Source organism: Calyptranema fuscum S582 (assembly GCF_055793305.1).
This window is the reverse complement of record NZ_JBSLYH010000056.1, coordinates 1-44929: the sequence shown is the minus strand read 5'-3', so window position 1 is coordinate 44929 and position 44929 is coordinate 1. Positions and strand designations below refer to the sequence as shown.

General features: G+C 48.1%; 32 protein-coding genes and 1 pseudogene. 17 read left to right on the top strand and 16 right to left on the bottom strand.

The window, feature by feature from the left end; all coding sequences use genetic code 11:
• Positions 1-84: 84 nt before the first annotated feature.
• The 3 genes from ACR6Z4_RS27195 to ACR6Z4_RS27185 form a co-directional block, all read right to left on the bottom strand.
• The gene (locus ACR6Z4_RS27195; RefSeq protein WP_479720482.1) at positions 85-2430 is read right to left on the bottom strand and encodes a CHASE2 domain-containing protein; all 2346 of its coding nucleotides are present in this window, start codon (positions 2428-2430) and stop codon (positions 85-87) included.
• Positions 2431-2757: 327 nt separating this feature from the next.
• Complete coding sequence (locus ACR6Z4_RS27190; protein ID WP_479720481.1) at positions 2758-6018, bottom strand: CHASE2 domain-containing protein; 3261 nt, start codon at positions 6016-6018, stop codon at positions 2758-2760.
• Positions 6015-6860, bottom strand: coding sequence for a FecR family protein (locus tag ACR6Z4_RS27185; RefSeq protein ID WP_479720480.1), 846 nt, complete (start codon positions 6858-6860; stop codon positions 6015-6017). The genes ACR6Z4_RS27190 and ACR6Z4_RS27185 overlap by 4 nt, the downstream gene beginning before the upstream one ends.
• 786 nt (positions 6861-7646) lie before the next feature.
• Between ACR6Z4_RS27185 and ACR6Z4_RS27180 the strand changes: the two genes are divergently transcribed.
• Both ACR6Z4_RS27180 and ACR6Z4_RS27175 read left to right on the top strand, forming a co-directional pair.
• Positions 7647-8804: a cysteine desulfurase family protein gene (locus ACR6Z4_RS27180; RefSeq protein WP_479720479.1), complete on the top strand. Its 1158-nt coding sequence runs from the start codon at positions 7647-7649 to the stop codon at positions 8802-8804.
• A 285-nt stretch (positions 8805-9089) separates the two neighbouring features.
• On the top strand, positions 9090-9290 hold the full coding sequence (locus ACR6Z4_RS27175) for a hypothetical protein (RefSeq protein WP_479720478.1): 201 nt from the start codon (positions 9090-9092) through the stop codon (positions 9288-9290).
• A 15-nt stretch (positions 9291-9305) separates the two neighbouring features.
• On the opposite strand, the gene ACR6Z4_RS27170 is transcribed toward ACR6Z4_RS27175, so the two are convergent.
• The 5 genes from ACR6Z4_RS27170 to ACR6Z4_RS27150 form a co-directional block, all read right to left on the bottom strand.
• Positions 9306-12563 (bottom strand): efflux RND transporter permease subunit, encoded by a 3258-nt coding sequence (locus ACR6Z4_RS27170; RefSeq protein ID WP_479720477.1) that lies wholly within the window; start codon positions 12561-12563, stop codon positions 9306-9308.
• A 7-nt stretch (positions 12564-12570) separates the two neighbouring features.
• The gene (locus tag ACR6Z4_RS27165; RefSeq protein ID WP_479720476.1) at positions 12571-13851 is read right to left on the bottom strand and encodes an efflux RND transporter periplasmic adaptor subunit; all 1281 of its coding nucleotides are present in this window, start codon (positions 13849-13851) and stop codon (positions 12571-12573) included.
• Positions 13852-14386: 535 nt separating this feature from the next.
• The gene (locus tag ACR6Z4_RS27160; RefSeq protein ID WP_479720475.1) at positions 14387-14632 is read right to left on the bottom strand and encodes a hypothetical protein; all 246 of its coding nucleotides are present in this window, start codon (positions 14630-14632) and stop codon (positions 14387-14389) included.
• A gap of 113 nt (positions 14633-14745) precedes the next feature.
• Complete coding sequence (locus ACR6Z4_RS27155; RefSeq protein ID WP_479720474.1) at positions 14746-15000, bottom strand: hypothetical protein; 255 nt, start codon at positions 14998-15000, stop codon at positions 14746-14748.
• The gene (locus ACR6Z4_RS27150) at positions 14916-16046 is read right to left on the bottom strand and encodes an ABC transporter permease (RefSeq protein WP_479720473.1); all 1131 of its coding nucleotides are present in this window, start codon (positions 16044-16046) and stop codon (positions 14916-14918) included. Before ACR6Z4_RS27150 ends, ACR6Z4_RS27155 begins: the two co-directional genes overlap by 85 nt.
• A 276-nt stretch (positions 16047-16322) precedes the next feature.
• On the opposite strand from ACR6Z4_RS27150, the gene ACR6Z4_RS27145 reads away from it, so the two are divergent.
• From ACR6Z4_RS27145 to ACR6Z4_RS27125, 5 genes are all read left to right on the top strand, one after another.
• On the top strand, positions 16323-17300 hold the full coding sequence (locus ACR6Z4_RS27145) for a glycosyltransferase (protein WP_479720472.1): 978 nt from the start codon (positions 16323-16325) through the stop codon (positions 17298-17300).
• A 24-nt stretch (positions 17301-17324) separates the two neighbouring features.
• On the top strand, positions 17325-18602 hold the full coding sequence (locus ACR6Z4_RS27140; RefSeq protein ID WP_479720471.1) for a DUF4214 domain-containing protein: 1278 nt from the start codon (positions 17325-17327) through the stop codon (positions 18600-18602).
• Positions 18603-18648: 46 nt separating this feature from the next.
• Entirely contained in the window at positions 18649-19881 is a 1233-nt protein-coding gene (locus tag ACR6Z4_RS27135; protein WP_479720470.1) for a glycosyltransferase, read from the top strand.
• A gap of 36 nt (positions 19882-19917) precedes the next feature.
• Entirely contained in the window at positions 19918-21732 is a 1815-nt protein-coding gene (locus ACR6Z4_RS27130; RefSeq protein ID WP_479720469.1) for a DUF4214 domain-containing protein, read from the top strand.
• Between the two features lie 183 nt (positions 21733-21915).
• Complete coding sequence (locus tag ACR6Z4_RS27125; RefSeq protein ID WP_479720468.1) at positions 21916-23178, top strand: WcbI family polysaccharide biosynthesis putative acetyltransferase; 1263 nt, start codon at positions 21916-21918, stop codon at positions 23176-23178.
• A 137-nt stretch (positions 23179-23315) separates the two neighbouring features.
• Here the strand turns inward: ACR6Z4_RS27125 and ACR6Z4_RS27120 are convergent, their stop codons facing one another.
• The 5 genes from ACR6Z4_RS27120 to aroA form a co-directional block, all read right to left on the bottom strand.
• The gene (locus ACR6Z4_RS27120; protein WP_479720467.1) at positions 23316-26561 is read right to left on the bottom strand and encodes a tetratricopeptide repeat protein; all 3246 of its coding nucleotides are present in this window, start codon (positions 26559-26561) and stop codon (positions 23316-23318) included.
• Positions 26562-26620: 59 nt separating this feature from the next.
• A complete protein-coding gene (locus tag ACR6Z4_RS27115; RefSeq protein ID WP_479720466.1) occupies positions 26621-28162 on the bottom strand; it encodes a tetratricopeptide repeat protein in 1542 nt (513 codons plus the stop codon).
• 190 nt (positions 28163-28352) lie between these two features.
• Positions 28353-30704 (bottom strand): tetratricopeptide repeat protein, encoded by a 2352-nt coding sequence (locus ACR6Z4_RS27110; protein WP_479720465.1) that lies wholly within the window; start codon positions 30702-30704, stop codon positions 28353-28355.
• A 9-nt stretch (positions 30705-30713) separates the two neighbouring features.
• A complete protein-coding gene (locus ACR6Z4_RS27105; protein ID WP_479720464.1) occupies positions 30714-31571 on the bottom strand; it encodes a calcium-binding protein in 858 nt (285 codons plus the stop codon).
• A gap of 663 nt (positions 31572-32234) precedes the next feature.
• Positions 32235-33581 (bottom strand): 3-phosphoshikimate 1-carboxyvinyltransferase, encoded by a 1347-nt coding sequence (gene aroA, locus ACR6Z4_RS27100; RefSeq protein WP_479720463.1) that lies wholly within the window; start codon positions 33579-33581, stop codon positions 32235-32237.
• A 292-nt stretch (positions 33582-33873) separates the two neighbouring features.
• Between aroA and ACR6Z4_RS27095 the strand changes: the two genes are divergently transcribed.
• The 6 genes from ACR6Z4_RS27095 to ACR6Z4_RS27070 all read left to right on the top strand — a co-directional run bounded on the left by ACR6Z4_RS27095 (position 33874) and on the right by ACR6Z4_RS27070 (position 39537).
• Positions 33874-34392: a hypothetical protein gene (locus ACR6Z4_RS27095; RefSeq protein WP_479720462.1), complete on the top strand. Its 519-nt coding sequence runs from the start codon at positions 33874-33876 to the stop codon at positions 34390-34392.
• Positions 34389-35456, top strand: coding sequence for a glycosyltransferase family 4 protein (locus ACR6Z4_RS27090; RefSeq protein WP_479720461.1), 1068 nt, complete (start codon positions 34389-34391; stop codon positions 35454-35456). The genes ACR6Z4_RS27095 and ACR6Z4_RS27090 overlap by 4 nt, the downstream gene beginning before the upstream one ends.
• Complete coding sequence (locus ACR6Z4_RS27085) at positions 35453-36205, top strand: phosphonate ABC transporter ATP-binding protein (RefSeq protein ID WP_479720460.1); 753 nt, start codon at positions 35453-35455, stop codon at positions 36203-36205. Before ACR6Z4_RS27090 ends, ACR6Z4_RS27085 begins: the two co-directional genes overlap by 4 nt.
• 2 nt (positions 36206-36207) lie before the next feature.
• Positions 36208-37974, top strand: coding sequence for a PhnE/PtxC family ABC transporter permease (locus ACR6Z4_RS27080; RefSeq protein ID WP_479720459.1), 1767 nt, complete (start codon positions 36208-36210; stop codon positions 37972-37974).
• A 431-nt stretch (positions 37975-38405) separates the two neighbouring features.
• Complete coding sequence (locus tag ACR6Z4_RS27075) at positions 38406-38852, top strand: hypothetical protein (RefSeq protein WP_479720458.1); 447 nt, start codon at positions 38406-38408, stop codon at positions 38850-38852.
• 361 nt (positions 38853-39213) lie between these two features.
• Entirely contained in the window at positions 39214-39537 is a 324-nt protein-coding gene (locus ACR6Z4_RS27070; RefSeq protein ID WP_479720457.1) for an RNA-binding protein, read from the top strand.
• Between the two features lie 154 nt (positions 39538-39691).
• Here ACR6Z4_RS27070 and ACR6Z4_RS27065 read toward each other — a convergent pair whose 3' ends face one another.
• Positions 39692-40015: a helix-turn-helix domain-containing protein gene (locus ACR6Z4_RS27065; RefSeq protein ID WP_479720456.1), complete on the bottom strand. Its 324-nt coding sequence runs from the start codon at positions 40013-40015 to the stop codon at positions 39692-39694.
• Positions 40016-40018: 3 nt separating this feature from the next.
• Positions 40019-40395 (bottom strand): annotated as a pseudogene (locus ACR6Z4_RS27060) (type II toxin-antitoxin system RelE/ParE family toxin).
• A 364-nt stretch (positions 40396-40759) separates the two neighbouring features.
• On the opposite strand from ACR6Z4_RS27060, the gene ACR6Z4_RS27055 reads away from it, so the two are divergent.
• A complete protein-coding gene (locus ACR6Z4_RS27055; protein WP_479720455.1) occupies positions 40760-41290 on the top strand; it encodes a hypothetical protein in 531 nt (176 codons plus the stop codon).
• A 179-nt stretch (positions 41291-41469) separates the two neighbouring features.
• Here the strand turns inward: ACR6Z4_RS27055 and ACR6Z4_RS27050 are convergent, their stop codons facing one another.
• Positions 41470-42438: an AraC family transcriptional regulator gene (locus tag ACR6Z4_RS27050; RefSeq protein ID WP_479720454.1), complete on the bottom strand. Its 969-nt coding sequence runs from the start codon at positions 42436-42438 to the stop codon at positions 41470-41472.
• A gap of 219 nt (positions 42439-42657) precedes the next feature.
• Between ACR6Z4_RS27050 and ACR6Z4_RS27045 the strand changes: the two genes are divergently transcribed.
• The 3 genes from ACR6Z4_RS27045 to ACR6Z4_RS27035 all read left to right on the top strand — a co-directional run bounded on the left by ACR6Z4_RS27045 (position 42658) and on the right by ACR6Z4_RS27035 (position 44752).
• Positions 42658-43386: an SDR family oxidoreductase gene (locus tag ACR6Z4_RS27045; RefSeq protein WP_479720453.1), complete on the top strand. Its 729-nt coding sequence runs from the start codon at positions 42658-42660 to the stop codon at positions 43384-43386.
• A 27-nt stretch (positions 43387-43413) separates the two neighbouring features.
• Positions 43414-43947 (top strand): carboxymuconolactone decarboxylase family protein, encoded by a 534-nt coding sequence (locus ACR6Z4_RS27040; RefSeq protein WP_479720452.1) that lies wholly within the window; start codon positions 43414-43416, stop codon positions 43945-43947.
• A gap of 64 nt (positions 43948-44011) precedes the next feature.
• Entirely contained in the window at positions 44012-44752 is a 741-nt protein-coding gene (locus ACR6Z4_RS27035) for an SDR family oxidoreductase (RefSeq protein WP_479720451.1), read from the top strand.
• The last annotated feature ends 177 nt before the right edge of the window (positions 44753-44929 follow it).

Below are 44929 nucleotides of genomic sequence, written 5' to 3'. Positions count from 1 at the left end.
TTAGGGTCGCGGACTTAATAAAACCCAACTCTTTTTGAGAGAGCGACGGCTCCGCCGTCGCTCTCTCAAAAAAAAACACGATGCTTAATGGCTGGCGATCGCCTCTGGATTCAGCGGTAGCTGAAGGATAAAGCACGTCAGATTATCATGGCTCTCGACCCGAATGCTGCCGCCCAAGTGTTCGGTGAGTCGTTTGACCAGGGCTAAGCCCAGACCTGTGCCTCCTTGCTTCCAGCGATCGCTACTGGGAACCCGATAAAATTTCTCGAAAATCTTTTCTAACTCGGATGGTGGAATTTCGACGCCAGAGTTACTAATTTGCAATTCTATATAGGTAGGGTAGGGGATAGCCTGGACGGAAATTTTGTGGTCAGGGGGCGTGTATTTACAGGCATTGTTGACCAGTTCGGTGATCAGTCGCCCCAGACTTGATGGATCGGCTTGAAGCAATGGCAAATCGGGTGCGAGTTCGAGATACAACTGTTGTTGCCGAGTTGCAGTCCGCGCATAAAAGGGTTCCAGGATGGCAGGTAGCCACGCTTGTAAATCAAGAGTTTCGGGTTTTAGTTCTTTGGCACCCGCTTCCAGTTTTTGCAAATCTAGCAAATCATTAATTAAATCGGTTTCACGACGGCATTCTTCTTTCAAAATCCGCAAATATTGATCGCGTACCTCAGGCGATTGGGCAATACCCAGCATATGAATTGCCATTTTCATATTTGCCATAGGCGCACGCAACTCATGGGAAACGGTGCTAAGAAAGTCGTCTTTCAGCACACTAATTTTATGCAATTCCTGGATCTGTTGATTTAACTGGGCTTCTACCTGTTTGCGATCGCCAATATCTTCGAGTAACAACAAAAATCCACTCAAATCATCCGCCCCCTGCCCTCTGCCTTCTCCATACGAGGGATAAATCAACGGTTCCAACCGCAGTTCCAGCCACTGCCCCTGATGATTTAATTCTCGCAGTTGGGTGGGGTTGCCCTGTTGCAAGCTGGCTAAATCGACTTGCCACTGAGCTAACGTCAACCATTGCGGCACTAACCGATCGACTAAGGACTCACCAATGTGAATCTGCAACCAGTCCGTTGCCACAGGATTGCAAAACCAGACCGTTCCATCTAAATCGGCTGCCAGTAAGCCAATCGAAAGACTCCGGGCGATCGCCGCTTGGGTAGATTGCGATCGCCCAAACTGTTCGGCGAGTGCGGCTAACTGCGCCACCCGCAGCATAGGAGAAGCCGGTTGCTCAAGGCTTTGCGCCTGAAGCTGAATTAGGGGATGGGTCGGCTCGTTTGCCCGCAAAACGACATCCTGGTGATAGCGATGCCAAAGTTGAGCAATTTGCCGTTGCAGCAGCAAATTTTCGCGCAGTCGTTCCGACAACGCCACTGCCCCGCCAGTGCTGACAAAAAGCAATAGGGGAAACCCGACCGTCGGCAAATAGTAAAAGTGAAATAGCACCAGACTCACCCCCACCCATACCAGGCACAGCCCTGCCACCACTACAATTTGACGACGTGTACTCCAGCAGGCAATCAGCCAACTCAGGCAGGGACCACCCAATATCAACAACAAAATACGCCAGCCGCGATCGAGGGGATGCAAGTAGTTTTGCTGCAACAAATTACTAATTGCCGTGGCATGGATATAGACGCTACTGGCAGGTGGATTTTTATCAAACGGGGTGATCAGTGGATCGATGCCTGTGGCAGTCGCCCCGATCAATACAATTTTGTTTTGAAAGGCGGTGGCGGGCACTTTACCTTGCACTACATCGATAAAAGAATACTTTTCCAGTTGCTCGGCAGGTCCTAACCAATTCAGCCAAAATGGGCGATCGCTGGGGGGCAAGGGGATGGGTGCTTGCACGAGCGAATAGGCTTGAATAGCAGCAACACTTAGCGTGGGTTGCGATCCGAGTTGCGGCAGGAGTTGATGCACAAGCCCATCTGACTCTTGCTGCTTGAGAATGTGCCCCGTGGCGATCGCCGCTTGACTCAATCGGGGCACAGGCAATAACGGCAAGCCAGCCGCATCCCAGGCATGGGCAATCACAACCCGTCCTTGGTACTCCATGGCTTCAGCCAACAATGCATCATCGGGGCTGGCTTCAGACCAGATCAAATCAAACACAACCACACTGGGGTCGGCTTGAGATAACTGATTGAGCAACTTGACATATTCCTGACGCGACCAGGGAAACCAGCCCAACTGCCGTACGCTAGCATCGTCGATGGCAATCAACACCAACCGACTATCCCAAGGCAACACCCCCCTGATTTGAAACAACGCCTGATAGGCAATCTGTTCTAAGGGTTGTAAGGCAGATAGCTTCACCAAAATACCGAGACTCAGAGCGGTTAGAGCCCCCGGCAGGAGTCTCCATCTATGATCCTGCGATCGCCAATTCCGTCTGTTCATCATCTGAGTCCCATTGTCATACCTGGTTCACAACGTAATAGATGAATCTACCGTCGGCGTTGCAGGGTGCAGGGGTGGAACCCCTGTCCGGAGGCACAGCCCCCACGCCCCTATCCTAACCAGCCCTTCAGCTACCATAGCCGTCCTAAGGATCACATTAATTAAAACCCGGACGTTTATTTTTGGAAGCGCGGCTGCGCCGCGCTTCCAAAAATAAATCTTCGGGTTTATTAAATCCACGATCCGAAATGAGTTGTGAGATAAGCGGCTTGTAAGAGACGCAACCCCTTCGGGGTTGCGTCTCTTACAAGCCATTTGGGATTGCTGTACTTATTTGCGGATGGTTTCGGTGAGTTTAATAATTTCATCAAACTGATAGTTATATGCCAGATCTTCTAACGCTTTGGCTAGGGTGGCATGAGATTTTGGGATTTGCTTAATCAATTGGAATACCATGCGATCGCTACACCCACACGCTGCTTGATAGAGTTGGGCAATCCATTCTGATGGCATAACGGTCAAACTATCTGCCGTGATCTGATAGGGTTTGCTGTAGATCTTAGGTTGATAGGTTGTTTCTAAGGGGTCGGCATAAACGTATTGCACTTGTAAGTATTGAGCAATGCGCTCAAAAATAATGTCTTCTTGAAACGGCTTCCGCACAAAGTCATCGCAACCGATCGAAAGAATCGCAGACCGATCTTCTTCAAACGCACTTCCCGTCACCGCGATAATCACCGTCGATTTTCCTTTGGTAGTCGCTTTAATTGTCTGGGTGGCTTTATAGCCATTCATCACCGGCATTCGCATATCCATCAAAATCAGGTGAGGTTCCCACTTTTCCCAGAGCGAAATGCATTCACGCCCGTTTTGGGCAACTTGTACTTCAAACCCAACCGAGGTGAGCAATTGCCTTAAAAGCTGTTGATTTTCTCTCTGGTCTTCGACGACTAATAACCGATAGCTTGGTTGCCCCGATGCCAAACCAACGACACGCATCGATTGAACTGGCTCACCGGCTGTAGGCGATCGCGTCAATTTAGTACAAATCTGAAACCGAAACAGACTGCCTCGACCACTGACACTCTCAACCGTGATATCACCTCCCATTAAATTGACAAACTTGCGGCTGATTGCTAACCCCAGCCCTGTACCTTCTTGCGATTGTTGCCCTGCACGGGTTTGCTCAAACGGCTTAAACAACCGACTGAGTTCTTCAGGTGCAATTCCAGAGCCAGAATCTTCAATTTCAAATGCCAATGTCAGCCAATCTGTGTGAGTAAGCGGGTAAGCGGTAGAGCCAGGGTGATGAGGTACGGCAGCACTTGCCAGATGGGGCTGATCGAGCAGACACCGAACCCGCAAAACCACAAAGCCCTTTTGAGTAAATTTGATGGCATTGCTGAGCAAATTGAGCAACACCTGACGCAATTTGCTTTCGTCGGTGGTAATGTATTGCGGCACATCAGCAGCACATCTAAAGCTGAGGGCTAGATGTTTGGCATTTGCCTTGAGCTGCAACATATCTTCTAGCGTGTTGAGCAGTTGATAGAAATCAAACGGGCTTTCGTTGAGTCTGACCCTGCCTGCCTCAATCTTGGACATTTCCAACACGTCATTGATCAAATTCAACAAATGTTGTCCGCTGCGATTAATGATATCGACATATTCTTCATGCTCAGGTTTGAGTAAGGTGTCATGGCTCATGATTTGGGTAAAGCCCAAAATGGCATTGAGCGGGGTGCGGAGTTCGTGGCTCATGTTTGCCAAAAATTCGCTCTTGGCGCGGTTCGCCGTCTCGGCAGCATCTTTGGCTCGCTGCAACTCTACTTCAGCAGTTTTATAGGCAGTAATGTCTTCTAATAAAAACAACAATCCTCCCCGGCTGGGCTGGGTTGAAGCTGGGCGGAGTGAACTGTTTGTTGGAGGGGTGGAGGGGTGGAGGGATGAAGGGGTGGAGGGGTGGAGGGATGAAGGGGTGGAGGGGTGGAGAGGTGAAGGGGTAAAGGGGTGGAGGGATGAAGGGGTGGAGGGGTGGGCTGAGAGCAGATCGGTGGGACTGTTTCGGATTTGGTTAATGTCGTAACTGAGGGGTTCAAATTTGAGTTCAAACCAACGTCCATTTTGGTGAAGTTCTTTCACCGACGACGTTTGCCCTAATTTTAGTAATTGCAGGGTCGCCAGCCATTGTTCCTGGCTGAGCCAGTGGGGCACAAGATGGGTGTTGAGGTTGCTACCCAGACGAATCTGTAACCACTCCGATGCAACCGGATTGCAAAACCAAACCTGTCCATTTAAGTCTGCTGCCGCTAAACCCATGGGCAACGTTTGGGCGATCGCCACTTGAGCCGACTGCGATCGCCCAAACCGTTCTGCCAATGCCGCTAACTGGGCAACCCGCACCATAGAGGTGGCAGGTCGGCGAAACAGACTCCATTTTCGTGAGTGAACTAACGGATTGGCAAACTCGATAGACTGCAACGCCAGGTCATCGTGGTACGCCGTCCAGAGCTGGTCAATTTGCCGTTGCAATAACTGATTTTCGCGCAGTCGTTCGCTCAGGGCGACTGCCCCTGCCGTCGTGCCAAAAAGTAAAATGGGCAATGCGATCGGCGGCAGACTATTAAATTTAAACAACAGCGCACTCAGCAACCCCCAGCCGACACACAACCCAGCCACGACAATGACCTGTTGGCGAGTATTCCAGCTTGCCATGACCCAACTCAAGCCAGGGCCCCCCAGCACTAAAATCAACCAAAAATAATTGGGGTTCCAGGGGCGCAGCAGGTTGTCTTGCAGAATATTACTGATCAGCGTGGCATGTACCAGCACACTGCTGGTCGGGGGATTTTGATCAAACGGTGTCATTAAGGGATCAAGCCCGGTCGCTGTGGCACCGACCAAAACAATTTTGTCTTGAAATACATCGGGCGACACGTTTCCCTGAATCACATCGGCAAACGAATACTGCGGTAACTGCTGAGCCGGTCCCAACCAATTGATCCACAATGGTTGATCTAAAGCGGGCATCTCGACAGGTGCGTGGACAAGCGAATAGGACTGGAGTGCGGCGATCGCCAGGGCGAGTTGTCCGTCGCTTTGGGGGGAGACGTGGCGAATGATGCCGTCACTGTCACGTTGATTGAGAATGTGCCCCGTGGCGATCGCCATCTGTTGTAACACAGGCACTGGTAACAACGGCACCCCTGTTACGTCCCTGGCTTGCGACAACACCACGCGCCCCTGCTGTGCCATCAAATCAGCAAGTTGAGCATCATCGGGGCTGGGTTCTGACCACAGCAAATCCATCACCACAATCGTGGCATTGGCATCCAATAATCTTTCTAAGAGCCGAATATACTCCTGACGCGACCAGGGAAACCGTCCCAGGCGTTTTAAGCTGGTGTCATCAATTGCAATTAATACCACCCGATCATCCCAGGGAAGCGCCCCTCTAAACTGGAAAGATGCCTGGTATGCAAGATGTTCTAGGGGCTGAAGTACCCCTAGATGCAACAACATGGTAAATATTAAGGCTGTTGTACTCCCAGGAAGAAGCCTCCAGCCAAATTCGCGGAGCCGCCGCTTCATAATTCAATGTCAAGTTCGTGAACTTGTTCTCGACCAAGAGGGGTAATAACGGTGACTTGCAATCTCACTTGATTGCGGAGTGGCAACCAAAAACTAAATTGTCCTTCACGATTGGTCGTTTGGGGTTCGTCTCCCACCACCACCAGATTGACTGGATCAACCTGACCGAGCAACCGTACTCGGCGAACCCCATTTTCAACAAATCGAACAATCTCATAGTTCAAATCGGTATTATCGGTCAGGGGCACCGCAGGTTGGGGTGGCTCGCCAGGAATCGTCAGGTTTTGAAACCCACCTGCAACCGTGACACTTCTGTTTTGGGCAGAGGTCAAAACACGGCCCGATAGAGTAGCAACGCCCATTTTGCCATCGGGCAGAACGTTAACGCCAAAGTCTGTTCCTCGCACCCCACTGACCCCTGCCGGAGTTCGAATTTCTAACTCCGACCCCCGATGAGTAAATGGTCGCACTTGCAGACGGGCTTGCCCCTGGCTGACTTCCAGGTGAGTAATGCGTCCGTTGTCGGGGGCAATGGCAAGGGTTTGCACTTGTAAACGCGTATTTTGAGAAACGTCCACAAATCCGATGCCCGTATCGACTGCCAGCCGAACGCTTGAGTTTTGCCCAGTTACGATACCGTCTCCTGAGGCTTGCAGGCGATCGCCCACAGCAGCGGCACGATTTGTACTGCCATGCTGAAATGTGACATTTCCTGACAATTGCTGGATCGCTAACCATCGGTCAACCCGAACGGAAAGCGATCGCTGGGCAACACTGGCAAACTGAAGTAGGGCAAGCACCACTAATACAAGCACAATGGTCTGTGGAGTTCTGTAACGCAAGGGATTCCTTTGGAATTTTCTAATCGTAAAAAATACAGTTTATCTTCTCTAACCTTTATTTTTGGCAGCGCGGCGACGCCGTGCTGCCAAAAATAAAGGTCCGGGGCTTATTGAATGTGTGATCCTAAGAGATTTGCAAAGAAATAATATCCCCCTTCATCAGGTGTGTTGAGGATCGTGGATTTCATAAAATCCGATTCTTTTTGAGAGAGATGCGGCGGAGCCGCATCTCTCTCAAAAAGAATTACAAGTTAATTAATCTGTGATCCTAAGCGTTAGCCATAACGCACCTCAGGTGTTTTTATAGTCACTCAGCCGAACGGTGAGGGCATTTGAGTTTTGTCAGTGAACCAGCCTGGATCAACCCTGAGGGTTTGGGATGATCGCGGATGGGTTTCTTCGAGTGGGGGACAAAGAATATGTCAGATTATGATGTTTTGAATTTCCTATTCTGACATACGCCTTTTATCTTCTTAGGGAATTTACTGAGTTATTTATCAAGATTTGATGTTACGTAACTTGCTGAGGGTGGCGCACATCGTTCGCTTGAGCAAATTCCCTCTTAGGAATGGGAATTAAATAACTCCGATGATTTGTTGTACGGGCGAACGGCCGTTCGCCCCTTCAAACGATTAAATATTCGATCTTATTTTTTAATCCATGATCCTTAGGATAGCTATAGGGCTACGCGCTCAGAACCGGGATGGTGATGTGTGGAACAGCGCCGCTCTGCGACGCTGTTCCACACATCACCCGTTCTAACGAATGTGATTTTGTCTGAAACTTATGCTGCATCGCCCGATTTACCTCGACTGCCACGCCACCACTCCTGTCGATCCAAGGGTATTGAACGCGATGCTGCCCTACTTCACAGAGCATTTTGGCAACCCTGCCAGCGTCACCCATGCCTATGGCTGGGCAGCCGAAGCCGCCGTTACCCAAGCCCGAGAGGCGATCGCCACGGCAATTGGGGCAACCCCTGAAGAAATCGTCTTTACCAGCGGTGCGACTGAAGCCAACAACCTGGCAATCAAGGGCATTGCTGAAGCGTATCTTGCCCACGGTCGGCATTTCATCACCGTTGCCACAGAGCACAATGCCGTTCTCGATCCCTATCGGTATTTGCAATCTCTGGGATTTGAAATTACTATTCTGCCTGTGCAAGCCGATGGCGTACTGGACTTGAATGTATTAGAAACCGCCATTCGTCCCGATACCGTGTTGGTTTCAGTGATGGCAGCCAATAATGAAATCGGTGTACTCCAACCTCTGGCAGAGATTGGGGCATTGTGCAGAGCGCATCAAGTGTTTTTTCATACCGATGCTGCCCAAGCCATTGGCAAAGTGCCGCTGGATGTAGATGCCATGCAGATTAATCTGATGTCGTTGACGGCTCACAAAATCTATGGTCCCAAAGGAATTGGTGCCGTGTATGTGCGGCGGCGCAATCCGAGAGTGCAATTGGCAGCGCAACTGCATGGGGGAGGACATGAGCGCGGGATGCGATCGGGGACATTACCCACTCCGCAGATCGTCGGCTTTGCTGCTGCTGTTAGCCTGGGAATTGCCGAAATGGCAGCGGAATCAAAACGGTTAGCGGCATGGCGCGATCGCCTTTGGAGTCAACTGCAAACCCTGGATGGGATGATTCTCAACGGTCATGCCCAGCAACGTCTGCCTGGGAATCTCAATGTCAGTGTGGCTGGGGTCGATGGTCAGGCGTTGATATTGGGATTGCAACCTTTTGTCGCGGTTTCATCGGGGTCGGCTTGCACCTCTGCCAAGATGGAACCGTCTCATGTGTTAGCAGCACTGGGGCGATCGCCCGATCTTGCCTATGCCTCGATTCGGTTTGGCATCGGACGGTTTAATACAGCAGACGAGATCGATCACGTCGCAGACCAGGCGATCGCCACAATTCGGGCATTGCGATCGCAGACATGATGGGAACCTCAGGATTTCAGCCAAATTAAAACCGAGTGGGTCATTCGACACCCATATCGAGATTAACCCTCATCCCCCAACCCCGTCTCCCCACAGGCGTCGGGGAGCCGGAGTGCAGTACATTCTTTCTTTAATTCCTGCCCAACATGGGCGATCGCTTCATCAACAATTCATATGTATCATCCGGGTGGATGATCCCGATAGGAGGAGGTTGAACCCGGATAAATAGGGGAACCTATAAATATAAGCGCCCCGACCGTTTGTAAAGATTTCGTGATGATACCTATGGCTTCTCGACACGCCCAAACCAACATTCAACACGCCGTTCGCAATATTCTTCGGACTGGCAAAATTACTCGCGTTGATGAAAGATTGCTGCATGGTGCCATGCGATCGGAAGGCTTGGCTCTGAGTAGTGAGGATCTGTTGCAAGTAAGAGAGGTAATGGATCGTTTGCAGTGGGGTTTGCTGAAAGTCGTGGAGTAAACCAGCAGACCCGGATCAACGGCTGATGGGTTGCCGTTGCATCGGCTTGCGTAACTGGCGCAGCCAACGCCTGGGGTGGTGTGTGTGAAAGAGAGTGTAAAAGCAAGGGATGATAAATAGAGTCAGCAGGGTAGCGACGGAAAGACCCGAAAATACAACAACCCCCAACGGTTGCAAAAATTCTGACCCCTGACCAATGCCTAGCGCTAAGGGAAACATCCCTAAAACAGTGGTAATGGTGGTCATCAGAATAGGGCGAAGGCGTTGCGGAGCCGCTTCCAGGATGGCAGTCTGAGCATCGATCTGCTGCTGTTCGCGCAACTGGTTTGCCAGTTCCACCATAATGATGGCGTTGTTGACCACGATGCCGACCAGCAAGACAGCACCCACAATCACAGTCGCTCCGATCGCCGTCTGGGTGATAAACAATCCCAAAATTCCGCCTGCCAGTGCCAGGGGAACAGTGAGCATGATGACCAGCGGATCGACCAACGAGTTGTATTGCACTGCCATGACGATAAACACCAGGAACGCCGCTAATCCGCCAAGCAAAGACAGCGATCGCTGAATTTCTTGATTACTTTCGGCACTGGCGCTCGACAACAGGGCAATACCCGGCGGCAGTTCTAACTCTGCTAACGCTTGTTCAACTTGATTGAGCGCCGTACTCAGGCTAGCCCCTTCGCTCAGGGTTCCGGCTATCATAAACACCTGTCGCTGGTTAATCCGCTGGATTTCACCCGGTGCCCTAGCCAGGTCGATCTGTGCTACATTTCCCAGTTGCACCAGGTCATTGTTGCTGGTGAAAACGGGTAATTGTAAGAGTTGCTCGGGATTTTGGATCGTCGTCCGGTCGATTTGAACGCGGATATCGACCAGGCGATCGCCCCGTTGCAATTGGGTCGGAACCAGCCCCTGAAGTGCCGTTTGGATCGTTTCACCCAGGTCTCTAGCGGTCAGACCGAGAGCAGAGGCGCGTTCCCAATCGGGACGAATCTGAATTTCAGGCTGGGCTTGGTCGGCATCAGGGCGAAATTGCGCCAGGTTAACACGTTGGTCAAGCAACTCCAACACTTGCAATCCGGTTTCTTGCAGCAGGCGGCTGTCTTCTCCCTGAAGTCCCACATCAATGTCAGCCCGCACGGGAGAGTTGTTGAGAATTAAACCGCGCACCGATTCGGGTGACATACGCAAACGTGTACCCACTAAATTCAACTGCTCAAATTGGCTGGATACCCGATCTACAAAAGCTTCTACGTCAGTACCCGGTTTGAGCTTGATGGTACTCGAACCCCGTAACGGATTTTCGGTGGTGCTGTTGCCAAATATCGCCCCACCAGCCGTCGAAAACACCGACTCAGTCTCAGGTTGAGCTAACAACAATTGGTCAACGGCGGTCATGACAGTGCGGTTATCTTGCAGGGGTGTGCCGGGTGGCAGTTGGGCAAACAGCCGCGCCTGTCCGGTGTTGATTTGTGGCAAAATTTCCTGGGGAATGTGGCGTGCCATGAGAATGCTGCTACCTCCTAAAACGAGGATGGCGATCGCAACCACCCAGAGTCGGTGGTGCAAAACCCGTGCCAACAATCGGCGATAATTGCGGATCATGCCTTCGACCTGGTAGCGAAACCCACGCAGCAGCCAAAGATTGGCAAACTGGCTACTATAAGACACCGTCAGCAATCGCGAAGCCAGCATCGGCACCACGGTTAGCGCCACTAACAACGATGCGGCAACGGCAAAACTGATGGTCAAAATCAGTTCGCTAAACAGCAGCGCAAAAAAGCCACCAATTAACAAAAACGGGACAACGGCCGCCAGGTTGGTAGCCGTCGATGCCACCAGAGCCGACTCCACTTCTTGACTACTGTGTTCAGCCTGATCAATCAGATGCGATCGCGATACAGCATCCCGATTAAGAGAGCCATTTGCTCCATTACTGTTGCCATTGCCATTGCCATTTGCCCCGTTGCCATTGCTCTGGGCTGACTGGCTGACCCCCTGGACAATATTCTCCAACATGACAATGGAGTTATCTACCACAATGCCGACGCCAAGCGCTAATCCGCCCAGGCTAAAGACATTGAGAGACAACCCAAAAAAGTACATCAGCAAAATCGCTGCCAGAGTTGCCAGGGGAATCGAGACAACAATGATGAAGGTCTGACGCAGTGACCCTAAAAATAGGAGAACGGCGATCGCCGCTAAGACAGTACCCGACAATCCGGCAGACACCACATTGGCGATCGAATCTTGAATAAACCTTGATTCATCCAACGTCGAGGTCAACACCAAATCTTGCGGCACCAATCCTGCGGCTTGCAGATCTGCCAGCTTTTGTTTGACGGCTGCAACAACATTCACGGTATTGGCATCCGGTTGTTTTTGGATGCTGACTTTTACCGCTGGCGTGCCGTTGAGCGATACAAAAACCCGTTCTTCTTCGGTGCCATCAATGACGTCAGCAAAGTCCCGCAGATAGACCCGTTGGGGTGGATCAGACCCGGTGATAGCAAACGACAAATTACGGATTTCTTGAGGATCAGAAAAACGTCCTACAGTACGAGTCAACGGCTCACTGGTGCCGCCTCGGATTCGTCCACCTGAGGTATCTTGATTACGCTCCGCTAAGGCATCTAAGACGGTATTCAGCCCAATACCTAAGGTCTGCATACGACGTAAATCCAGGTTGACCTGCACTTCTTCTTGCAGTCCTCCCGATATGTCTACACTGGCGACCCCCGGAACGATACTCAATTCGCGTTCTAGTTCTTCATCGGCAAAGACGCGCAGATCCACACCCCGCAGCGAAGGAGAGGTTAAGGCAAACTCGTAAACGGGTAGTTGAGACGGATCAAACTTAAACAATTGCGGTTGTTCGACCGTATCAGGCAGCTGCCCTCTGGCGCGGTTGAGCGATGCTGTGGCATCATTCAATGCCTGGTCGATATCCCCCCCCGGTTGAAAAAACAGGTCAATACTGACACGCCCTTCACGGGTTTGAGAAAAGACCTGATCCACCCCCTCGGTAGCAGAAAAGGCTTGTTCGAGGGGACGGGTAATTTCGTCCACCGCCACTTCTGGAGATACCCCCGGTGCATCGAGCCGCAAGCCAATCCGTGGATAGGTGATAGAGGGCAGCAGATCGACCGGCAGACGGGGTAGAAAAAACACGCCCAAGCCAATTACAGCCAGCGTCAGCATTAAGATGCCGATGTGTCGGCGAATGGCGATCGCACTCAGACTAAATCCTGACGATTTAAGGATTTGCATGGCAGTTTTAATTAGGACGAGTTTCAGTTTCCGAAAGAATGCTCAGGCGCACCGTTTGACCATCGCTCAGAGTCCCACTACTACGCACCACGATCGCGTCTCCGGGTTGTAGCCCCGAGCGAATTTCGACCTGACCGTTGGCAGCATTGCCGATCTGAACCCGACGGGCGATCGCCTTGGCTTGATCGCCGTCGCCTTGCACGACAAACAGGGTCGTGGAATTATCATCGCCGACCACTTCCAGCGCACTTTGGGGGATCACAATCAAATTGCTGGCAGACTGGAGAAATTGCACCCGCGCCAGTAACCCGCTACCGATGCGATCGCCCTGATTGGGCAACGTCACTTCAACTGGAATCAGCCGAGCCGTTGGATCTGCTGCCGGAGAAATGCGCGATACACGTCCACTAAAGTCTTGATCGGGAAAAGCATCCAATGTGACGGTGGCGGGTTGCCCCACGCGGATGCCACTCAAATCCAGTTCCGACACCTGCACCAACACTTTGATGGCACTAAAGTCGCCCAGCTTCAACAGCTCATTTCCGGGCTGAATCAAGTTTCCTGGCTCTGTCACTTTCTCCAGCACCACACCTGTAATAGGAGCGGCGATCGCTGTATACGCCTGACGTTCCTGATTTTGTGCCACCACTGCCGCCTGTGCCCGTACCCGACCCTGAGCCGCTATCACCGCTTGCTGGCGTGTCCGCACTTGTTCTTCTGCCGATCGCAATTCTTGTTCTGCCGCTAGCCTACTGGTTTGGGCTTGTTCGGCTTGTTGCAGAGTAATGGCTCCATCACCCGACAAAGACTGAAACCGCTCGGCATCTATTCTGGCTTGCTGGAGTTCGACCCGCGCCCGTTCGACCTGCGCCTCGGCATCACTCACCTCTGCGTCTGCTTGCGCGACTTCCGATTGCAACGATGCCAGTTCTGCCTGTGCCTCGTTGACTTCTGTTAATAAAATCCGATCGTCCAGTTGGGCAACGATCTGCCCCGAAGTCACCGGATCACCGACATCCACCAGCAAGTTAAGTAACCGACCTTCAACCTGTGCCCGCAGTGACACCTGCCGAATCGGTTGAGTGGTTCCGGTATATTCAATCCGTTCTTCGAGGGAACCTGTCGCCGCGATCGCTGTTTCAACGGCAACTGTACCATCGGCTTGCTCCTGGTTGGGAGCCTGGGCACGGGCTTCCCCGTCGGATAGGGTCGTGCATCCCGATGCACCAAACAGCAAACCTAAAATCAGAGGGGCGATCGCCAAGTGAGCGGGGTAGAAGCAAGGCATCTGGATCAAAATTTATTCAATACGGTTCAGGCGTAATCAATCGCTGTCGAATCGTAAATGTGTCAAACCCTAGAGTCTGCTTTAAAAGTTGTTTTTTCGTGCGCTTCGCGCACGAAAAAACAACTTTCTTAGCGAGTTTTAAACCATGCCCTAACATAAATCGGGTTAGAACCGATGCATTGAATACTCGGCATGGAGATGGGCTTCACCCAAGCCCCCACCAAACAGGCACTGAATATGCCGGAATTGCGTTAGTCTTGGGGGTGTCTTAACTTAAATTTACGATCCTTAACAACATACTATCAGGTCAATCTCAAGACAAAATTGATTGCCACGACAAGATAAATTTTCGATCATTGGGTTTTACAGCGCCTTGCACTTGAGTAAATCATCGTTATTGTTGTGAGCGATTGAAATCGCTATATCTGTGAAAAGTATCTGTGAAAAAAATGTTGGCGATCGCTCCATCACCGCAGTAACGCAACAAAGCCAGCTTGCTCAAAATGTTTGTCGTGGGTCAAAGCGTCGAGAATCTCTAGTGTTTGGACAGATCTTTAGGTAACTTTTCCCACTCTTCTAACGGAATTTGAGCACTGATTTCTTCAACAAATTGTAAAAAGGATGGAAGACGAGGGGTTTGCTGTAAATTAGCGGTTTGTTCTTCTTTGATTTTGTACTTCAAACGAATTTTGATGAAGAGTAAAAAGTCTAAGACTTCCTGCACAAGAGAATCAGGAATTTGGTCAAGTTCTTGAATGAGTTGTTCTCTGGTGTTAGTCATTGCGTTATCTCTTAGATCAAAAATATAGCTATGTCTATTTTCCAAGATTCCCGGCATTTTCAAAAATGCTGGGAATCTGAAGTGCTGATGCGGATGGGATAAGCATTTTTATTCTATTGTTTCATTTCAACCCAGCGGCGCATTAGTTCGACCGTGTAAGTATAGCGATCGCCTTCTAAATGAATCACATCATGCTGCTCTAGAGTTTGCACTGCTGCATTGATCGGGTCTGGGCTGAGCTGAGTCTGTTGTGCCAGTTCATCAGGGGTGAGCGATCGCCCATTTAACTCAACTGTCGCCGAAACTGTCGGGCACTTAATGCCAGCAATAAAACGGCAAAAATTGACAATGCCAGAATATGTTGCCACAGGGCTTCAATCCCCACCCCTCGAAGCAAAAAGCCCCGCACGATCGCCACATAATGACGCAACGGGTTGATCAACGACAGATAGCGAAAAATAGTTGGCATACTTTCGATCGGGGCGATCGCACCAGAGGTTTGAATCAACGGCAAGTTGATAAAAAAGGACGTTAACACTACCTGCTGCTGGCTTTTAGAAATGGTTGCCAGAAAAATGCCGATGCCAATGCCCACACAGATGTATAGCCCCGACACCAGCAAAAACAACGACAAACTACCGCGAAACGGTAGATTAAACACCAACTTACCCACCCCCAACGCCAGCAACACATCGCCCATCAGCAACAAAAACAGCGGCACAATCTTTGCCAACAAAATTTCCCAGGCTTCTGCTGGCGTCATGAGCAATTGCTCTAACGTACCCGTATCTTTTTCTCGCACCACTGCCGACGACGACACCAGCGAACTGGTTAGGGTCAAGACAACACCAATCATCCCCGGTACAAAAAACCAACTGCTAATTAACCCCGGATTGTAGAGAAATGTTACCTCTGGATCGACCAGATTGGCTGGGGCATTGGGAGTCAGACGACGGCTAAATTGCGCCACAATTTGAGACGTGTAGCCACTAGCAATTCCAGCCGTGTTAGCATCTACGCCATCAATCAACACCTGTACTTCGGTAGACTCTCCTCGGGCTAAGCTGCGATCGAAATCTGGCGGAATCACCAGACCAGCGGTTACTTCACCTTTGCGCACCTGCTCAGCAATTTGTTTTTCACCCAGCGAATAACTGGAGGGAACAAAGAGCTGATTTTCCGTCATCGCTGCCACCAACTCTCGACTGGTCTGGCTGTTGGCATAATCGACAATTCCCAATTTGAGGAAATGTACCTCTGGATTGAGGGCAAAGCCGTATAAAAGTAGTTGAATGGTCGGCGGAAACATCAGCAAAAACAGCAATTGCTTATTTCGCAGAATCTGGCTAATTTCTTTGACTGCCAATGCCCAAAATCGGCTGTTCAGTAGGCGATCGAAAAGCTTAGAAACCATGATGATGACGCGTTGGGTTGGTAAATTCGCAACAGAGGTTCAGCCCAATTCTGCTATAGCAGTCCTAAATGAGCTACCAGATAGGCGGGTTATGAGCGGCGCACCCCATTGGGGATTGCTATCTCACAATCCGTTTGCAGAAGCCAATCAATGAGCTAGTTATATCATTTAGCTAATCGCTTCAGCGATCAACGATTGACGGTTGGCAGTAGAACACGCATACCTATTCACAACTGCCTCACCTCAAAATGCTCCTGCTCCCCGTTGCTTTATCTTATGTCCCCCCACGTTAGCGTTATTATTCCGGCATACAACGGCGATCGCTTTATTGTTGAAGCAGTCGAAAGTGTATTGAATCAGACTTATTCTGATCTGGAAGTGATTGTGATTGATGATGGCTCAAGCGATCGTACGGCTGAGGTATTACAACCCTATCTCAACCGGATTCGCTATTACTACCAACCCAATCAGGGCGTTGCCGTGGCACGCAATCATGGACTGAAACACGCCCAGGGAGAATGGATCGCCTTTTTAGATCAAGATGATGTGCTGCTGCCCAACAAACTCGAACTTCAAGTCAACTGTTTCCAGACACAACCCCATGTCGGCATTGTCCATAGCGGTTGGCAAATGGTAGATGCCCAAAAGCGATCGCTGTCTAACATCGAACCGTGGCACGAAATCCCGAACTTAGATCCGGTCAGTTGGGTGCAGCGAATGCCCGTTTTACTCAGTGCCATGATGTTTCGACATCAGTGGCTAACCCAAGTCAATGGCTTCAATCCTCGTTTTAAGCAGGCATGTGATGTAGACTTGCTACAACGACTGATGCTGGTTGAGTGCCCATCCGATTGGGTACGCCATATCACCGTGTTGTATCGACAGCATGATCACAACGATTCTCTAAATACTGTGCTGCAAGCAAAAGAATCATGGGAGGTGCGACAACAGTTTTTTGCCCGTAGAGACCTGCCACCGACACTGCGCCAAATCGAGTCAGACTGCTATTATCACACCCTTGTTTGGATTGCATGGCGGCTCTACTACACCCACCATTTTGTTGAAATGGCTGCCTATCTAAAACAAGCCCTCCGCTACACTCCTTTTACGCGTACAGAAACGGTTTTGCAATGGGTAAGAAGTTTCACCCGCTATGCATCTGAATATAATTTGAGATTAGATATCCATCAGCTCAACAACACCATAGAGTGGAAAAATTTAACCCAATACGTATTAGCTTCTAAAGCCTTTTAAGATTAGAAAGGAATTTTCAAGAAAATGGTAGACATCATTTCCGTTCATCTACCCAAAACAGCAGGAACCACCTTCGGCAAAATTCTAGAACAGATTTATGAACGGCACCAGATTTGCTATGACTATGACTATTCAAGAAGTCCAGAAAACACGACTCCACTTACATCAGAAACAAAAGTTATTCATGGACACTTTCACTCCGATAAATATGATGTTCAATTTCCTGAAGCAAAAAAAATTATTTGGCTCAGGCATCCTATCTCTCGGCTTATTTCTCACTACTTTTTCTGGAAAACTCTAGCAAAAGAGACTCTTCCTTTTAACATGAACTATATGAGTTTATCTGAGTTTTCAGAAACGCCTGAAATGAGAAATCAGATGACTGTTATCGTGAAAGATTTAAGGAGTTTTCATTTTATTGGCATACAAGACTTTTTTGAAGAAGACATTGTTGAGCTAACAGCTATATTAAACTGGCAGAATGTTAATACTAGCTATGAAAATAAAAATCCATTTCCAGAATATTCTCAATATTGTGAAGAGATATGGACGGATCAAGAGACAATCAACAGAATTTCTTTTGCAAACCGGCAAGACATGGAGCTTTATGAAAAAGCTCTAGAGCTTCGAGCAGTACGTCGAAGAGAATGCAATAGCTTGAACCAATTATATAGATATTTACAAACATCTCTTCTGCAAATTGAACATTCAAAAAATCAGGAGAACTATATCTATGAGCTTTTATCACGCTTAATTGATAATTGTCAAAAAAAACAGGATTCTTCAGACTCAATTCGAAGTCAAATAGATCACCATCAAATGGAGCTGATTCAGCTTAGAGATCAAGTTTTTAATACTAAAAAAACTAGACCAGATACTTCACATTCTTTAGCCTGGAAAGGCAAGGATCGAGAAGAAAACACGGACAGTGTGCTTTTGCGAAGAATTGCAACTAAAGAAGATATTAATTGTTGCTACCATCTTTTTTTAGAGAGAGAACCCGACTTAGAAGGAAAAAATCATTGGATTGAACGGATCAAAAACGAAAAAATTTGTGTCGAAGATTTAGTTCTAAAGTTTATTAATTCTGAAGAATTTAATCAATTAAATGAGAGTTGCAAGCTATATCTTTTAGAGCAAAAATACATAGAAAAATACATCGTATTTTGCTACCGTTTCTTATTAGGGAAAGAACCTGAACAAACCGATTTTTCTCAATGGTTAAATCGTATTTTGACTGAAGGTTTGACAATAAGAGTACTAATTAAAGAATTTTTAGATATTTCATATTTGTCTAGTTAATAAAATATATGATTGACAGAAATAAAAGTACTAACGGGACGGAATTATGAATTTTGGAATTAATGTTGCAGGACATATTAACGGTGATTTTGGTTTGGCAGAGGGAGTACGATCAAGTATTCGAGCCATCAAAGCAGCAGAAATTCCCTACGTATTAAATAATCTCTATATCCCTACGGTTTCTAACACCGATCAAACGTTCACTCAATTTTCCGACCAGAATCCTTATTCAATCAACCTGGTACAAACCAATCCTAACTGGTTGCATCACGGAATTAATGAAGGGTTATTTAAAATCCTTAGTCCAGATTATTTTCAGGGTCATTATAACGTCGGGTTTTGGCTCTGGGAATTACCTAAATTTCCCTCAGAATGGGAATTTGCGTTTGATTTTTTTGATGAAATTTGGACGATGAGTAATTATTGTGTCGAAGCAATTTCAAGCGTCTCACCCATCCCAGTTCTAAAAATGATGCCTAGTCTCGATCTCCCCAAAATTACAATTAGCCGACAGGCACTTGGGTTATCGGCTGATCAGTTCATTTTTCTGTTTATGTTTGACTTCGGCAGTTCTTTTGAACGCAAAAATGCGATCGCCACTATCAAAGCATTCAGACAGGCATTTGATGCATTTGACCAGAGGGTTGCACTAGTTGTTAAATTTCATAATGCTGAACTTTATCCTCAACAGCTACAACAGTTAAAAACAGCCATTGGCACCTGTTCCTCTATCCATGTGATCGATCGACATTTTTTAAGAGATGAGTTAAATGCATTGGTTTATCACTGTGATTGCTATGTTTCATTACATCGTTCTGAAGGATTTGGATTCACAATGGCTGAAGCAATGTTCTACGGAAAACCCGTGATTGCAACAGCCTATTCTTCTAATATTGACTTTATGAACGTTAGAAATAGTTTTCTCGTTCAATATGATTTGGTCACTACAACAGAAGATTATGGATTTTATCCTAAAGGCAGTACTTGGGCTGATCCGGATGTGGATCATGCGGCGTCGTTAATGCGATATGTATTTGAACACTATTCCGAAGCGCAAACTATTGGAGCAACAGCAGCACAGGATGTCAAACTGCACCTGAGTCCGCAAGCGGTTGGACAACAAATGAAAAATCGTCTGGAATATATTGCCCAGGCTGTTCAGGTACAAGATATTTTAGATGACAAACGATGGTTTGGGTATCAGGTTACGCGGTGGCGACAGCAAGCCCAAACTGCTCAAAGAGAATTAGATAGACTACAACTTGAATTCGAAGTCTAGAACAGATTTTTAGATGCCACGAGGAGAAGTTTGACTATGTCAAAACAGCAGCGATCGCCATCTTTGGGCGTAAATGTAGTTGGCAATATTACCGGAGAGTATGGTCTAGGGGAAAGTGCCCGGTCTAATTTAAGAGCATTGGAAGCCGCAAATATTCCATTTGTTATCTCTAATTTTGATGTACCCTGGCATCGAAATTTAGACTCTAGTTATACCCAATTCACAAACGAAAATCCATTTCCCATTAATCTATTTAGTATTAATCCTGATTTAAGCATATACCAAAAATTGGGGTCTGATTACTTCCGCGATCGCTACAATATTGGATTTTGGGGATGGGAACTAACCAAATTTAATCCTCATTGGAATTTTGCTTTTGATTTATTTGATGAAGTCTGGACATTCAGTAGTTACTGTGCAGAATGTATTGCGCCTGTTTCTCCTGTTCCAGTCTTTAAAGTACCGCTCAATCTCGATTTACAAATACCTACTATTCGTCGAGCAGATTTGAAATTGCCAGATGATAAATTCATCTTTCTGTTCATGTTCGACTTTCATAGTACGCTCGGACGTAAAAATCCGTTTGCCGTCATTGAGGCATTTAAGCAAGCCTTCGGTAAATCGCATCAAGACGTGATGTTAGTGCTGAAATTTTCTAATGCCCATCATTATCCTGAAAAGCGAGAAAAACTGATCAATCAAGTGTTTGACTACCCGTCGATTCATCTGATTGATGGACATCTTTTAAAGGAAGAGTTACATGGTTTAGTTTACAGTTGTGATTGTTATGTGTCTTTACATCGAGCAGAGGGCTTCGGTTTGACCTTAGCGGAGGCAATGTTTTACGGTAAACCTGTCATTGCCACAGCTTACTCGTCAACGCTGGAGTTTACCAATGTTGGCAATAGCTTTTTGGTGAAGTATGACTTGATCACGACGACCGAAGATGATGGACCCTATCCCAAAGGAAGTATTTGGGCAAATCCTGATATCGATCATGCCGCTTCATTAATGCGCTATGTGTTTGAACACAATGATAAAGCGAAGAAAATTGGAGCAAAAGCTGCTAAAGATATTCAATCTTTATTAAGTCCACAAACAGTTGGTTTGAGGATGAAAGATCGGTTAGAGTTCATTTTTACAATGATCTGTCAGGAAAACTGGCAAAATCGTATGCAAAGTTTAGGGCGGGATGTGAATTGTCTTACTCGTGAATTAGAAACCGAATTACCTACGTTTAATACAAGAGTTTTTCGCCGTTCTGATACTCAATTAAACCGACATTATTTTGAGTTCCAGGCAAAAGCTTGGGAGAAGACAACTCAACGGATTGAAGCCGAACTCAGTGAATTTAAGGTCAAAACTGAATGTGCGCGATCGCTCGGAATTTCAGTGAATGAGTTGGTGAGTCAAGAAGATATTATTTATTGTTATCGACTGTTCTTAGGACAGGAACCTAATCAAGATCGTCAAGATTTTTGGATACAACGCATTCAGCATGACATCTTTACCGTTGAAGCACTCGTTGCAGCTTTTATAGCTTCACCCGAGTTCAAAGTCTCTCAACTAGAACAACGATCGTGTCAAGATATTGAACAATCATCTAGAAAAGATTATATCCGGTATTGTTATCGTCTATTCTTGAGGCGAAAACCAGATCAAGATGGGGAAAGGTATTGGTTACAACGTTTAGCCAATGAAAATATCACAATTAGAGATCTAGTGATTAATTTTTGCAGTTCACTAGAATTTAGAAGCCTTAATATGACGCTATCACCTTTGGTAGATAGCATCTTTAGTGTGCAACATGACTTAGTTTCTACAGCAATGCTTCCTAGATATGAGAGGTGAAACAGATTAAGCTAAGCTTCACGTTTCGTCACCCGTTTTTACTGGCTGATTATAGCAAGTCTCAATTTCATGAAGTACAAGTTGTTGTAGGAGAGCCGCGCTCCGCACGACGTTCCTACAACCCTCATCCATCTGGGCGCAAAGCGCTATATTTAAGATTGTTAGATAACACATATTTTCTCTATGAAGAGATGCCTGCTTTACGGAAATTGTCAAACGAAAGCAATCAAGAATTTTCTTGATCAATGTCCTGAGTTTGCCGCTTCCTATCGCACTCAGGCATTAAAGTGTTATTTATTAAATCAGCAAGATATACCAGATTTAGAGAAATCAGTTTCAGAGATTGATCTATTCATCTATCATCCTGTATCCGATAACTACAAAGGAATTCCTCAACTTTCAACTCGGTATTTAGTGAGTCTGTTAAAGCCAGGAAGTTTTTCTATCTCCATGCCGGTCGCTTATTTTTCGGGATATAACCCAGAAATGGTTTATCTGTATCAAAAAGATGGAAAAAACTTTGAAAATCCTTTACCCATGCACGATAAAAATATTCTTTACTTTTTTTCACTGGGTAAAAGTATCCAAGAAACAGTCCAACAGATTCAAAGAAATAACTTTTATTCAGATCAGTATATCCATCGCAGTTTAAACATTACCCTCTCAGAATTGGCAAAACGGGAATTCAATTTAGACATTAAATTGTCCGAATTTATCCGGCAAAACTACCAAAAGGATAGATTATTTCATACAGTTAATCATCCTGGTTCAATCGTTATAAAATTTGTCGCCGACTCAATTCTAGATTTGTTGGGAATTTCAGCTTGGGAATGTTCTATTAGGACTCTGCAAGACACAGAAGCTTTAGATTTCCTCTCTTTTCCAATCTATCCTTCTGTACACTCAGGCTTGCACCTTACGTTTTCAACTAACCCTACTTATCGTTATTATAGTAAGTTTTTGTCACCCGAAGCAGCTGTTGAAACCTTCTTTCGAGTGTACGAAAGAAATTTAGAAATTGTAGAATTCAATCTACAAAAATTATCAGTATTTTTTTCAGATAAAATGGCTTGTGAACAAGATGTTATTTACTGTTATAGACTACTTCTAGGTCGTGAGCCTGATCCGTCGGGTCAACAGCATTGGACTCAAAAAATCAATAATGAAATAATTAGCACCAGGTCGTTGGTTCAACAGTTTTTAAATTCTGAAGAATTCCGACTAAGATACAATAATCAAAATTTTTCTTCAACTATTCCTAACGATCTCAAAACTGAATATCTTCGCTATTGTTATCGCCTGTTATGGAATCGAGAAATGAAGGTAGGGGATGAAGAATTCTGGCTTAATTTCTTATATCAAACTCACTTTAGCACTCAAAAATTAATCCATAAATTTATAAACTCCTCTGAATTTAAATCCTTAGCATTTAAATTTCAACCTTAATCCAATATAAATTCAGTAAGTAGTTTTCAGCCATACATCTACATCTCCAAATGTTACTCACTTTCAGTGAATTGATATTATATCAATTAAATTCTATACAACTTTCAACTAACGAAGCGAAGATGTCTGTTGAACTATTAACTATAGATTTTGGGTTCTAGTTTGAGTGCCTTGTAATAGTAATCACTCGCTTGTTCAATCTCTCCTTGCATAGCAAAGGTATCGCCCAAGTGCAGGTATGACCAGGAAAAATCAGGGTTGAGTTCGATCGCCTGAGAATAAGCTTTAATCGCTTCATCCAATTGTTCTAGCTGGCGGAAGATGTCGCCCATATTGTGATACGACGGAGCAAAGTCAGGCTTGAGATTAATAGCACGACGGTAAGATGCGATCGCGTCTTCCTCCTGTCCTTGTTTGGCTAATGCATCTGCCAACATATGGTGATACTCATGATTGTTGGGTTCTAGTTCAATGAGACAGCGATAGATGGGAAGGACTTGTTCTGATTGATCGGAAGTCACGCTTAAGAAGCGGCGATAGTAAACAATGGCTTGTTCTGTTTGATTCTGTTGCAGCAGCAGATGACCTAAGCGGATTAAAATGGCAGCACTTTCGGGCTGTGCTTGAAGTGCCAGCTGATACCATGCGATCGCTTCATCGTGCTGTCCTTTCTTCTCTAATAACACGCCAAACTGAAGATAAAGATCACTATTATCGGGCTGAATTTCTAGTACTTTATGATAATTTTTTTCGTCGTCTGGATTATGTTGAATCGCTTTTTGGTAACATGCCACTGCATCTTTTATATCTCGCTGAGTGCGCTGGTGCAGAGCATCGCCGAGTTTGGTATACGCCAGGTTGAGATCCGGCACCAATTCTAGCGCCCGACGATAAGATGCGATCGCTTCATCCCAATCCGACAGCTGGGTTGCAGCATCACCCAGGTTGTAATGCGACCAATGGAAATCAGGTTTGAGGGCGATCGCGCGTTTGTAGGCATCTACAGCATCGCGCCAGCGCTCTAAATGCGTGAAGGCGTCTCCTAGATTGTTGTAAGACCAGGAAAAATTGGGATTGAGTTCCAGTGCTCGTTGAAACGCTGGGACTGCATTATGCCATTGCTGCTGCCGATTAAAGACATCACCCAATTTGTGATGAACATGCCAGTTGTTGGGTTGCAGTTCCAGTACCTTGTGATAGCAGCCAATCACTTGATCCCAAATTTGCCGCTGGGTGAGGGCGTCTGCCAGTGTTATATAGTTTTGCGGATTTTCAGGGTCTAAGAAGGTCATGCGTCGATAACAACCGATAGCTTCATCCCACTCACCCTGGGCTGCCAAAGCTTGCCCCAAAGCAAAATGATGGTGATGATTTTGACTGTCTTGTTGAACTGCTTGCCGTAGTGCTTCTACGGCTTCAGATAATTGTCCGATCTGGGTGAGTACAATTCCAAGGGCGTAGTGTGCCTGAGCATTGGTAGGTTGCAATTGGGTTGCTTGGCGATAGCAAGCACTGGCAGATTCCAGTTTGCCGTGTTGTACCAAACGATGCCCTAAATTGAGATGTTCTGCGGCAGTTGCCCAATCAGGACGCAAGCTCAAAGCCCGAAAAGAAGCATCAACGGCTGCTTCTGATTGCTGCAATCGTTCCCAGATTTTTGCTAGATTCCAATGAGCGCTTGCCAGGGTTGGTTCTAAATCGATCGCGTGTTGATAACTGGCGATCGCCTGTTGCCATTGTTGCTGTTGGGCGTAGAGGCTACCCAAATTCAACCAATCAGTCGCAACCTCCGGTTCTAATTCCACCACTCGCCGCCCATAGCGAATCGCTTCATCCAGTTGCTGTTTAGCGTAGAAGGCATTGACTAGATTGCGATAAACTTGCACCAGATTGGGTTGCAATTGCTGCAAAACCGTTTCACTAGCGGCGATCGCTTCATCCCATCGAGCTTTCGACAAGTAGCTTGCTGTTGCTTGCAGCAAATTCTGGGCATCATACTCAGCTTTTTGATGTGGAGCAGATGAAGTTAATGCCGCTCCATCAGCCGATGCCTCATGCTGGTTGAGTTCCGGCAACGAAACGTCAGGGTGCTTTAGCGTTGTGATTTCAAACACTTTACGGTAGGCAACCACTGCGTCTTGCCATTGTCCTTGTTGAGCGAATGCTTCTGCCAGATTCTGATAGGCTCCAACGGTATCCGGTGCAAGCTGAATCACACTTTGATAACAGGCGATCGCAGGCTCAATTTTTTGTTGACTCAGGAGAGCATTACCCAGATTGATTTGTTCTTCAATCGGCACCTTTTCCGGCTCTAGCCTCAGTGCTTGATACCAACAATCTGCGGCTTGATCGGCTGCGTTTAAATGCATCCAGATGCGTGCCAGATTCCGGTAAGCACCGGCAAAATCAGGTTTGAGTTGAATGGCTTGTTGATAACAGGCGATCGCATCCTGCCATTGCTGTTGTTGGGCATGAAGACTACCCAGGTTAGCATGAACCTCTGCCCAATCAGGTTGCAATGCGATCGCTTGACGATAAGCGTCTATCCCCTGTACAACCTGCCCTGTACTTTGTAGCGCATTCCCTAATAATTTATAAGCTTGGGCACTGGGTTGCTGTTCTAATACTTGATGACACAAGTCGATCGCTTGATGCCATTGCTTTTCGGCGATCGCAATTTCAATATGTTGAAGCAGGGATGGAGAGGGTGGAGGGGATGAAGGAATAGAGGGATGAGGAGAAATGGTATTGGAATCTACATCGATCTGGCTACCATTCTTAATCACTTGTGTCTCTGCTGCTAATTCTTGTTCTCCATCAGAGGTAGAGACGGTGAATCGTGTTTCAGATAATTGTTGGTCAGAGGCAATGAATCGCGGTTTGGGTGAATGTAGGTCAGACGCAATTGAGGAAGCTTCAAACGAATTTTGCTGAGACGCGGTTAAGGATGTTTCAGATGAATTTTGCTGAGATGCGATGAATCGCGTCTCTACGGGTGTCTGGTGTCTGGATGCTAACTCGATCGCTTTGCGGTAACAGATGGCGGCTTCGGTCAGATTTTCCTGGTGGGTGAGGGCTTCTGCAAGATATTGATAAGCTTCAGATGAATCAGGATTAAGGGCGATCGCGTGTTGATAGTGGGCGATCGCTGCTTCTAAATTGCCCTGATCTAAGCATTGATGTCCTTGTTTCAAATAGTCGTCGAGCAGGGCTGGTTTTGCCACTGCTGTTGTCGGTGCTTCAAGCTCTGAGGGTTGACCATTGAGGCTCATGGTAACAGGCTCCAAGCCTTGTCCAATTGCGCCACCCAGGTCAATACTATCTGCTTCATGGTCAGATATTCGGCGGAGTTTAGCAAAGTATTTTCGAATCTGTTTTAGCATGATTCAGGGACGGCTTTACTATTTGAATAAGGAATCAAGTGAACAAAAAAACTAACCCATCAAGCAATTTTGCGAATCATTAATTGATAAGACCGATATAAGATTTCAGCTTGAGATTGAACTCTCGACAAAAAGGCATCGATTCCCAGTTTGGGATCTTGCCCCGGAAAATCTGGATCTTGCCATTCATAATCATCGAAAATCATCACGCCCCCTCCTTTAAGTAATCGCCACGACAACGTTGCATCTTGCTGGACATGGTTGGCTAAGTGGCAGCCATCGATATAAATCACCTGGTAGCTATTGGGAATGAGGGTGGGTAACAGATCGTGCGAGTTGCCCAGAAGTCGGGTGACTTTATGCGCAACTCCTGTTTTAGCCAGATTGCGTTCAAACTGATCTTGAAAGTTGGGATCAATGCAGGTGAGCCGAGAGGATGTATGGGTCAGCACGTTATCTAATAACCAACAGGCTGACATTCCTTGATAACTGCCGATTTCTAAAATACTGAGGTTGGGGGTGTGGGCAAAGGTCTTAAGATGCTGCTGCCAGCTAGGAATGTTGTGGGAAAACCAATCTTGGGTAAACTGGTAATTGTTGACAGCACACTGATACCACCCGCGCAGGTCACAGGCTCGCTGGTGTTGGGCGATCGCATCGGCAAAGGCTCCTTTGAAATTAAGGGCGCGTCCCAAAAATGTATGTGCCCAGGCGTAGTCGCGTTTGAGGGCAATCACCTGACGGGCAACATTAATGACGTCATCCCATTTCCCTTGTTGGGCTAACGCTTCGAGTAAATTGTGATAAGACCAGGGGTAATCTGGATCGTTTTGTATAGCGTTTCGAAATGCGCGCGCGGCATCGTCAAATTGTCCTAGTTTTAAACAACAATCGCCCGTACTATAATACGCCCAGGCAGCATCAGGTTTTTGGGTGGTAACGGCGAGAAAATGGGGAATAGCAGCCTGCCAATCTCCTTGCTTTTCTAGCGTTTTACCCAGTCCCCAGTGCGATTCGATATGGTCAGGTTGCAGTGACAGAGCGTGTTGATAGTTGGCGATCGCCGCCTGGATATCTTCTTGCTGAGTCAGAGCAACGGCTAAGTTATAGTAGGCTTCAAAAAAATCAGGTTTTAGCTCAATGGCTTGTTGATAGTAAGCGATCGCTTCTGCCACCCGTCCTTGAGGCATCAACACATTCCCCAAATTAAAGAGATTGGTTGGGGTTTTCCAATCAGGGTTCAGCGTGAAGGCGCGTTGGCGGCAGGTCACTTCTTCAGGCAATTTACCCAACTCGGTATAAATGTTTGCCAGACTCCAATACGCATCGGGCAAGTCGGGTTGAATACTCAGGGCTTGCTCATAGGCAGCGATCGCCTCAATCCAGCGTTGCTCCTGGGCATGCAGTTTTCCTAAGCGCGCAAACAAGGCGGCTCGATCGTGATGCGGTTGCAATGCCTGGGTGTGCCAATCCATGGCTTCTTCAAACCGTCCCATCGATTGCAACACATTCCCCAACATTTCGCAGGCTGGCAAAATGCCAGATCCTTCCCACAAGGCCTGGTTGAAAGACGCGATCGCAGTGTCTAAGTAGTTGGGCATGGCGTTTGGTGGAAGCAAGGGGAAGGGGTGAGGGAGTGAAAAGGGTGGGGGATGAAGAGGTGGAGGGATGAAGGGATGAAGGGGTGGAGGGGTGGAGGGGGGAAGGGGTAAAGGGGTAAAGAGGTGAAGAGGTGAAGGGATTGAGAGATGGAGGAGGGGAGGGATATCTGTTGATGTGGTGGTGCAAAAGTCAACCTGTGGCTAACTGTCTAACAATCATGTCCTGTAATACGTTCAGGTCGATCCAAATGTCTTCGGTGAGGGGGTTGGGGTAGATCAGCTGGCGAATGGGATGACAGGTGAGGCTGCGTCCAGCTAAGAAGTAGTGTTCGAGTCCAAGATGATTGCTGATAACCCAATAGTAAGGGCGAAGGTAGTGGGGTGAAACAAGTTCGATGATTTTGGTGCCGGGTCGGCAGAAGGTCAGGTTGGTTAACCCGCTGCCGTGGGGCGCAATGATGACATCGGCATGGTTGAAGTAAGCGACTTGTTCGGCAACAGACAAGGATTCAAGGGATAGAGCAACATAGCCGTACTGCTGAAGTTGGTCAATCAGCTCTGGTTCGTTCAATACCCGCCGATAGCGGGCGTTGGCGCGGCTGATGTAAAGATGGGTAGGATAGTCGGTCTGGGTCGGTACGGCAGCTGAGCCGGAGAGAAAGGTTTGGCGGAGAAAGTGGAGTGCCCAGGATTGTGCCCACCCTAAAAATCCAGTTAATGGCGGAACGATAAGCTGATCGGTCTGGATGTAGGGATGGCGATCGCTCTCGACCACCCGATCGGGGGAAATTCCCAACCGTCTCAGCGTTTCGTGTTGAAAGGGTCGCTGTTGACTGTTGACCACAATCCAATCAATCTGGGTCGGCTCAATGCCTTGCTGCCGCAACTGTTCCAATCGTGGCAGGATGTCGATCATCCAATGAAAATAAATATGTCCCGATAGACCGCTTAAGACCGCTACGGTACCATTGAGCCAGTCTGGATCCGGTAAGGATTTGGGATCGGGGATGCGTTGAAAGCTCTGATGCGATTGTTGGCATCCCGGTAGTTTGCCGGGGTATTCGCGCGACAGATCAGGTAACAGGTGATGATCGGCATCAAATACGGCGATCGCATGGCAGATGATCCAATCATTTTGCTGCGGTGCTACCCAAACCGAACCGTTGGGCACGATCGCGACATCAGAGGATACTGTTTCCCCTAGCTCCGGCAACGTCCCAGACAGATGATAGCAGCCGTTGCCTAAATGAATAGGTTGAAACGCCTGCCATAAGCGCTGTAAGCAAGGGGTGCAATTTAATCCGGCACAGGGAGACGCTGTAGCATCAAGCTGAACGGATGCAGGAGCATGAATCACAGAAGGATTGGGTATACCCTGAAGGCTTTCGCCTTGCTCTTGATCCAGCGCTTCTAATACCTGTCGATAATAGGCGATCGCCCGGTCGGGTTGCCCTTGCTGTTCTAAAATGTTGCCCAGTTGCATCGAGATGGCGGTGTTTTGGGGATGGGATGTGGCAGCCAGATGGCACACTAAAATGGCAGCGTTGAACCGTCTTTGCAAGGTCAAACAATGGGCAAGGGCAAGCAAAACGTTGAGGCGGTGAGGCTGGAATTGCAGGGCACGCTGATAAAACGACTCGGCGTGTTGATAGGCGTCATTCCCCCCATAAGCCGTAAGGATATTGCCCCAATGGAAGCAAACATCTGCCCAACATTCACTCACCTGAGCCGCGATCGCATCCTCCAGCACGAATGTTTTGAGAAATCGTTGAATCGCAAGTCTGACCCGGACTAATTCATCATTATCAGATACTTCACTGTGCTGTAGGGATTGAGGGTGCGGGCGCTTCGCGTCCGCACCCTCAATCCCTACAGCCGCTTCAACCGGGAAAGCGTAGTTCGTGAGATAGGCGTCAATCCAGTCGCGATCGCAGGCGATCGCCTGTTTCCAACACGCGAGAGCCGCTTCCAGCTGACCCAATTTCATCTGAGAAACACCGCAGTCGCTAGCGGCATCCGTTAGATCAGGATCCAGCAAAAGTGCGTGTTGAAAGCAGTCAATGGCTAGTGAATGGTGTCCCTGGTGTTGCCAGACTTTACCCAAATTATGGTGTGCCATCACCAACGTCGGGTCTAGCTCAATCGCCTGTCGATAAGCCGCGATCGCCGCTTCTAGTTGCCCTAACCCAAATAAGGCTTGCGCCCAATAGTTGTATAAAACGGCTTCATGGGGTGATTGCGCGATCGCCTGTTGATAGACCTGGGCAGCCGTGGCAAATTCACCCTGACGCAACAGGACAATTCCTAAATTTCTGTAAGCACTCAGCCAGTCAGGTTGTAAGGCGATCGCCTGTTGATAATGGGTCAAGGCTTCAGCCCACTGACCTTGCTCCGTTAACACAGTGCCTAAATTGTGATGGGCATCCGCATAGTGTTGCTGGAGGGCGATCGCGTGTCGATAGCTGGTTGCAGCACCGACTAAATCGCCCTGTTGATGCAAGATGCAACCTAAGTTGTAATGCAGTTCATGCAGATCTAGCACCCGCCCAACCTAGAAAATTTCAAAGTCAGCAGCCGTAATCGGTAAATTCTTATCCAACTGCAACAAAATCAGATCTTTGCCCTGGTTGGCGTTGTAGTAAACCAGACCTGTGCTGCTTTCGTAAATTAACTTCGCCGGGTCATCGGCAGGTACTTCATCAATATTGGTCACCAGCTTAAAGTCATCAGCCGATAGCTTACCCGACGCAATATCGGCATCCTTCAGTAATCGCTTGTCGAGCTGAATCGTGTCGTCTACCGGATTGAAGTCTGAGATAGTATCGACTTTGTCTGGATTGCCACTGCCAGTTGAACGGAATTCAAAGCGGAAGACATCCTTCCCGGAGCCTCCCGAGAGCAGGTCAGTCCCCCGTCCCCCCGAAATTTCGTCGTCACCTGCGCCGCCTGAAATTGTGTCATTGCCAGCATTGCCCGACAGGTCATCGTCGCCCGCACCACCTACCAGCCTGTCGTCTCCGGTATCGCCGATGAGGACGTCGTCACCATCATTGCCAATGATGAGGTCATTGCCCGAACCGCCTCTCAATCTATCATCACCTGCACCCCCAATCAGGCGGTCATCTCCAGCCCGACCGCTCAGAGAGTCTTCTCCAGCATTACCAGTTAGATGGTCGTCATTGCGACCTCCCACCAAAAAATCATCCCCACCCCGTCCACTCATCTGAAAAATTGTTGGGGTATTGGCAGGAATTGCAACGATTCGATCGTTCTGCCCACTGCCCCTCGCGATGACAGTACCAGGAGGTGCATCAGGGGGATTTCTTAGGGTTACTCTCCCTTGGCTAATGACTCGAACATCGAAATTGGGAAAAGTCCCCGAACCGGGAGTCGTGACAAATTCTGACATGGCAGTTTTAACAGTAAATGCAGAACTTCAATAAACATCGCGTTTTTGAGAACGCTCGTCTGTTTGAATCTGTTACTGTGACCGCTAGAGCAGAATTAACCTGGTCTAGAATCACACCTCAAACACACACGGTAAAAACAACTCACGGAGCCGATCGATCGCCTATCGCCTGTCAATCATGTTTAAGATCACAACGTCAATAAAACTTAGATAATTCGTCTTTGAAAATCTGGCGGTGCCAGATTTTCAAAGACAAACGGTCTGGTTTATGCAATTCACAATCTCGGGGAAAATTTCTTTAGAGAGGGTTGAAAGCAACCTTGCTCTAGAAATTTTGCCCGACATCTGCTGACCCTCTATCAAGAGGGTAGGCGGATTGGGATCAACCGTTTGTATCCGTAAATACCCGTAGAAGCAGCGTTCGGTTGAAGCGCTTCTCGACTATTTAGAAGTTGCCTTTATGTGGATACAGACTTGAATCAAAGAGACTTGTGCCTCACCTCGACATTCATCGATGGGATCAAGCCGTTATGCACTCCAGCCGTTATATCAAAGCTTTTGAGGTTTAATCTTCCGTGAAACCACGGGGCAGGATTTGCAAACTTTTACGCTTTTTTGTGTCCATTGTTTACGTATGTGTCATGCGATCTGAGTCTACGTAATTTACTCCTTGACTAATTTCTCAAGTGTAGTAGTGAACTCTGGATAGGAGACAGCAGCGGCTTCAGCCCGATCGATCGTCGTCGTACCGCTGGCATTGAGAGCAGCGATCGCCAGACTCATAGCAATTCGGTGATCAGTGTAACTGTCTACCTCTGCACCTGTTAATGGAGTGCCACCTGTGATCTCCAATCCATCCGGTAATTCAGTAATCTGTGCGCCCATTTTGGTCAATTCTGATGCCATGACGGCAAGGCGATCGCTTTCTTTGACCCTCAATTCCGCCGCATCACGGATAATCGTTGTGCCCTTAGCAAAGACAGCAGCGACCGCTAAAATCGGAATTTCATCAATTAATCGCGGGATTATATTGCCTTCAATCACACAAGCCGTTAGCTCACTATGGCGCACCCGTAAGTCGGCAACAGGTTCACCCGTAACCTCGCGCGGATTTTCTAGCGTAATATCTGCGCCCATCTGCTGAAGCACTTCCAAAATCCCCGTGCGGGTCGGGTTGATGCCAACATTTTGTACCAGCAGATCAGACCCCGGCACAATTGCCCCCGCGACCAACCAGAAGGCAGCAGAGCTAATGTCACCCGGCACAATCACCTGTTGACCCGTGAGCCGAGCTGGTCCCACCACTGTGGCACTACAGGCTTCCGGATCGACCAAAATCTCAGCCCCAAATGCCCGCAGCATCCGTTCGCTATGATCCCGCGACAGGGCTGTCTCAGACACAGTCGTTTTACCCTCGGTCATCAACCCTGCCAACAATATGCAAGACTTTACCTGGGCAGAGGCGATCGGCGATTGGTAATGGGTTGGCGTCAGTGCCTGTCCTTGAATCGCCAGCGGTGCCAAGCCATTACCCCGACTCCAGATCTGGGCACCCATGGCTTGCAAGGGTTTAATTACCCTGGACATAGGACGCGATCGCAAGGATTGATCCCCAGTGACCGTAAAAAAGCGCCCCGGATGAGACGCCATAATGCCTAACATCAGTCGAATGGTCGTCCCTGAATTGCCGGCATTGAGAACATCCTGTGGCTCTTGTAACTTGCCGATGCCAATGCCTTTGACGATAACCAAATCGGTATTCAACTCCGAGATGTCTGCCCCCATGGCTTGAAAGCACGCAGCCGTACTGCGGGGATCTTCTCCGAGTAATAAGCCTTGAATTTGAGTTTCACCTTCGGCAAGGGCACCCAACATTAAGGCGCGATGGGAAATAGACTTGTCTCCGGGAATGCGAATCTGACCGTGCAAGGATAGCCCGGATGGGGATGGGGCAATCTTGAGCGATTGGTGATTTTCCGTAGTATTGAGGGCGATGGTTGAGGTTGACATTGAGATAAACTGACATGGTGCGGCGATAGTCATCCTACCCTAAAGCAACCGGGAAGAGCGATCGCAAAGCATGAATTGTGAAACTTAAACTATGAAGAGACTATAAAGGATGTGGAAATTACAGTAGTCCTAAAAAAGTCATGATTTTCAGGTGGGCGGGCGTTGCCCGCCCACCTGAAAACTAAACACATCCAGGCGCAAAGCGCTGTATCTCTTCACCTCACTGTTTTTCGTATTCCCTGCCCTTCACTGCCCGTCTGCATCTACCTCCTCACCCTTCCCCTCACCTTTTATGTTGACTTACCATCGCAAACCCGTCTGTTTGTCATTAATGTCCTTTGATCTGCCCCTGTGGTCAGTCGTGGAAACGGCTGCCACGCTTTACCAGCGCGATCAGGAACGGTTTCATCTGTTGCTCACCGAACCCCATATCGAAGACTATCAATCTTCACCGTTATCAACGCCGTCTTCTCTGGGTGCTCCATCTGCCTATGTCTTACCGACTGCCGAACTCCCCACGCCGCGTCTGCTGTGGTTAGAAATTTCGCCCTATCGCGTCATCATGACGATGCAAGGCAACGGCAAGTCCAGCTACCGCCATTTTTGGGAGCAGGGGGTGTATGGGTTGAGTCGCTATTGGCTGCAAGATGAGCGGGTTAGCTCCCATGACCAACTGCGCTTGCGAAACTTTACTCGCAGCCTGGAACTCAGCGCCAATCCCTTGCCAGAGCATTTGCGGGTTGAATATGAATTGTGGGCAAATCAGCTTTGCATGGGTCGGTATGTCTTGAATTTGGAGATCCATCATTGAGGTTGCTGTTTCTTTCGACCCCCGTGGGACCCTTGGGATCAGGGTTGGGAGGTGGCGTTGAATTAACGCTTTACAACATTGCCCAGGAGATGATGCGACGGGGGCACGCTGTCACCGTGGTTGCGCCGCAGCAGTCTGAACTGGAGGGCGTGTCGATTGTCCCGATCGCCGGACACTTGCAGATTACAGCCCAAAGCCAGGGGCGTCAGACACCAGTGCTGATTCCAGGCAATTCTGTACTGGCAAATATGTGGGCTTATGCGCGGCAGGTGGCAGCCGATTATGACGTGCTGCTGAACTTTGCCTATGATTGGTTGCCGTTTTATTTGACGCCATTTTTCCCCTGCCCGATCGCCCATTTAGTCAGTATGGGATCGTTGTCGGATGCCATGGATCAGATCATTGAACACGTTGCGATCGCCTTTCCCAAAACCATCGGCGTCCATAGTTTGGCGCAAGCGGCAACGTTTTCGTTTGCCGATCGCTGTCGTTGTCTGTTGAATGGATTAGATCTATCCAAGTACGAATTTTGTGCGCAACCGCAACCGTCGATTGCGTGGGTAGGGCGACTGGCTCCCGAAAAAGGGTTAGAAGATGCGATCGCCGCCGTTCAAGCTGCCCAAGTCCCCCTGAAAATTTGGGGTGCGCTGTCAGATCCCGACTACTGGCAGCACATTCAAGCAACCTATGCCGATGCACCAATTCACTATGAAGGGTTTTTGCCAACCCATGAACTTCAGCAGGGCTTACGTCACTGTCGCGGCTTGTTGATGACGCCCCATTGGGTAGAAGCGTTTGGTAATGTGGCGATCGAAGCACTGGCGTGCGGGGTTCCGGTGATTGCTTATCGTCGCGGCGGTCCCGCAGAAATTGTCGAACACGGGAAGACAGGGTGGTTGGTTGAAGCCGATCAGGTTGAAGGGTTAGTCGCGGCGATCGCTAAACTCGATCAGATTGATCGCTCAACCTGTCGCCAACGGGCTGAAGCGCTGTATTCCATGACAGCCATGGGCGATCGCCTGGAAGCATGGTTTCAAGACATTTTGACCGGCAACCCGCTATGAGTTCGGCACTTCCTGTATTTGAACTGAGGCAGGTCAGCCACCAATTTGGACACGTCCCCGCATTAAGCCATCTCAACCTCCAGATTGCAGCAGGTGAACGGGTGGCACTGGTAGGGTCAAGTGGTGCCGGAAAAAGTACAGTCTTGCGATTGCTGAATGGCACCTTGCGCCCCAGTCAGGGTGAAGTATGGGCATTGGGACGCAACCTCAATACGCTTTCTACGCGATCGCTGCGGCAGGTGCAACAGCAGATAGGGAGCATCTATCAGCAGTTTCATTTGGTCGATAATCTGGCAGTAATTCATAACGTCAATGCCGGACATTTGGGACGCTGGTCGGTATGCAAAGCTGCTTTATCTCTACTGGTACCGCAGGATGTAGAAATAGCTGCCAAAGCCTTGCAACGAGTAGGAATTCCAGAAAAGCTGTATGCCCGAACCGATTCCCTTTCGGGGGGACAACAACAGCGGGTGGCATTGGCACGGGTATTGATCCAAAATCCGTTAGCAATTCTGGCAGATGAACCCGTCTCTAGCCTTGACCCGGAACTGAGCCGCGAGGTGATGGCGCTGTTGCGAGATCTGGTAGCAGAAGCAGGTAAAACATTAGTCGTCAGCCTCCATTCCGTTGATCTGGCACGCACATTTTGCGATCGCTTGATTGGGTTACAAGCTGGTGCCATGGTGTTTGATTTACCGGCTGATGAAGTATCCGACCATCATCTATCCGCCTTATACCGATTGCAGTAGATATGGCACACCCTCCCCCTTCACCGACGGCTGCATCACTCCCCTGGTTAACCGCGCGATCGCTCTGGGGCAGCGTGATTGTAGGAGCGATCGCCCTTTGCCTGTATACCACCGGGATAGGGCGGCAGGATGTGGTGAATCTGGCGGGGGTGCCCCTCTTATGGCGGTTTTTGGTTGCCAGCTTGCACCCCGACCTCAGTCCCGATTTTTTATCCCTTGTCTGGCAAGCGACTTTGACCACCCTTGCCTATGCGGTTTGTGGCACCTTCCTCAGCGTTCTGTTGGGGATGGTAGGCGGAGTGCTGTTATCGGAAGTCTGGTGGTCATCGGTATTCCCACAAGCGACCTGGCAGCGATCGCTGTGGGCGTTACTGCGCTTTGGATTGGCGATTCCGCGCGCCATTCATGAATTAATTTGGGGCTTGTTTTTTCTCAATATTTTTGGGCTGGATCCACTGGTTGCTATTTTGGCGATCGCTATTCCCTATGGTGCGATCGTGGCTAAAGTCTTCTCCGAAATTTTAGATGAAACACCCCGTCAACCTTTATTGGCATTGCTGAACAGCGGCGTTGCACCTGTCACTGCCTTTCTCTATAGCCTGATTCCCCAAGCCTTTTTGAATCTACTGTCTTACATCTTTTACCGATTTGAATGCTCCATTCGCTCAGCTGCCGTATTGGGCATCATTGGAGCCGGAGGATTAGGCTACGAAATTTTTCTCAGCTTACAATCACTCCGCCACGAACAACTTTGGACTCTGTTTGCTGCCCTATTTTTATTAAATGGCAGTGCAGATTTGAGTAGCGCCGGATTGCGTCGTCGTTTAGGTTCACCTAGCCGATTGGACTTGAATTGGCGAAAACAATCTACACCAATATCCACTGATTCAACCATGAAGTCCCTTCCTATGAATCAGACCAACGCGATCGTGAAACGATCCTACTTCATGTCCCATGATGTTACCCTGATCGGTGCGGGATTGGGTGTGCTGATTTTGATTCCTACTTGCTTTGCATGGATTCATGCAGACTTCAGCAAACTCTGGTCGCCCCGTACCGCGCAATTGCTGGGGGATATCACCCAATCAGCCACTCCCCCCAATTTCTCCGGCGACTTGCTGATGCAACTGTTGCCGCTCTCCCTGCAAACCCTGGCAATGTCCATTTTAGCGATCGCCCTTGCCGGATTGGGGGGTATATTGCTGTCCGTTCCTGCTGCCCACACCTTCTTTCTGCCCGGTGGCTTATTCAATCCCACCCAACCCAGTGCCATCAAGCGATCGCTAGCCTGGTTGGGGCTACTTCTAACCCGATTCATCTTGCTGGGGTGCCGTGCTATCCCCGCCCCCATCTGGGCATTGGTCATGCTATTTATCCTGTTTCCCGGCATCCTTCCCGGTGCGATCGCCCTTGGCATCCACAACCTCGGCATCCTGGGACGCTTGATGGCAGAAGTGAACGAGAACCTGGATCAACGTCCTTTGATTGCTCTCAAAGCTCAAGGTACACCCGCATCATTAGTATTTTTATACGGCATCTTGCCCATGACCCTGACCCGATTTCTGGCATATATCCTCTACCGTTGGGAAGTCTGCACCCGAGAAACCGTGATTGTTGGTTTAGTCGGTGCCGGAGGGCTGGGACGCTTACTCACCGAGCAACTCAGCAGCTTCGATTATCGTAGCGTCATCGTTACATTAGGATGTTTCATCCTCCTCACCTTTGCCGTCGATTGGCTCAGCCACCAAATGCGGCGATCGCTACGATAACATCGAATATCGCGAAACAGGATGTATCGGCGAATTCATTGCACATAGGTTTCTTCCGTGCGATAGGCGTAGCGCCTCAGACAAAAGCATCCCACCCCTGCTCCAGCAATTTCTTAGTAAGTGGCTGCGTAGAGATAAGTAGATGTATTGTGCATCTAATAGCACATCCACTCACCTCCGTAAGGAATCTGAAAATATGCGGAAAGATTCTTGCTAATCAGCTTAAACAGCATATTATGCGGAAATAATCGGCATAAGTAGTAATTTTGGGATCTTAGGCAGAAAATTTCTGCCTAATCGCCCGTTTTGGGATCTTAGGCGGAAAAATTCCGTCTACTAATAGTTATGCGGCTGGGTGCTTGGTGTAGGTGCAACCAAAAGCTTGTCTGTAAGTGTTTAAGAATTGGTTATGGTCAAAGGAGTATCACTGAGTGGCAGACGATAGTGACGTTTTACTCAAGTTCTGTGAACAGCAGTGGGCAGAGGCGAAGCAAGCCGAAGATCAACGTGCAAGTCTTACCAACATCATTCTAGGGGTTGCCGCCGCTATTATTGCTCTCGTAGCGCAAAAAGGGCTAGCCAAAGAAACCTTACCCCTTGCCATCCTTTTAGTTGTCTTAGGCGCTTATGGAGCGATCGCTTCAGAAAAGTTGTACGAGCGACATCAATTTCACAGTGAACGGGCATGGGCTTGGCGAGAGAAGATAAACGAACTACATCCCAATACTCATCTGCTCATTTTGAAAGATGAAGCAGTCAAAAGGCACAGTCGGAAATTCCCCAGAATGAACAAGATCCGGCTACATCATTTGTGGCTTATTTTGCACTTAATCATTGCTTCAGCAGGTTTAATCCTGGCTATTATCATTGTTTTATGATTTCTGCTGGATGTTTTGAACTTGATACAGGCAGTAACAATTTATAAAGCTCCACAGAAGGGAAAAGGGCAGAAACTCTTGAAAGATGGATTTCATCCTGCCGACTTTCCGTATAGCCCTCCTAATGCCGATGGAAAATGCTACTTCGCTGCTCCAAACAGTAGGAGCCTTGCTGAGGAATATTGTAAGTATTACAAGGATGGAGTGTTAGAAGTTACAATTGAGCAGAGAATTTATGATCAGTACTTTAAGTCCCTTGAAAAGCCTTATCAAGGTGGATTATACATTGAGCTAGCAGTCCCTCACAGCTTGTTTCCTATTTTGAACCAATTTCCAAGAGTTCTAAAGTCGGAGTAGTGCCATGAGCAATGATTTCTGGAATCAAATAAAGTCTAAGTATCGTTTTGGAACGCTGATTTACGGAAAGGTTGAGTATCATACTCCATTTGGTATCTTTGTTAATATTGGTGACAAAACAGTAAGAGGCATTGTTCAGATTACAGATTTTGTGGATACAGGAGATATGACACCAGAAATGTATCCTGATATTGGCTCTCCAATAGGGGCAATTGTCGTTGGTTATACAGAAGATGAGCGAAACCAAGTTTGGTTAAGCGTAAAGCCTAGTGTGTTGCAGAAAGCACTTGTACATCTCAAAGTTCCGGCTACAAGCGAGAAAGCATAGAAGCGTTGTCGCCGCATAACACTGCGTCGGTGCGAGCGGAATAGAGGTTGTCGATGAGAGTTCAAGGTGATCTGCCACCGCATAACTTCACCGTTAGCTGGCTTCGTTTCTGGGCTAGGGCTAGTACAGGAAGATGAGTTGTTAGTGCTCAAAATCACGAAGCAACAACGCGCGTTTGAGCTTGTGCATGAGATTTGGGTTTCACTACAATTTCCACATCTCGCCCCAAAGCATTGAGAAAGCGAAACAATCGTGCGGTGGAAAAACCTGCTAATTTGCCGTTGATTAATGCCGAAATCTTAGGTTGGTCAATTCCTAATGCCTCTGCTGCCTCAATTTGGGTCATTTGTTGAGTTGTAATGATGGTGCTGATCCGTCGAGCAAGTTCTGCTTTAACTAGCAATTCGTCAGCACTGTCTAAACTCAAATCTGCAAACACATTGCCGCTACTGGCTTGTACTCCAATTTCTTCGGTCATATTTTACTCTCCCTTGTGTTGGCTGTAGTGTTGTGCGTAGTGTTCCCTAGCTCGTTTCAGTCTGTTTCGATTAGGTCAATATCCTGTTTAGGGGTAGCAATACCTTGCTTTGATTTTTTCTGGAAAGCGTGTAAGACGTAAACCACTCCAGCCAGTTTTACGGTGTATACGGCTCGATAGGTATCTCCGTCAAAATCTTCTACAATCTCCAGTACTCCGGTTCCCCTAAATCCCTTGAGTGGTTTGGCTGAGGTATGCTTTTCACCACATTGAGCCAAGTACAATGCGTAGCCAACGGTTTGCCGCACATCCTCTGGGAACTCCTTCAAATCGTCTAGGGAGCTTCCAACCCATTCAACTGGCTTTGAAGATGTATTCATACTTTAAATATGCTAGTTTTGGCATATTATTGTCAATAGTCAGGTTTCATCTGTTATTGCCAGCCAGCTAACACGTCACGGCAGCAGACAGGGGAAAACCGCTGGTGCTTAGTTTAAGGTTGTCTGCCACCGCTGCGTTTTGCTGTTAGTGCGATCGCCGCTCTTGTAGGGTATGTTCTCCAAGTCAATTCTTAATTACTCCACCAATAAATTCCTGAAAACGCACCAGAGTTGTGGATGTTCAGAAGTGCGATCGCAATCTCACAACGTCCATGCACACCGACCGCCGAGAATTTACTGTTGGGATTGAATTATCTGCGGCAGATGATGGATATCATTAGACCGCCAGCACCTTGAACTCGTCATGGATTCACTCGGCAACTATTTACTTAACATCGAGACGGCGCTCAACGATCACCTTGGGTTCCACACTCCTCAAACACTTGATGTGGGTGAGGTTCTGCATCAGTTTGTCTTCTTGCCAACCTTCCATCCCCCCAGTACGCTCGTCCTTGAGCAATCTGCGAGTGACGCGACTGCGTACTTTGCATTCTTGTATGGCTCGGTCTCGACTGAGGGAGCCGATGGTTGCTGGCAAGACATTCAACCTGTTGACCCAAACCTGATGACCGCCTTCTCAACGGCGGCTGAGGTAGCCAAGCCCTGGGACTTCCCAAATGCCGTTACCAACAGCCGAGATGGCATCCTCGCTGGGTACCGGGTGCAGACCATGGAACGAAGTGCCCGGTTCTATGCCTTCAACCCTATCAACGAGGAGCATCCTGGTCAAATTGCGTGGCTCAAGCAGGGGCTTCATCTGGCTCGATCGCTCTTTCGCTCTGCGGATGCCGTTCTTTATCTTAGGTCTTTACACGAGTACTTTCGCGCCCACTGAACCTGGCGTTAACGAGTGCGATCGCCGCTCTTGTAGAATGCGTTCCTCAAGACAACCCTTAATTACTCCGCCAATAAATTCCTGAGATGAACTATCGAAACCACAGGTCTACATCTAGAAGATTCTGGATTCGCCCGGAACCATACTCTCTGCACGTCAATCCCAAATCTGAACGAGAATCAACCCACTCGTAATCGTTCAATATCTCGGATGGGAGGCGCACCAAACATGCGGGAATATTCTCGACTGAACTGCGAGGTACTTTCATACCCAACCCGATAAGCAGCCTGAGTTGCATCGATCGCCTCGGCAAGCATGATCTGACGGGCATTCATCAGTCTCAGATGCTTTTGATATTGCAACGGACTCATGGAGGTGACTGCCTTAAAGTGGCGATGGAGCGATGCTGTAGACATATTCGCTTGTTCAGCTAATTCTTCAACCCGCAACGGTTGGGCAAACTCTGTCTTGATTTGTTTGATCACATCTGCAATGCGCTGCATGTTGCTGCCAGAGGTTGCAACCTGACGAACAGCTTCCCCTTGTTCATCGGTGAGTAGACGGTAATAGATTTCGCGGATAATCAGGGGAGCAAGAAACGGAATATCCTGCGGTGTATCTAAAAGTTTTGTCAGTCGAATGGCGCAATCAATCAAAGATGGACTCGCATCACTAATGCACAAGCCTCTTATAGAGTTCTCTTTCGTATCGATATCTGGATTTGTTTGAACAATAATTTCACAGAGTTGGGCTGGATCTAGGTTCAGCTTTAAGCCGAGATAGGGTTGATCGGGTGTTGCCTCGATCATGCAAACGCTCAGGGGCAAATCCACCGACGTTACTAAATATTGAGCGGCCCCATACTGAAAGTTTTCTTCACTGAGCGATAATTTCTTTTCGCCCTGAACCACCATCGCAAACAGTGGTTCGCTAACATCTTCTATAGTTTTGGAAGTATCGCATCGCACGAAGACTAAGGGATCGATCGCGGTTGGATAATACCCACTTCTATCACTGCTCGTATGCCGCTCGATGAGTGTCGCCAATTCTGCACATTTGGCGATCGCCAATTGCCGTTGTATTAGCAAAGTCTCTCCATTGGTAGAAGCGGCGATCGCCACTTCATGGCTCAGTGTCTTGCTCGTCATGATGGTTTCTTGACTGATAGAACACTTGTCATGCCTGCATTATAGGAGGCGTTTTCCTTAACCAAGCCTTGTTTGAGAGAATCAGGCAATCATCTGCAAGATTTGTGTATTTGGGCAAAGGCAGATTCAGCCTACGATGACCTCATGCTGAAAAGCAGAAAGTATTCACTCATCAGGCTTCGAACTCGTGTTGCAAACACAAGTCGGTAAATAACCGTTATGAATGCAAATGAAAAAGTAGTTTTAATCACGGGAGCCAACAAGGGAATCGGCTTGGAGATTGCGCGTCAACTTGCTCAAAAGAACTGTGTGGTGCTGCTTGGTAGCCGCGATCGCATTCGTGGAATAAAGGTAGCTGAGATGCTCAAGCAGGTTGGCAATGTTCAACCAATTGAAATCGATTATGCGCGTCCAGATACGATCACCCAGGCGGCTAAAACAATCGACGCTGAATTCGGCAGGCTCGATATCTTAGTCAACAATGCAGGCATGGCTGATCCGGCTGATGGTCTGCCCAGTCAAACTGATGTCACCGCTGTTGAACACATCCTGGCGACGAACTTCATCGGTCCGCTGCGAGTCACACAGGCAATGCTGTCACTGATTAAAAAGTCAACCAGCGGTCGCATTGTGAATATGTCGAGCGAACTCGCATCGCTCACACTCAATGGTGATCCAGCGTGGAAATTTGCCCAATCCAAGTTGCTGGGTTACTGCGCGTCTAAAGCGGCATTGAATATGCTCACCGTACAGTTAGCATCTGAATTGTGTGACACCAACATCAAGGTGAATTCTGCCGATCCAGGGTTTACTGCCACCGACCTCAATCAATTTCGTGGAGAACAAACGATCGGGGAAGGGGCCATTGAACCCGTGCGGCTAGCGTTGCTTGATGATGATGGACCGACTGGTAGCTTCTCTGGAAGAAATGGTGAACTTCCCTGGTAGATATACCTTACAAACGCGAGGTTTTTTATGAAAGTTGCGATCGCATCATCTCGACAAACTGTGTATTGGAGAAAAGTCATCAACAGAATAATCGCTGCCTTGGGATGCATTTTTATTACGCTACTCGTTGTGTTTCTACCTGCGATCACTACTGCACAAACTCAACCAGCAACGATTGCACCACAAACTCAACCAGAACAGAGTCGCCGTGAACGAGGCAATCAAGTTATCAATAAACTAACCAGTGGGGCAGGGCAACCCGTACTCGATGCCCTCCGTCAGGATTTTCCATTTCTTGCAGATGCGATCGTTGATTATTCGCTTGGTGAAGTCTGGTCGCGTCAGGGACTAGACGATCGCACCCGTCAGCTTGCCACCGTTGCCGCCTTTGCCGCCGCTGGAAATCTGCCACAACTAAAGATTCATGCAGGCTATGCCCTCAGACTTGGCGTAACGCAAGACGAACTTAAAGAAATCATTTACCTCACCACAGTAACGGCTGGTTTTCCGCGCTCGATTGATGCGGCACAAGCCATGAGAGAAGTCTTTACCGCGCAATAAAAGCGTTTTAGCACGACAAAACAAGTTCACTTCATCACTGCAAAATAACCAGGAGATAAGACTCATGACGACCCATAAAAACACCCAAAAAGTGGTGCTGATTACAGGTGCAAGTAGCGGCATTGGTGAAGCAACTGCCAGATTACTGGCTCACAACGGTCTACGAGTTGTGTTAGGCGCACGGCGTACCGATCGCCTCGAAGCGATCGCCTCTGAAATCCGTGAGAAAGGGGGCGTAGCAGAATATCGCGCACTAGATGTAACTAACCTCGAAGACATGCAAGCCATTGTTGAGTTTGCAGAAAATAAGTTTGGTCATCTGGATGTCGTAGTCAACAATGCAGGGATCATGCCACTCGCCAAAGTAGAGGCATTACAGATCGACGAGTGGAATCGCATGATTGATGTCAATATTCGCGGTGTCCTTCACGGCATCGCGGCTGCCCTCCCTATCTTTAAGCAGCAACAGTCTGGACAGTTCGTAAATATCTCCTCCATTGGTGGGCATATCGTCTATCCGACAGCAGCCGTGTACTGTGCAACCAAGTTTGCCGTCTGGGCAATTTCTGAAGGACTGCGGCAGGAATCGACGGATATCCGGGTTACGATCATCTCGCCCGGAGTGACCCAATCTGAACTCCCCAGCACAACCACCGACGTTGAAGCCGCGCAGTGGTTAGAGGAATTTCGGGGAGCCGTGATTCCACCCGATGCGATCGCTCGTGCCATTGCCTTTGCGATCGAGCAGCCCGCAGATGTTGATGTGAATGAAATCATTGTTCGACCGCTTGGGCAGTCTAGTTAAGCATCAACTGCATTAGCTATCAATTTCAGCGCCTAATGTTAACGGGAAGGGGGAAAGAAATGCAGCCAAGCTATTTTCCCTTCCCTCATTCCTCATGGAAAAAGAATTGGTATTGAAATGGGTGCAGATGGCGATCGCAGTTTTTATTTCAGATTCTCAAACCCTTAGGGCGTGTTT

Excerpts from the sequence above, each read along its gene's own strand:
- ACR6Z4_RS27195 (WP_479720482.1), bottom strand. The coding sequence starts at position 2,430 with ATGATGAACAGACGGAATTGGCGATCGCAGGATCATAGATGGAGACTC.
- ACR6Z4_RS27190 (WP_479720481.1), bottom strand. The coding sequence starts at position 6,018 with ATGAAGCGGCGGCTCCGCGAATTTGGCTGGAGGCTTCTTCCTGGGAGT.
- ACR6Z4_RS27180 (WP_479720479.1), top strand. The coding sequence starts at position 7,647 with ATGCTGCATCGCCCGATTTACCTCGACTGCCACGCCACCACTCCTGTC.
- ACR6Z4_RS27175 (WP_479720478.1), top strand. The coding sequence starts at position 9,090 with ATGGCTTCTCGACACGCCCAAACCAACATTCAACACGCCGTTCGCAAT.
- ACR6Z4_RS27170 (WP_479720477.1), bottom strand. The coding sequence starts at position 12,563 with ATGCAAATCCTTAAATCGTCAGGATTTAGTCTGAGTGCGATCGCCATT.
- ACR6Z4_RS27165 (WP_479720476.1), bottom strand. The coding sequence starts at position 13,851 with ATGCCTTGCTTCTACCCCGCTCACTTGGCGATCGCCCCTCTGATTTTA.
- ACR6Z4_RS27160 (WP_479720475.1), bottom strand. The coding sequence starts at position 14,632 with ATGACTAACACCAGAGAACAACTCATTCAAGAACTTGACCAAATTCCT.
- ACR6Z4_RS27150 (WP_479720473.1), bottom strand. The coding sequence starts at position 16,046 with ATGGTTTCTAAGCTTTTCGATCGCCTACTGAACAGCCGATTTTGGGCA.
- ACR6Z4_RS27145 (WP_479720472.1), top strand. The coding sequence starts at position 16,323 with ATGTCCCCCCACGTTAGCGTTATTATTCCGGCATACAACGGCGATCGC.
- ACR6Z4_RS27140 (WP_479720471.1), top strand. The coding sequence starts at position 17,325 with ATGGTAGACATCATTTCCGTTCATCTACCCAAAACAGCAGGAACCACC.
- ACR6Z4_RS27135 (WP_479720470.1), top strand. The coding sequence starts at position 18,649 with ATGAATTTTGGAATTAATGTTGCAGGACATATTAACGGTGATTTTGGT.
- ACR6Z4_RS27130 (WP_479720469.1), top strand. The coding sequence starts at position 19,918 with ATGTCAAAACAGCAGCGATCGCCATCTTTGGGCGTAAATGTAGTTGGC.
- ACR6Z4_RS27125 (WP_479720468.1), top strand. The coding sequence starts at position 21,916 with ATGAAGAGATGCCTGCTTTACGGAAATTGTCAAACGAAAGCAATCAAG.
- ACR6Z4_RS27120 (WP_479720467.1), bottom strand. The coding sequence starts at position 26,561 with ATGCTAAAACAGATTCGAAAATACTTTGCTAAACTCCGCCGAATATCT.
- ACR6Z4_RS27115 (WP_479720466.1), bottom strand. The coding sequence starts at position 28,162 with ATGCCCAACTACTTAGACACTGCGATCGCGTCTTTCAACCAGGCCTTG.
- ACR6Z4_RS27105 (WP_479720464.1), bottom strand. The coding sequence starts at position 31,571 with ATGTCAGAATTTGTCACGACTCCCGGTTCGGGGACTTTTCCCAATTTC.
- aroA (WP_479720463.1), bottom strand. The coding sequence starts at position 33,581 with ATGTCAACCTCAACCATCGCCCTCAATACTACGGAAAATCACCAATCG.
- ACR6Z4_RS27095 (WP_479720462.1), top strand. The coding sequence starts at position 33,874 with ATGTTGACTTACCATCGCAAACCCGTCTGTTTGTCATTAATGTCCTTT.
- ACR6Z4_RS27085 (WP_479720460.1), top strand. The coding sequence starts at position 35,453 with ATGAGTTCGGCACTTCCTGTATTTGAACTGAGGCAGGTCAGCCACCAA.
- ACR6Z4_RS27080 (WP_479720459.1), top strand. The coding sequence starts at position 36,208 with ATGGCACACCCTCCCCCTTCACCGACGGCTGCATCACTCCCCTGGTTA.
- ACR6Z4_RS27070 (WP_479720457.1), top strand. The coding sequence starts at position 39,214 with ATGAGCAATGATTTCTGGAATCAAATAAAGTCTAAGTATCGTTTTGGA.
- ACR6Z4_RS27065 (WP_479720456.1), bottom strand. The coding sequence starts at position 40,015 with ATGACCGAAGAAATTGGAGTACAAGCCAGTAGCGGCAATGTGTTTGCA.
- ACR6Z4_RS27055 (WP_479720455.1), top strand. The coding sequence starts at position 40,760 with ATGGATTCACTCGGCAACTATTTACTTAACATCGAGACGGCGCTCAAC.
- ACR6Z4_RS27050 (WP_479720454.1), bottom strand. The coding sequence starts at position 42,438 with ATGACGAGCAAGACACTGAGCCATGAAGTGGCGATCGCCGCTTCTACC.
- ACR6Z4_RS27045 (WP_479720453.1), top strand. The coding sequence starts at position 42,658 with ATGAATGCAAATGAAAAAGTAGTTTTAATCACGGGAGCCAACAAGGGA.
- ACR6Z4_RS27040 (WP_479720452.1), top strand. The coding sequence starts at position 43,414 with ATGAAAGTTGCGATCGCATCATCTCGACAAACTGTGTATTGGAGAAAA.
- ACR6Z4_RS27035 (WP_479720451.1), top strand. The coding sequence starts at position 44,012 with ATGACGACCCATAAAAACACCCAAAAAGTGGTGCTGATTACAGGTGCA.